This is a genomic window from Billgrantia bachuensis, assembly GCF_011742165.1.
Classification (GTDB): domain Bacteria; phylum Pseudomonadota; class Gammaproteobacteria; order Pseudomonadales; family Halomonadaceae; genus Halomonas; species Halomonas bachuensis.
Genome location: NZ_JAAQTO010000053.1, coordinates 1 through 57,671, shown reverse-complemented (window position 1 = coordinate 57,671; position 57,671 = coordinate 1). Strand labels below are relative to the sequence as shown.

At 65.1% G+C, this 57,671-nt stretch carries 48 protein-coding genes and 2 riboswitches (1 of these 50 running past the window's edge); of the genes, 20 read left to right on the top strand and 28 right to left on the bottom strand.

The window, feature by feature from the left end:
• The 6 genes from HBJ55_RS18755 to HBJ55_RS18730 form a co-directional block, all read right to left on the bottom strand.
• Positions 1–70 carry the 5' portion of an enoyl-CoA hydratase-related protein gene (locus HBJ55_RS18755; protein WP_167118643.1) on the bottom strand. 704 nt of this gene lie to the left of the window's left edge, so 70 of the gene's 774 nt are visible here — the first part of the coding sequence; it begins with the start codon at positions 68–70; its stop codon lies off the left edge, out of view.
• A gap of 103 nt (positions 71–173) precedes the next feature.
• Entirely contained in the window at positions 174–1,022 is an 849-nt protein-coding gene (locus tag HBJ55_RS18750; protein WP_167118640.1) for a 3-hydroxybutyryl-CoA dehydrogenase, read from the bottom strand.
• Positions 1,023–1,036: 14 nt separating this feature from the next.
• Complete coding sequence (locus HBJ55_RS18745) at positions 1,037–2,668, bottom strand: acyl-CoA synthetase (protein WP_167118637.1); 1,632 nt, start codon at positions 2,666–2,668, stop codon at positions 1,037–1,039.
• Between the two features lie 85 nt (positions 2,669–2,753).
• Entirely contained in the window at positions 2,754–4,547 is a 1,794-nt protein-coding gene (locus HBJ55_RS18740; protein ID WP_167118634.1) for an acyl-CoA dehydrogenase, read from the bottom strand.
• Positions 4,548–4,706: 159 nt separating this feature from the next.
• Positions 4,707–6,131, bottom strand: coding sequence for an MFS transporter (locus HBJ55_RS18735; protein ID WP_167118631.1), 1,425 nt, complete (start codon positions 6,129–6,131; stop codon positions 4,707–4,709).
• 248 nt (positions 6,132–6,379) lie between these two features.
• The gene (locus tag HBJ55_RS18730) at positions 6,380–7,015 is read right to left on the bottom strand and encodes a class I SAM-dependent methyltransferase (RefSeq protein WP_167118629.1); all 636 of its coding nucleotides are present in this window, start codon (positions 7,013–7,015) and stop codon (positions 6,380–6,382) included.
• A 66-nt stretch (positions 7,016–7,081) separates the two neighbouring features.
• On the opposite strand from HBJ55_RS18730, the gene HBJ55_RS18725 reads away from it, so the two are divergent.
• The 6 genes from HBJ55_RS18725 to HBJ55_RS18700 all read left to right on the top strand — a co-directional run bounded on the left by HBJ55_RS18725 (position 7,082) and on the right by HBJ55_RS18700 (position 13,290).
• Positions 7,082–7,474 (top strand): VOC family protein, encoded by a 393-nt coding sequence (locus tag HBJ55_RS18725; protein WP_167118627.1) that lies wholly within the window; start codon positions 7,082–7,084, stop codon positions 7,472–7,474.
• 67 nt (positions 7,475–7,541) lie between these two features.
• A complete protein-coding gene (locus tag HBJ55_RS18720) occupies positions 7,542–7,916 on the top strand; it encodes a DUF4870 family protein (RefSeq protein ID WP_167118624.1) in 375 nt (124 codons plus the stop codon).
• 4 nt (positions 7,917–7,920) lie between these two features.
• Positions 7,921–8,850, top strand: a complete 930-nt coding sequence (locus HBJ55_RS18715; RefSeq protein WP_167118621.1) for a lysophospholipid acyltransferase family protein — start codon at positions 7,921–7,923, stop codon at positions 8,848–8,850.
• Between the two features lie 55 nt (positions 8,851–8,905).
• A riboswitch (TPP riboswitch) is annotated at positions 8,906–9,041 on the top strand.
• 85 nt (positions 9,042–9,126) lie between these two features.
• Positions 9,127–9,795 carry a thiaminase II gene (tenA, locus tag HBJ55_RS18710; RefSeq protein WP_167118618.1) on the top strand — a complete coding sequence of 223 codons (669 nt, stop codon included), beginning with the start codon at positions 9,127–9,129 and terminating at the stop codon, positions 9,793–9,795.
• 37 nt (positions 9,796–9,832) lie between these two features.
• A riboswitch (TPP riboswitch) is annotated at positions 9,833–9,951 on the top strand.
• A 70-nt stretch (positions 9,952–10,021) separates the two neighbouring features.
• On the top strand, positions 10,022–11,911 hold the full coding sequence (gene thiC, locus HBJ55_RS18705; RefSeq protein WP_167118615.1) for a phosphomethylpyrimidine synthase ThiC: 1,890 nt from the start codon (positions 10,022–10,024) through the stop codon (positions 11,909–11,911).
• A gap of 131 nt (positions 11,912–12,042) precedes the next feature.
• Entirely contained in the window at positions 12,043–13,290 is a 1,248-nt protein-coding gene (locus tag HBJ55_RS18700; RefSeq protein WP_167118612.1) for a PDDEXK family nuclease, read from the top strand.
• Between the two features lie 70 nt (positions 13,291–13,360).
• On the opposite strand, the gene HBJ55_RS18695 is transcribed toward HBJ55_RS18700, so the two are convergent.
• Complete coding sequence (locus HBJ55_RS18695) at positions 13,361–13,864, bottom strand: porin family protein (protein ID WP_167118609.1); 504 nt, start codon at positions 13,862–13,864, stop codon at positions 13,361–13,363.
• Positions 13,865–13,976: 112 nt separating this feature from the next.
• On the bottom strand, positions 13,977–14,903 hold the full coding sequence (locus HBJ55_RS18690) for an EamA family transporter (protein ID WP_167118606.1): 927 nt from the start codon (positions 14,901–14,903) through the stop codon (positions 13,977–13,979).
• A 162-nt stretch (positions 14,904–15,065) separates the two neighbouring features.
• Between HBJ55_RS18690 and HBJ55_RS18685 the strand changes: the two genes are divergently transcribed.
• Positions 15,066–16,256 (top strand): acetate/propionate family kinase, encoded by a 1,191-nt coding sequence (locus HBJ55_RS18685; RefSeq protein WP_167118603.1) that lies wholly within the window; start codon positions 15,066–15,068, stop codon positions 16,254–16,256.
• On the top strand, positions 16,253–18,427 hold the full coding sequence (gene pta / locus HBJ55_RS18680; RefSeq protein ID WP_167118600.1) for a phosphate acetyltransferase: 2,175 nt from the start codon (positions 16,253–16,255) through the stop codon (positions 18,425–18,427). The genes HBJ55_RS18685 and pta overlap by 4 nt, the downstream gene beginning before the upstream one ends.
• A 21-nt stretch (positions 18,428–18,448) precedes the next feature.
• Here pta and thiO read toward each other — a convergent pair whose 3' ends face one another.
• Positions 18,449–19,576, bottom strand: coding sequence for a glycine oxidase ThiO (gene thiO / locus HBJ55_RS18675; protein WP_167118597.1), 1,128 nt, complete (start codon positions 19,574–19,576; stop codon positions 18,449–18,451).
• Positions 19,577–19,909: 333 nt separating this feature from the next.
• Here thiO and HBJ55_RS18670 point away from each other — a divergent pair, with 333 nt between their 5' ends.
• Together HBJ55_RS18670 and HBJ55_RS18665 are read left to right on the top strand one after the other, a co-directional pair.
• The gene (locus HBJ55_RS18670; RefSeq protein ID WP_167118595.1) at positions 19,910–20,512 is read left to right on the top strand and encodes a class I SAM-dependent methyltransferase; all 603 of its coding nucleotides are present in this window, start codon (positions 19,910–19,912) and stop codon (positions 20,510–20,512) included.
• A gap of 197 nt (positions 20,513–20,709) precedes the next feature.
• A complete protein-coding gene (locus HBJ55_RS18665; RefSeq protein WP_167118592.1) occupies positions 20,710–21,834 on the top strand; it encodes an aminotransferase class V-fold PLP-dependent enzyme in 1,125 nt (374 codons plus the stop codon).
• Between the two features lie 45 nt (positions 21,835–21,879).
• Here HBJ55_RS18665 and HBJ55_RS18660 read toward each other — a convergent pair whose 3' ends face one another.
• From HBJ55_RS18660 to HBJ55_RS18650, 3 genes are all read right to left on the bottom strand, one after another.
• The gene (locus HBJ55_RS18660) at positions 21,880–22,578 is read right to left on the bottom strand and encodes a CBS domain-containing protein (RefSeq protein ID WP_167118589.1); all 699 of its coding nucleotides are present in this window, start codon (positions 22,576–22,578) and stop codon (positions 21,880–21,882) included.
• A gap of 156 nt (positions 22,579–22,734) precedes the next feature.
• Positions 22,735–24,246, bottom strand: coding sequence for a hypothetical protein (locus HBJ55_RS18655; protein ID WP_167118586.1), 1,512 nt, complete (start codon positions 24,244–24,246; stop codon positions 22,735–22,737).
• Between the two features lie 80 nt (positions 24,247–24,326).
• Entirely contained in the window at positions 24,327–26,585 is a 2,259-nt protein-coding gene (locus tag HBJ55_RS18650; protein ID WP_479688614.1) for a mechanosensitive ion channel family protein, read from the bottom strand.
• A gap of 218 nt (positions 26,586–26,803) precedes the next feature.
• Here HBJ55_RS18650 and HBJ55_RS18645 point away from each other — a divergent pair, with 218 nt between their 5' ends.
• On the top strand, positions 26,804–27,823 hold the full coding sequence (locus HBJ55_RS18645; protein ID WP_167118580.1) for an amidoligase family protein: 1,020 nt from the start codon (positions 26,804–26,806) through the stop codon (positions 27,821–27,823).
• The gene (locus HBJ55_RS18640; protein ID WP_167118577.1) at positions 27,820–28,494 is read left to right on the top strand and encodes a gamma-glutamyl-gamma-aminobutyrate hydrolase family protein; all 675 of its coding nucleotides are present in this window, start codon (positions 27,820–27,822) and stop codon (positions 28,492–28,494) included. Before HBJ55_RS18645 ends, HBJ55_RS18640 begins: the two co-directional genes overlap by 4 nt.
• 93 nt (positions 28,495–28,587) lie before the next feature.
• On the opposite strand, the gene HBJ55_RS18635 is transcribed toward HBJ55_RS18640, so the two are convergent.
• Positions 28,588–29,019 (bottom strand): OsmC family protein, encoded by a 432-nt coding sequence (locus HBJ55_RS18635; RefSeq protein WP_167118575.1) that lies wholly within the window; start codon positions 29,017–29,019, stop codon positions 28,588–28,590.
• A 149-nt stretch (positions 29,020–29,168) separates the two neighbouring features.
• Here HBJ55_RS18635 and HBJ55_RS18630 point away from each other — a divergent pair, with 149 nt between their 5' ends.
• Positions 29,169–30,059, top strand: coding sequence for an aldo/keto reductase (locus tag HBJ55_RS18630; protein WP_167118572.1), 891 nt, complete (start codon positions 29,169–29,171; stop codon positions 30,057–30,059).
• Here the strand turns inward: HBJ55_RS18630 and HBJ55_RS18625 are convergent.
• Both HBJ55_RS18625 and nfi read right to left on the bottom strand, forming a co-directional pair.
• Complete coding sequence (locus HBJ55_RS18625; RefSeq protein ID WP_167118569.1) at positions 30,056–30,619, bottom strand: DUF1415 domain-containing protein; 564 nt, start codon at positions 30,617–30,619, stop codon at positions 30,056–30,058. The two genes, HBJ55_RS18630 and HBJ55_RS18625, sit on opposite strands and share 4 nt — an antisense overlap.
• 58 nt (positions 30,620–30,677) lie before the next feature.
• Positions 30,678–31,373 carry a deoxyribonuclease V gene (nfi, locus tag HBJ55_RS18620; RefSeq protein ID WP_167118566.1) on the bottom strand — a complete coding sequence of 232 codons (696 nt, stop codon included), beginning with the start codon at positions 31,371–31,373 and terminating at the stop codon, positions 30,678–30,680.
• Positions 31,374–31,506: 133 nt separating this feature from the next.
• Between nfi and HBJ55_RS18615 the strand changes: the two genes are divergently transcribed.
• The 4 genes from HBJ55_RS18615 to HBJ55_RS18600 all read left to right on the top strand — a co-directional run bounded on the left by HBJ55_RS18615 (position 31,507) and on the right by HBJ55_RS18600 (position 37,603).
• The gene (locus HBJ55_RS18615) at positions 31,507–32,784 is read left to right on the top strand and encodes an exonuclease SbcCD subunit D C-terminal domain-containing protein (RefSeq protein WP_167118563.1); all 1,278 of its coding nucleotides are present in this window, start codon (positions 31,507–31,509) and stop codon (positions 32,782–32,784) included.
• Positions 32,781–36,083 (top strand): AAA family ATPase, encoded by a 3,303-nt coding sequence (locus HBJ55_RS18610; protein WP_167118562.1) that lies wholly within the window; start codon positions 32,781–32,783, stop codon positions 36,081–36,083. The genes HBJ55_RS18615 and HBJ55_RS18610 overlap by 4 nt, the downstream gene beginning before the upstream one ends.
• 87 nt (positions 36,084–36,170) lie before the next feature.
• Complete coding sequence (locus HBJ55_RS18605) at positions 36,171–36,539, top strand: YciI family protein (RefSeq protein WP_167118560.1); 369 nt, start codon at positions 36,171–36,173, stop codon at positions 36,537–36,539.
• Between the two features lie 185 nt (positions 36,540–36,724).
• Entirely contained in the window at positions 36,725–37,603 is an 879-nt protein-coding gene (locus tag HBJ55_RS18600; RefSeq protein ID WP_167118558.1) for an alpha/beta fold hydrolase, read from the top strand.
• A gap of 69 nt (positions 37,604–37,672) precedes the next feature.
• On the opposite strand, the gene HBJ55_RS18595 is transcribed toward HBJ55_RS18600, so the two are convergent.
• Entirely contained in the window at positions 37,673–37,903 is a 231-nt protein-coding gene (locus tag HBJ55_RS18595; RefSeq protein ID WP_206022760.1) for a virulence RhuM family protein, read from the bottom strand.
• Between the two features lie 375 nt (positions 37,904–38,278).
• Positions 38,279–40,501: a catalase/peroxidase HPI gene (katG, locus tag HBJ55_RS18590; protein WP_167118555.1), complete on the bottom strand. Its 2,223-nt coding sequence runs from the start codon at positions 40,499–40,501 to the stop codon at positions 38,279–38,281.
• Positions 40,502–40,808: 307 nt separating this feature from the next.
• Between katG and argE the strand changes: the two genes are divergently transcribed.
• Positions 40,809–41,963, top strand: coding sequence for an acetylornithine deacetylase (gene argE / locus HBJ55_RS18585; RefSeq protein WP_167118553.1), 1,155 nt, complete (start codon positions 40,809–40,811; stop codon positions 41,961–41,963).
• Here argE and HBJ55_RS18580 read toward each other — a convergent pair.
• From HBJ55_RS18580 to HBJ55_RS18530, 11 genes are all read right to left on the bottom strand, one after another.
• Entirely contained in the window at positions 41,960–42,844 is an 885-nt protein-coding gene (locus HBJ55_RS18580) for an SMP-30/gluconolactonase/LRE family protein (RefSeq protein ID WP_167118550.1), read from the bottom strand. The genes argE and HBJ55_RS18580 overlap by 4 nt on opposite strands.
• A gap of 34 nt (positions 42,845–42,878) precedes the next feature.
• On the bottom strand, positions 42,879–44,678 hold the full coding sequence (locus HBJ55_RS18575; protein ID WP_167118783.1) for an IlvD/Edd family dehydratase: 1,800 nt from the start codon (positions 44,676–44,678) through the stop codon (positions 42,879–42,881).
• 89 nt (positions 44,679–44,767) lie between these two features.
• Complete coding sequence (locus HBJ55_RS18570) at positions 44,768–46,174, bottom strand: sugar porter family MFS transporter (protein WP_167118547.1); 1,407 nt, start codon at positions 46,172–46,174, stop codon at positions 44,768–44,770.
• 79 nt (positions 46,175–46,253) lie between these two features.
• Entirely contained in the window at positions 46,254–47,576 is a 1,323-nt protein-coding gene (locus HBJ55_RS18565; protein ID WP_167118544.1) for a maltoporin, read from the bottom strand.
• 111 nt (positions 47,577–47,687) lie between these two features.
• On the bottom strand, positions 47,688–48,563 hold the full coding sequence (locus HBJ55_RS18560; protein WP_206022759.1) for an aldose 1-epimerase: 876 nt from the start codon (positions 48,561–48,563) through the stop codon (positions 47,688–47,690).
• 21 nt (positions 48,564–48,584) lie between these two features.
• On the bottom strand, positions 48,585–49,625 hold the full coding sequence (locus tag HBJ55_RS18555; protein WP_167118539.1) for an ABC transporter ATP-binding protein: 1,041 nt from the start codon (positions 49,623–49,625) through the stop codon (positions 48,585–48,587).
• Between the two features lie 51 nt (positions 49,626–49,676).
• Positions 49,677–51,293, bottom strand: coding sequence for a glycoside hydrolase family 43 protein (locus tag HBJ55_RS18550; RefSeq protein ID WP_167118537.1), 1,617 nt, complete (start codon positions 51,291–51,293; stop codon positions 49,677–49,679).
• Positions 51,294–51,298: 5 nt separating this feature from the next.
• Positions 51,299–52,126 carry a carbohydrate ABC transporter permease gene (locus HBJ55_RS18545; protein ID WP_167118535.1) on the bottom strand — a complete coding sequence of 276 codons (828 nt, stop codon included), beginning with the start codon at positions 52,124–52,126 and terminating at the stop codon, positions 51,299–51,301.
• Entirely contained in the window at positions 52,123–53,055 is a 933-nt protein-coding gene (locus HBJ55_RS18540) for a carbohydrate ABC transporter permease (RefSeq protein WP_167118532.1), read from the bottom strand. The genes HBJ55_RS18545 and HBJ55_RS18540 overlap by 4 nt, the downstream gene beginning before the upstream one ends.
• A 77-nt stretch (positions 53,056–53,132) precedes the next feature.
• Positions 53,133–54,425, bottom strand: coding sequence for an ABC transporter substrate-binding protein (locus tag HBJ55_RS18535; RefSeq protein ID WP_167118529.1), 1,293 nt, complete (start codon positions 54,423–54,425; stop codon positions 53,133–53,135).
• A gap of 62 nt (positions 54,426–54,487) precedes the next feature.
• Positions 54,488–55,258, bottom strand: a complete 771-nt coding sequence (locus HBJ55_RS18530) for an SDR family NAD(P)-dependent oxidoreductase (protein WP_167118526.1) — start codon at positions 55,256–55,258, stop codon at positions 54,488–54,490.
• A gap of 337 nt (positions 55,259–55,595) precedes the next feature.
• Between HBJ55_RS18530 and HBJ55_RS18525 the strand changes: the two genes are divergently transcribed.
• Both HBJ55_RS18525 and HBJ55_RS18520 read left to right on the top strand, forming a co-directional pair.
• Positions 55,596–56,801 (top strand): ROK family protein, encoded by a 1,206-nt coding sequence (locus HBJ55_RS18525; RefSeq protein ID WP_167118523.1) that lies wholly within the window; start codon positions 55,596–55,598, stop codon positions 56,799–56,801.
• Between the two features lie 154 nt (positions 56,802–56,955).
• The coding region (locus HBJ55_RS18520; RefSeq protein WP_167118521.1) for an aldehyde dehydrogenase family protein at positions 56,956–57,671 on the top strand (716 nt) is incomplete at its 3' end.

Sequence of the window (57,671 nt, the reverse complement as noted above, 5' to 3'; positions counted from 1 at the left end):
CTTTCGGACGATTGATTGTCAGACGCACGACGCCGGCGTCTTCGGCCACATCGATCAGCTTCTCGCTCATGTGGGGCTCCTGTTGTGTCGCGTTCTTGTGAAGTGGTTACCGACCAACCCTAGCGAACGCTTGGTTGGTCGGCAATCCCCTTTTTCGTCGCCCCCACTATCGGTCAGTCATACACATGAAAGCCCCGCCCCGTCTTGCGCCCCAGATAGCCGGCCGCCACCATGCGCCGGAGCAACGGGCAGGGGCGATACTTGGGATCGCCGAAGCCCTCCTGCAGCACCTCCATGATCGCCAGGCAAACGTCCAGGCCAATCAGGTCGGCGAGCGCCAGCGGCCCCATGGGGTGAGCGGCGCCGAGCTTCATCGACTGGTCGATGTCTTCGGCGCTGGCCGCCCCTTCCTGCAGTAGAAAGGCGGCCTCGTTGATCATCGGCACGAGCAGGCGGTTGACGGCGAACCCAGGCGAATCGGCGATGGCTACCGAGGTCTTGCCCAGCGCTCTGGCCAGCTCCTCGATGCGGGCCACGGTGGCATCAGAGGTCTGCTCGGCACGGATCACCTCGACCAGCTTGAGTACAGGCACCGGGTTGAAGAAGTGCATGCCCACCACGCGCTCGGGGCGCTCGCATACCGCGGCGAGCCGGGTCAGCGATAGCGACGAGGTATTGGACGCCAGGATGGCGTCATGGCTCAGGCGGCTCAGGTCGCGGAACAGCTTCTCCTTCAGCGCCGGCTGCTCGGGAGCGGCCTCGACGATCACTTCGCAGCCGCGCAGCGCTTCCAGCGAGGTGGTCAGCTCGAGGCGCGCCATGGCCCCGCTCTTCTCCCCCTCACCGAGCTTCTCCTTGGCCACCAGCTTGCCCAGCCCCTTGTCGATGGCGGCCTGGGCACGGCCGAGCTGCTCGTCGGCCACGTCGTAGAGCTGGACGGGGAAACCGCTCGCGACCAGTACCTGGGCGATGCCCTGCCCCATGGTGCCGGCACCGACCACGCCTATCGATTGATGACTCATGGTGTCCCTCCCGTTCAGTGCTTGCGCGCTTCTTCACGCAGAACGAATTTCTGTATCTTGCCGGTTGAGGTCTTGGGCAGCTCGGTGAAGATCACCGTCTTCGGGACCTTGAAGCGCGCCAGGTGCTCACGGCAGTGCTCGATGATGTCGGCCTCGGTGACCTCGCCGAAACCCACCTTGAGCTTGACGAAGGCGCAGGGTGTCTCGCCCCATTTCTCGTCGGGCTTGGCCACCACCGCGGCTTCTTCCACTGCAGGATGGGAGTAGATGGCATCCTCCACTTCGATGGTGGAGATGTTCTCACCACCGGAGATGATGATGTCCTTGGAGCGATCCTTGATCTCGATGTAACCGTCCGGGTGCCACACGGCCAGGTCGCCGGTATGATACCAGCCACCTTCCAGCGCCTGCTCGGTGGCGGCCTCATTCTTGAGATAGCCCTTCATCACGTTGTTGCCGCGCATCAGGATCTCGCCGATGGTCTCGCCGTCCTTGGGCACCGGCTCCAAGGTGTTGGGATCGGCCACGCAGAGTGCTTCGAGCATGTGGTAGCGAACGCCCTGGCGCGCCTTGATCCTGGCCCGCTGTTCCAGCGGCAACTCATCCCAGGCCTCGCGCCAGGCGCATACCGTCACCGGGCCGTAGACCTCGGTGAGGCCATAGACATGGGTAACCTCGATGCCGAGCTTCTCGACCCCGGCGATTACCGAGGCGGGGGGTGCGGCGCCGGCGGTGGTGACCTTCACCGGATGGTCGAACTCGCGCTTCTGCTCCGCGGGCAAGTTGACCAGTCCGTTGAGCACAATAGGTGCGCCGCTGAAGTGGGTCACCTTCTCGTCGACGATCAGATCCATGATTTTCTTGGGGTCGACCTTACGCAGGCAGACGCTGGTACCGGCATTGGCGGCGATGGTCCAGGGGAAACACCAGCCGTTGCAATGGAACATCGGCAGGGTCCAGAGGTAGACCGGATGGTGCGGCATGGCCCACTCGAGGATGTTGCTCACCGCGTTGAGGTAAGCACCACGATGGTGATAGACCACTCCCTTGGGCTTGCCGGTGGTGCCCGACGTGTAGTTGAGCGAGATTGCCTGCCACTCGTCCTCGGGCAGGCGGTAGGCAAATTCTGCCTCGCCCTCGGCCAGCAGTGCCTCGTATTCCAGCTCGCCGATGTGGCGCACCTCACCCTCGAACATGGGATCATCCACGTCGATCACCAACGGCTTGATCGCCAGCCGCGAGACGGCATCCTCGATCACGTCGGCGAACTCCGGGTCGACCAGGATCGCCTGAGCCTCACCGTGTTCCAGCATGTAGGAGATGGCCTCGGCGTCGAGGCGAATATTGAGCGTGTTGAGCACGCAACCGGCCAACGGCACACCGAAGTGGGCCTCGAACATGGCCGGCACGTTGGGCAACATGGCCGCTACCGTCTCGCCGGGCTGAATGCCGCGCTTCTCGAGCGCCGAGGCAAGCCGGCGACAGCGCACCCAGGTCTCGCTCCAGCTGCGGCGGATGTTGCCATGGATGACCGCCGGGTAATCGGGGTAGATGGAAGCGCTGCGCTCGATGAAGGTCAGTGGCGATAGCGCCACATGGTTGGCCGGCGTCTTGGGCAGGTCCTGTTCGAAGATGCTGTCGTTCATGGTGGGCTCCGAGTGGAATGTCGTTATTGTGTGGTGCGATTCCAGCCTGCAGCGGCCGGTGAGTCGGCCGGCCGCTGCCAACGCCTCAGATTGCCGAGGCGTCGAAGTCGGCCAGACTCTCCATGCCTGCTTCGATCACGCTGCGATTGGCGCGGCCGACGGGTAGCCACTGGCGCAGCGCAAAGTCGGCGGCAGCCAGTTTGCTGCGGTAGAACGGCTCGTCACTGCCACTGGTCCGCGCTGCGCTGGCCTTGAGCGCCGCCCGCCCCATCTGCCAGGCACACAGCACATGACCGGCCAGGTTGAGAAAGGGCGTGGCATAGGCCTGGATGGCGTCCAGGCCGCATTCGGGGTCGCGGCCCTGCTCGAGCACGATCTGCATGGCGGCACGCAGGTCGGCGGCTCCCTCCGCCAAGCTTATGCCTAGGGGAGCAAGATCGCCGCTGTCACGCAGTTCGCTGACCGTGGCCTCGACCTCCTCGATCAGGCCGGCCAGGGCCGCCCCGCCATCTCGCTGTAGCTTGCGCCCGGCCAGGTCGAGCGCCTGGATGCCATTGGTGCCTTCGTAGATCGGCGCGATACGTGCATCGCGCAGCAGTTGGGCGGCACCGGTCTCTTCGATGAAGCCCATGCCGCCATGCACCTGCACGCCCATGGAGGCGATATCCACGGCCTGGTCGGTGGAAAACGCCTTGACCACCGGGATCAGCACGTCGACCCGGGCTTGGGCAGCTTCGCGCTCGGCGTTATCGGCGGCGTGGCGTGCCACGTCGAGCTGAGCCGCACAATAGAGCGCCAGCGCCCGCAGGCCATCGGTACGGGCACGCATCGAAAGCAGCATGCGACGCACGTCGAGGTGCTCGCTGATGGTCGCCTCACTACCGCGCGCCTTGCCCTGCACGCGGTCCAGGGCGTAGGCGAAGGCGTGCTGGCAGGCGCGTTCGGCCACGCCGATGCCCTGCACGCCGACCTTGTGACGCGCCTCGTTCATCATGGTGAACATGTGGTTGAGACCGCGCCCCTCCTCGCCCACCAGGTAACCGATGGCGCCGTCGTGCTCGCCGAAGCTGAGGGTGCAGGTGGGCGAGCCGTGGATGCCCAACTTGTGCTCGATGGAGGCACAGGTGACGTCGTTGCGCTCACCCAGCGAACCGTCGTCGTTGACCAGGAACTTCGGCACCAGAAACAGCGAGATGCCCTTGTTGCCCTCGGGGGCGTCGGGCTTGCGCGCCAGTACCAGATGGATGATGTTCTCACTGGCGTCGTGCTCGCCCCAAGTGATGAAGATCTTCTGCCCGAACAGGCGATAGTGATCACCCTCTTCATCGGGGCAGGGAACGGCCCGCGTGCGCACCTTGGACAGATCGGAGCCGGCCTGGGGCTCGGTGAGGTTCATGGTGCCGGTCCAGCTGCCCTCGACCAGCCTGGGCAGGTAGGTCTCCTTGAGCGCATCGCTGCCGTGGTGGGCCAGCGCCTCGATGGCCCCGGCGGTGAGCATCGGGCACAGCCCCAGCGCCATATTGGCGCCATGCAGCATCTCCTGCACGCTGCTCGCCACCACCTCGGGAAGCCCCTGGCCACCCAGCGCCTGGGACACGCCGATGCCATTCCAGCCGCCTTCCACATAAGCTTGGTAGGCCTCGGCAAAACCATCCGGCAGGGTTACGCCGCCATCTTCACGGCGCACGCAGCCCTGGCGGTCGCCGCGGGCGTTGAGCGGGGCCCAGACTTCCCCAGCCAGCTTGGCCGCCTCCTCCAGTACCGCTTCGATCAGGTCGGGGCTGGCTTCGCCGAAGCCTGGCAGGTCGAGCGAACGGTACTCGAGCAGTTCCTCGAGTACGAAGCGGAGGTCACGAACGGGAGCGGCGAAGGGAAACATGGCACTACCTCAGGAAAATGACAACGGTGATAGTAGTTTCACTACTTTCCGTTAACCATTATCCCTAGGTCGCACCCCAACGCAAGGCGCCCGATGCGGGAGCATCGGGCGCTTCGGTAAAGTCGGCGACGTGAAGAATCTCGTGGTCGAAGGAGTCTCTTAGCGGCGGGCGTCGCTGTCGAGTGGTTCCACGATTCGCTCACGCTCATCGCTCGGTGGCAGGTCGGTATCGTCGTCGTCTTGATAGTAGGCGATATGCGGCTCATCCGGCGGCGGCGGGCCGACCAAGGGTTCGGCCACCTCGATTTCCGGTACCACGTTGGAGAGATCCTCCACGTATTCATGCTCGGTGGCGCCCTGTACCAGTTCCTCGGTAACGGTGAGCTCGGCGCCTGCCGACGACATCGGCGTCGAAGGTGCAAAGGGCGCCACCGGTACCGGCGCCGGGCGCACGCTGCGCCGCCAAGTGAAGAAGCCCACCAGGAACACGCCCAGAGCACCGAAAGCCCAGAACAGACCGGCATCTCCCACCCAGCCCATCACCGGCGAGATCAGCGGTGGACTCACCGTCGAGCCAATGGCGTTGATCAGCAGCAGGCCCTGGCTCATGCGCACCAGCGCACCGGCCGGCGCACGATCGGCGGCATGGCTCACCGCTACCGGATAGAGCGCAAAGACCCCTCCGCCCAGCAGAAACAGAAGCGCCGCCAGCACCCAGGTCGTCAGCGGCAGCAACAGCATGGCAGCCGAGATCAAGGCGCAGAAGGCGCCGATCATGATCAGCACGATCTGACGATCATGTCGGTCGGACCAGCGCCCGAGAGGGTACTGCAGCAGCATGGCGCCAAGCACGACGACGGCCATCATCTGACCAACCTGAGCTACGCTCAGGCCGATGCGCTGCAGGTAGAGAGGCAACAGAGTATAGATGGCAGCGACTGCCAGTCCCGAGCCGAAACTGCCCATCACGCCGGAGGGCGTCATGGTGATCAGGCGCATCGGCGACAGCGGCTCGGCATGCTCGATCAGCGGCGAGACCCGTGGAATCATTGCCATCGGCAACACCGACAGCGAGGCCAGCATGCCGATGACCATGAATGGTGCCGTCTCACCCATGGCGTCGGTGACGCCGAGCAGCAGTTGGCCCACAACGCCGGCGGCATACAGCGAGATCATATAGAGCGCCAGCAACCTGCCGCGCACCTTCTGGTCGCCCGATGTGAGCAGCCAGCTCTCGATGACGAGATAAACACCCACAGTGGCCCAGCCCCCCACCAGGCGCAGGGCGAACCAGGCCCAGGGTTCGAAAAACAGCGCCTGCAGCAACACGGTGACCGCTACCAACGAGGCAAAGCTGCCATAGGCACGGATATGGCCGATACGCAGCAGCAGCCGATCGTTGAACACTGCCCCAAGCGCCAGGCCAATGAAGTAGGCCGAGGAGACCCAACCGATCACCACCGGCGACTCACCGGCTGCGTCCAGCCGCAGGGTGATCAGGGTAGCCAGGAAGCCATTGCCGATACCCAGAATGAAGAGTCCCAGCAGAGGTGCCAGGGCCATGGCCAGCAGTTGCCGCGACATGAGCGCGCCTCTCGACAGCAGGTGAATCGAAGGAAGTTAAGATGCCAGAAAAAGCCGTGGAACGCTGCCCACCGCCCCCTGTGCGTTGCCGAAAAAGAACCAATGCTCGAGCGGGGCGGCGCGAATCATACGCCCGTCGTCGCCAGAGTCAAACGCTTATTCTTTCCCCCTTCGACAGGTTAGAGAAAAGCACCGTCATCGCCACTCAAAACAGAAAGACACACTGACTTTTTTCGACGCCGGCCGGCTCAGCGTTTCTGCAATAAGGCCACATCAGTACCGGGAAACTCGATGCTCATGCCGAGCCTCTCCGCCAGCCATTCGAAGCTCGCCTCGCTGAAGAAGCATACGTGGGTCGGATCGAGGATATAGTGCCAACGGGCGAAAGCTTCCTCGCTGGTCATCCGCTTGGTCATCAGTCCCAGCCAGCCTCCTTCTGGCAGCAGCGCCGCAAGGCGCTCGAGCTCACGCCCCGGCGCGAACAGATGCTCCACTACCTCGGTGGCGGTGATGAAATCGTAGCGCCGCTCGAGTGCAGAGGTATCCGGTGCGTAGAAAGGGTCGTAGATCGCCATGGGGTGGCCCGCCTCCTCGAACATCAGCGAAAGCGTCGGGCCGGGGCCGGCACCGAAGTCGAGACCACGGGCCCCTGGCCCCAGCCGGCTCTTCAGCGGTTCGAACAGCCGCGACAGGAAGCGGCGATAGCCGAAGTCGTCGGGGTGGTTCTCGTGCTGGTCGTAGACCGCCCGTTCCTGCTCGGGCGAGAGGCGCTGAACAGGCGGCACGAATGCCAGCCGGCAGTTCTCGCAGCGGTAGTAGTCACGCCTCGCGTCGTGATGAAAATGGCGGGAATGCGGGGATGCGCATAGCGGGCAGGTCGGCATCGTCGTATCCTTTTGGGCCTGGCGAAATGAGATTGCTTTAAACACATCACAACGAGGAGGCCGGCGATGCTGTCAGGTCTGGACCATCTGGTCATCACCGTGACCGACATTTCACGTGCCGTGGACTTCTACTCTCGTGTGCTCGGGCTCGAGGTACGCTACCGGGATCGAGAGCGTGTCGACCTGATACTCGGCGACATCGCTCTGCGCCTCCACTGGACCGCCACCGACATCGAGCCGCGCGCCGCCACCCCCACGCCGGGGAGCCTGGATCTTTGCCTGCGCAGCCTGCTGCCGCTGGACGAGGTCCAGCGCCACCTGGCGGCACTCGATGTAGAAGTGGAGCTCGGCCCGGTCACCCGTCAGGGGGCCAACTGCCTCATCGAATCACTCTACTTGCGCGACCCCGACGGCAGCCTGTTGGAGATCAGCCGCCCGCTCAAGGAGGCACTCGAATAGCTGCCTCCCTGGCAATGTGGCCCATGGCCGGTATCATTGACGCATACCATGAACGACTGGACGCCTCATGAACGATAACCCCGAGAGCCGCAGCGTCATCGATTCGGGTGGCAAGCCCGACACCACCCTGCCCATCGTCGTCTATGCCCTGTATCTGGCAGGCATCGTCACCGGCGGCCTGACCCTGTTGGTCGGCGTGGTAATCGCCTACGTCTATCGCGGCGAGGGACCCCACTGGTTCGATGAACACTACCGCTACTTGATCCGCACCTTCTGGCTCGCGCTGCTCTACTTTGCCATTTCCGGCTTACTGATGCTGGTATTGATCGGTTTCCTGACCTGGCTGGTGGTGATCGTCTGGCTGGTGATTCGCTGCGTCAAGGGCATCAAGCGCCTGCAGGAGCAGCGTGCCCCCGACAATGTGGACGCCTGGCTGATCTGAACCCATGAGCGAGCCGCAGTCATCCACCGCCACCCTGCAGGGTCGCGCCATTGCCACGCTATGGCGCAGCCTGGCCGGCCGCCGCCCCGCCATGCTCTGGCGACTGGCCCGCCTCACCGGCCCGCTGGTGCATCGCTTCAGCCGGCGCGAGCGCAAGGTCACCGAGATCAACCTGGCGGAGGTCTTTCCCGAGCGCAGCGCAGCGGCACGACGTCGCTTAGCGCGGGAGAGCCTGACCCACTCCACCGCCACCATGCTCGAGCTGGGTTTCGCCTGGATGGGCGAACCGCAGCGGGTCGAGGCCTCGATCCACGAGATCCACGGCCGTGAACTGCTCGACGACGCCCGCGCCGAGGGGCGCGGCGTGATCGTGCTGGCACCGCACTTCGGCAATTGGGAAGTACTCAATTTCTGGCTTTCCAGCCACTTCCCCTTCACCGCCATGTACGAGCCCCCCAAGATCGCCGAACTCGATACGGTGATCCGCAGGGGACGCGAGCGCATGGGCGCGAGTCTGGTGCCGACCAACCCGCGCGGCGTTGCGGCCCTGCTCAAGGCACTCAAGCGCAGCGAGGCGGTGGGCATCCTACCCGACCAGGAGCCCGACTGGGGCAGCGGCGTGTTCGCCCCCTTCTACCATCGCCTGGCCTACACCGCGACCCTGCTGCCCAAGCTGGTGGCCCGCACCGATGCCCGAGTCGTCACCGGCGTGGCCCGGCGCCTCCCCGGCCGCGGCTTCGCCATTCACTTCCTGGCCGCCGACGAGCGAGTCTATGCCGCCGACGAAACGCAATCGGCCACCGGCGTCAACGCCTGTGTGGAGAACGCCATCGCGCTGGACCCGGCCCAGTACCAGTGGGAGTACAAGCGCTACCGCAAGGTGATCGAGCAGCAGCAGGGGCACCCGAAGCACAAGTCGTTCCGGCTTTATTAAAGATCCATTTCGCTTCGGTGACTGGCAAGACGGCCTCATCCTGCTAGACTGGCCCAGACGCTTGACGGGGTGCCGGTGGAACCGGCTGAGATCGCCATACGAATTGCTCGCCGGAATGAGCAGTCGTCACGGCGGGGCCCGTAGAACCTGATCCGGCTCGTACCGGCGTAGGGATCAAGCGGTGGCCCCGTCGCGGCAAGCAACCGCCGCCTCACCCCAGCCACCTCTGACTTCCTCCCGCCCGCGTTCCGGATCCGATTCGATACCGGAGGCAAGATGGGCTATCGCTTCACCGACCTGACCAACGCCTGCCACGACGATTGGCGCGCCTACATCGAGCATGACTTCGTGCGCGGCCTGGGTGACGGCACTCTCGCAGAGGGCGCTTTCCGCCACTACCTGCAACAGGACTACCTGTTCCTGATCCACTTTGCCCGCGCCTACGCGCTGGCCGCCTACAAGAGCCGCAGCCTCGCCGACCTGCGCCAGGCCCATGAAGGCCTCAAGGCGATTCTCGACGTGGAGCTGGACCTGCATGTGGGCTACTGCCGCGAATGGGGAATCGGCGAGGCAGAACTCGCTCAGCTGCCGGAGGCACGGGCGACGATGGCCTATACCCGCTACGTACTCGATACCGGCAACCGCGGCGATCTGCTCGACCTGCACGTGGCACTCGCCCCCTGCCTGGTGGGCTATGGCGAGATCGCCACTTGGCTGAACGCGCAGTCCTTCACGCTGCGCGGCAAGATCAACCCCTATGACGCCTGGATCGCCATGTACGAGAGCGACGAATTCCAGGGCGCCATGCGCGCCGAGCTGGAGTGGCTCGATACACGCCTGGCCGACGTCACTCCGGCGCGCTTTGCCGAGCTCGCCGAGGTGTTCCGCGATGCTACGCGACTCGAGATCGACTTTTGGCAGATGGGACTGGATCGAGCGATCTGACCCGCTGCCATGCAGTACCCGCCGACATGGCGGGCAAACACGCTTGACGGGGTGCCGTTGAAGACGGCTGAGATCATGCAGCGCTGCGCGCCCAGCATGGATCCCGTTGAACCTGAACTGGCTAGGACCAGCGTAGGGATCAAGCGACACGCAGCAAGGCGCCGCACTGCTGCCCCTGTCCTCCCCAGCTGTCCTCCCTGACGACCCACAACAAGGGAGAACACCCATGAGCAAGACCGCCCACTTCCTCGCCGAGACCGCCAAGGTCGACGAGGCCGCCATCCAGCCGCTGCCCGGTTCGCGCAAGGTCTACGTCGAAGGCTCGCGACCCGATATCCGCGTGCCCTTCCGCGAGATCTCGCTGTCGCCGACCAGGACCTCCGGCGCCGACGAACAGAACCCGCCGCTGCTGGTCTATGACACTTCCGGCCCCTACACCGATCCGGCGGCCAGCAACGACCTGCGCCAGGGGCTACCGGAGCTGCGCCGCACCTGGATCGAGGAGCGCGATGACACCGAGTTCCTCGACGGCCCCACCAGCGAGTACGGCAAGCGCCGCGCCAGCGATCCCATGCTCGCCCCGCTACGCTTCGACCTCACCCGCACACCCCGCCGCTCCAAGGCAGGCAAGAACGTCACCCAGCTGCACTACGCCCGCCAGGGCATCGTCACGCCGGAGATGGAGTTCATCGCCATCCGCGAGAATCAGCGCCGGCAAGCCCTGGGCACGGCCGAGGTCGAGCGCATCCTCGGTCATCAGCACCCCGGGCAGGGCTTCGGCGCCCGGTTGCCCGAGGAGATCACGCCGGAGTTCGTGCGTGCCGAAGTCGCCGCCGGGCGCGCCATCATCCCCTGCAACATCAACCACCCCGAGTCCGAGCCGATGATCATCGGCCGCAACTTCCTGGTGAAGATCAACGGCAACCTCGGCAACTCGGCGGTGACCTCCTCCATCGAAGAGGAAGTCGACAAGATGACCTGGGGCATCCGCTGGGGTGCGGACACCATCATGGACCTCTCCACCGGTCAGAACATCCACGAGACACGCGAGTGGATCATCCGCAACTCGCCGGTGCCGATCGGCACGGTGCCGATCTACCAGGCGCTGGAGAAGGTCAAGGGCGTGGCCGAGGATCTCACCTGGGAAGTATTTCGCGACACCCTGATCGAGCAGGCCGAACAGGGCGTCGACTACTTCACCATCCATGCCGGGGTGCTGCTGCGCTACGTGCCGCTGACCGCCAAGCGGGTGACCGGCATCGTTTCGCGCGGCGGTTCGATCATGGCCAAGTGGTGCCTGTTCCATCACCGGGAAAGCTTCCTCTACACCCACTTCGAGGAGATCTGCGAGATCTGCAAGCAGTACGATGTGGCCTTCTCGCTGGGCGACGGCCTGCGCCCCGGCTCGGTGGCCGATGCCAACGACGAGGCCCAGATGGCAGAGCTCAAGACCCTCGGTGAGCTGACGAAGATCGCCTGGAAGCACGACGTGCAGGTGATGATCGAGGGGCCCGGCCACGTGCCCATGCACCTGGTCAAGGAGAACATGGACAAGCAGCTCGAATACTGCGACGAGGCGCCCTTTTACACGCTCGGGCCGCTGGTCACCGATATCGCCCCCGGCTACGACCACATCACCTCCGGCATCGGCGCGGCGATGATCGGCTGGTACGGCTGCGCCATGCTCTGCTACGTCACGCCCAAGGAGCATCTGGGCCTGCCCAACAAGGATGACGTCAAGACCGGCATCATCACCTACAAGATCGCCGCCCACGCCGCCGACCTGGCCAAGGGCCACCCGGCCGCCCAGCGCCGTGACAACGCGCTGTCCAAGGCGCGCTTCGAGTTCCGCTGGGAGGACCAGTTCAACCTGGGTCTCGATCCCGACACCGCCCGCGAGTACCACGACGAAACCCTGCCCAAGGACTCGGCCAAGGTCGCCCATTTCTGCTCCATGTGCGGCCCCAAGTTCTGCTCGATGAAGATCAGCCAGGAGGTGCGCGACTACGCCGCCGAACACGGCCTCGACGGTGACCAGGAAGCCGTCATGAAAGGCATGGAGGAGCAAGCCGAGAAGTTCCGCCAGACGGGAGCGGAGCTCTACAAGGAGGTGTGAACCAGGCCGCTACCAACCATGACGCCGGCCCCAGGGCCGGCGTGTTTTTTTGTCGCCACAGGCGACAGCACGGAACGCTCGGATGTAGCCTGTAGGAATCTGCAAGGACCAAGTGCGGAGGGAGCAAGCCCATGCCACACCTGCACGTCGCGCTGGTAACCGAGCGCCCTGAGGTAAGCCTGATACCGATTCTGCAGCTTCGTCCCCAGCGGATCGTGCTGATACCATGCCAATCACCGCCCCAGGCGGCCGAGCGACTGGCGATTCTGCTACGCCACGAACTGCCCCGTGGAACCGAGATCGAGACACACGCTCGCCTTCCGGACGACGAGCCCCACCGCTGCGCAGAATATGCCGATGCGTTAGCCGAATCCCTGTATCGCCAGCAGTTCGATAACCCCTCTCTCTCGGTCACCCTGGACGCGGGCGGCTGCAGCACGCTTACTGCCCTGCTGTTCCAGCATGCCATGCAGCGCTGCTCCGCCGACTGGCTGCATGTGGACATTCGAGCGGGGGCGCTCTACCGCTTGGCGTGCGATAGCCCCGACTCAGCCCCCGACATCATGGCCATCGAGCCGGTACTGGACGTCGATCGCTACCTGCTGGCCAATGGCCGCAAGCGAGTTCGTGCACTGTCCGATAAAGGCGAGTGGCGCCAGGCTTGTCAACAGCGCAAGCACCTTACCCGCTACCTCGCCCATCATGCCGACCGCCTGGCCGTTCTGCTCGGAGAACTGCACGACATGGTGCACGGCGAGGGAGGTGCGCTGGAGAGCGTCACCCCCTCGGAAGCCCGGCTACGACCCGGCGCCGAGCGCCAGTGGTTGAAGGAATCGCCGTGCTTCCCAGCTACCGATGCGTTGAAGGCGCTGGATGAGGCCGGCCTACTGCACTGGTCGAGCGATGCAGCCGACGTCGTGGCCATCGATTCCTTGGAGGGCGGGTACTACCTGGGCGGCGGCTGGTTGACGGAGTATGCCTGGCTCAGCGCCCAGGAGGCCGGGCTAGCGCGGGTTTGCAGCGAGGCTCATATCCTCGACCTGAGCGGCCAGCACAACGGCGAACCCGTGGTATCCGATTGCCTGGCAGTGGAACGCAACCGGTTGCTGTTCATTGAGTCCCTCATCACGCGCCCCGGCTCCAGCGCCTGTATCGAGCAGGGCCTGAAGCGGTTGCACGGCATGCTCAACCATTCAGCAGGGCTCGCCGCTACCCGGGTACTGCTGGCCTGCGGCGAGTTCGACAAGTCCCGGCAGCGGCTCACCGACCTGCAGCGGCTTCAGGGCTTGCAGGTCGAGGTCGTCGAGAACGGAGACCTCAAGCACCTGCCCGCCCTGCTGGAGAGCTGGAAGGAACATGGCGAGTGGCCGGGGCACTGATTGAGCCGCTAACGAAGTCGCCCCCATGACAAACGTCATGGGGGCGCGGCGGGCGCGCAGACGGGTCAACTCAGAAACGGTAGCGAATCCCGATGCTTGCCGCATCGAAGGTGTAAGCCGATTCGTCCAGGTAGCGCATGTAGTCGGCCCCCACCGCCAGGTTGGGCGCCACATCGAACTCGCCGCCGGCACCATACGAGAAGCCACTCTCGCTGTCGGCGTCGAAATCCACTTCGGTGAAGCCCGCCAGGCCATACAGCCGGAACTCCTGCGAAACCGGCAGAATGCCCTTGGCATAGGCGCCTACAAGATAATCGAGCTCGGTCGCGCCGTCGGAGCCGCCGGTACCCAGATGAGCCTCGGCGCCGAAATAGTCGTTGAATTGCATCCCACCATTGAGACGCAGGCCCACGGAATCGGCCGAGGAGCCCTGATCGGGATCGAGTTCCCAGAACATGGCGTCGGCGCCAGCATAGGCTTGGGGGTACATCGGCATCTGATATTGCTGGGCCTGGGCTGAGGAAGCAAGAGCAGTGCCCATCAGCACGGCAGTGGAAATGGCGAGCAGTTTCATAGCGCACCTCCATTAAGAAACAGTGTTTCCATACTTCGCTTTCAAGTCTGGTACAGAGTCCGGAGGTACGCAAGACGAATCTAAACGCGACAAACTCGATGCCGAGGCAGGCTCAACGCGGCGACAAGCTGAGCACGACGATGCCACCCAATACGATCGCTCCGCCGATCAGCTGCATTCCCGACAGCATTTGTCCCAGCACCAGATACCCAAGCAACAGTGAAGCCACCGGCTCGACGTTCATGACCGGCGCATTGCGTGCCATCTCCAGCCGCGGAACGCTGATGAACAAGACCGAGAACGCCACGCTGTAGAGCAGTGCCAGCGCCACCAGCGCACCCCAGCCCGACGGGCTTGCCGGTAGCGCCATCCCACCGGGCACCAGTTGCAGCGCGCCGGCGACGATCATCATCACGAAGACGGTGAGCATGGTCAGCAGGCTACGCAGCGTGCTGCCCACCTCTCCCAGGTGGTGCTCGGTAATCCATAGCGCGCAGGAAAAGGCCGCCGCCGCCGCCAGGCCGAAGGCCACCCCGGGCAGCCATTGCGGACCGAGTGCCTCGGGGTTCGCCAGCCAGGCTGGAACGTCCAGCACGACCACCAGGCCAGCCAGAATCGCGGCCATGATCAACGCCGCGCGTAGCGTCGGGCGCGGCCCGCCCAATGCCCAGGTGAGCAGCGCCAGTTGAATGGGGAAGGTGTTCATCAGCAGCAGCGCCACGACGACCGGTATGCGCGCCACCGCCGAGTAGAGGCACAGACTCTGGATCGCGACCATCAGTCCTGCCAGGAGCTGCCAATGACCAGTGCCGGCCGGTAGCGACAAGCGCTTGCCTTGCCACAGGAAAAGTGCCACCAGCACGGTGAGCGCCACGGCGGAACGCACTAGCACGGCGAGCAGCAGCCCGGTGCCCTCGTCGAAAGCCAAGCGGGCCGCGACATGGTTGCCGGCGAATAGGGTAGCGACGCTGGCCAGCAGCAGTACGGCAAGATGGCGCGGCAGCAATGCGCTGCCAAGCGCCGCGGTATTGGTCGACATGGCGGCTTCCGACAGTTTGAGTGCTTCAGCATGCCAAGATTTTCGATAGACGGCTAATCAAATATCGGCTTGACCTGGAACAGGATCGATAGCGATGCCAGAGTGATAGACTAAAGTCTTACGTCTATCCTGCCTCTACACTCACTTCCTTGCGGAGCCCCGATGAACGCCTCGGTACTGGTCATCAATTGCGGTTCGTCGTCGATCAAATATGCCTTGGTGCCATCCGAACCGGACCAGCCGCGTCTGGCCGGGCTGGCGGAACGCTTGGGTAGCGCCGATGCCCGGCTCAAGGGCGTCGACAGCCTCGGCAAACCCTTCACGCAGGCTCTCGGTGGCGCCGATCACACCCGTGCATTGGAAGCCATCCTCCATCGCCTGGAGGGGCGTCGGCCGATCGCCGTGGGCCATCGCATCGTGCATGGCGGCGAGCGCTTCACCCAAGCCGCGCTGATCGATGACGACGTCGTCGAGGCGATCGAACGCACCTCGGCGCTGGCCCCGCTGCACAACCCTGCCAACCTGGAAGGACTGGCGGCCACGCGTCGGCTGTTTCCCGAGCTGCCCCAGGTGGCGGTGTTCGATACCGCCTTTCACCAGAGCCTACCGCCGCGAGCCTACCGTTACGCCCTGCCGGAAGCGCTCTACCGCGACCACGCCATTCGCCGCTACGGTTTCCACGGCACCAGCCACGCCTACGTCAGCCGACGCGCCGATGCGCTGAGCGAGCTCGAGGGCGGCGCCTGGCTCACCGCTCACCTGGGCAACGGCTGCTCCACCTGCGCCGTATGGCAAGGCCGAAGCCTCGACACCAGCATGGGACTGACCCCACTGGAAGGGCTGGTGATGGGCACACGCAGCGGCGATGTCGATCCGGGCCTGCACGCGCATCTTTCCCGCCAGTTGGGCTGGTCGCTGGATCGCATCGACGAGGTGTTCAACCGCAACAGCGGCCTGTTGGGGCTGTCAGGACTGACCAACGACATGCGCGAGTTGGAGGCCGCCGAGTCACAGGGTCATCCCGGGGCGACGCTGGCCATCGAGGTGTTCTGCTACCGCATCGCCAAGTCGCTGGCGGCGCTCTCCTGCGCCCTGCCCCGCCTCGATGGTCTGATTTTCACCGGCGGCATCGGCGAGAACTCCGCCCAGGTACGCGAACGGGTCATCGGGCTGCTGCCCCATTTCGGCCTGCAGCTCAACCGAACCGTCAATAGCGAAATGATCCGGGGACGCGAGGGCCGCATCGACGCCGGGGGTCGCCAGCTATGGGTCATTCCCACCGACGAAGAGGGACAGATCGCTACCGAAACCCGCCAACGCCTGGCTCAAAGTAGGGAAGAAACAGACACATGACGCCGCACGACGTACGACCGCAACCCCAGATCCTGCTGATGGTGCCGACCGTCGTCGGGGTGGGCTTGACCTCGGCCAGCCTGGGTTTGATGCAGGCGCTCGACACCATCGGCCTCAAGACCGGCTTTTTCAAGCCGTTCCGCCAGGATGAGTTGAACGGCCCCGGCCCCGACCGCTCCACCGCGCTGGTGAGCAGCACGCTCGGGCTGCGCCCGCCGGCGCCCATCGCTCAGGCCGACATGGAACGCCTGCTACGCCAGGATCGCCTCGACGTGCTGATGGAACAGGTCATCGAACTCTTCGATCAGGCCGTGGAGAGTCACGACGGCAGCGCACCGGACCTGATCGTGGTGGAGGGTGTAGTACCTACCGCCCATGGCACCTACGCTACCCAGCTCAACACCCAGTTGGCCCATGCGCTGAATGCGCGGATCATCCTGGTCGGCAGCGGTGATGCCGTCGCTCCCGGCGCGCTGGCCGAGCAGCTCGACATGCACGCCCGCGCCTTCGGTGGGGTGGGCTCCACGCGTACCTTGGGCTGCATCCTGATGCGCATGCAGAACCTGCCCGGTGCAGAGGAGCCGTCGCTGGCCCCGGGCACCAGCAACGTCCTGCTCGACGACGCCTTCCTCGCCGAGCTGCGCCGCTATTCGCCGGCGCTCGCCACCGACCGCTTCCATCTGATCGGCGTGGTTCCCTACAACCCGGCTCTGATCGCACCGCGGGTGGTCGACGTGGCACGGGCGCTCGATGCCCGCTTCCTCAGCGAGGGCGACGCGGCCAACCGCCGTGTGCTCTCCACCAGCCTGTGCGCGCGTAGCGCCGCCAATGCCCTGCACGTGTTCCGCCCCGGCAGCCTGATCGTGACCTCCGGTGACCGCGACGACATCGTCCTCGCCTCGGCGCTGGCCACCATGAACGGCGTGCCCATGGCCGGCGTGCTGCTGACCAACGGCTTCATGCCCAACGACAACATGATCGAGATGTGCCGGCCGGCGCTGAAGACCGGTATGCCGGTACTGGCGGTCGATACCGACAGCTTCACCACGGCCAAGAACCTGAGCCGGATGGGCAACGACATTCCCATGGACGATCTGGAACGCGCCGAACAAGTGACCCGTTTCGTGGCCGGTCATATCGACCTCCAATGGCTAAAGGATCACCTGAGCCGCGGATTCACGCCGCGCCTGTCGCCGTCGGCATTCCGTCATGAACTGGTCAAGCTGGCGCAGCGCGCCAACCGGCGCATCATCCTGCCGGAAGGCAACGAGCCTCGCACCGTTGAGGCCGCAGCAATTTGCCAGCGCCGTGGCATCGCCAACTGCGTACTGCTGGCCCGCCGCGAAGAGGTCGAGGAAGTGGCGCACAATCGCGGCATCGAACTGCCGGAGGGGCTCGAGATCCTCGATCCCGAGCGGATTCGTCACCGCTACGTAGCGCCCATGGTGGAACGCCGCCGCGGCAAGGTGAACGAGCTGACGGCCGAGGACCAACTGCAGGACAACGTGGTGCTCGGCACCATGATGCTACAGCTCGACGAGGTCGACGGCCTGGTCTCGGGGGCTATCCATACCACCGCCAATACCGTGCGCCCCGCCTTCCAACTGATCAAGACCGCCCCCGGCTATCGCCAGGTGTCGTCGATCTTCTTCATGTTGCTGCCGGAACAGGTGGTGGTCTACGGTGACTGCGCGGTGAACCCGGACCCCGATGCCGAGGCGCTGGCCGAGATCGCCATCCAGAGCGCACGCTCCGCACAGGCCTTCGGCATCGAGCCGCGGGTGGCGATGATCAGCTACTCCACCGGCGAATCGGGCAGCGGTGTCGATGTCGACAAGGTGCGTCAGGCTACGCGCCTGGCTCGCGAACAAGCCCCCGATCTGCTGATCGATGGCCCGTTGCAGTACGATGCCGCTGCCATCGAGAGCGTCGGCCGTCAGAAAGCGCCCGATTCACCGGTGGCCGGGCGCGCCACGGTGTTCGTGTTTCCCGATCTCAACACAGGCAACACCACTTACAAGGCGGTGCAGCGCAGCGCCAGGGTGGTCAGCGTGGGGCCGATGCTGCAGGGACTCAACAAGCCGGTCAACGACCTCTCGCGAGGCGCACTCGTCGACGACATCGTTTATACCATTGCGCTGACCGCGATCCAGGCCGCCCAGCGCGGCTAGGCTGGCCCAAGGCCAGAGCACCTAGACGGCTGCCCGCTCCTGCCTGGTCAGGCGTTCGGGCCCATAGGGAGCGGGATCGATGACCGGTTCGCGCCCCAGCAGCAGGTCGACCAGCAATCGGGTCGACGCCGGCGCCAGCACCAAGCCGTTGCGGTAGTGCCCGGCGTTGACGTGCAGCCCCTCGATGCCCGGCACGGCACCGATGAAGGGAATGCCGTCCGGGGCCGCGGGCCGTAGCCCGGCCCAGTGGTGCTCGACCTCGCAGTCGGCCAGCGCCGGCAGCATCGATACGGCACTCTGCCACAGCGACTCGCGCGCCTCCGCGGTGGTGCACTTGTCGAAATCGGTCTGTTCCAGCGTCGAGCCGACCAGCACGCGGCCGTCGGCACGCGGAATCAGGTAGCGCCCGTCGGCCAGCACTACCCGCTCGAGCAACTGGCGGCCACCGGGCATCGGCGGCGTGGCGAACAGCATCATCTGCCCCTTGACCGGGCGTACCGGCAGCGCCACGTCATGTTCGGCAAGCAGAACACCGCTCCAGGCGCCGCCACACAAGATCACGTGGCCGGCGTCGATGCGCCCTTGCGCTGTCTCCACGCCACAGGCACGCCCCCGCTCGATGGCGAGCCGCTGTACCGCGACATTCTCCGCCAGCGTCACGTTGGGCAACGCGTCCAACCGCGAGCGCAACGCCCGGCACAACCGCGGGTTGCGCACGCTGCCCAGCGTCGGCATCCACAGGCCATCCGTCACTCCTTCACGCAGCCACGGCTCCTTGGCATAGATGGAAGACGCATCGACACGCTCCAGCGGCCAGCCCTGACGCTGCGCCCATGCGAAGGCGTGCTCGGCATCGTCCACGCGCAGATAGAGCAACCCCTTCTGGCTGTATTCGATGTCGATACCGGTGGTCTCGAGCAGCCTGTCTGCCAGCTCGGCATAGCGGTGCGAGGCGCCATGGGCTAACCGGGATACAGGCTCACTGTAACGCCAGGGGTAGAGTGGCGAGACGATGCCGCCACCGGCCCAGGAGGCCTCCTGACCGCAGCGCCCCCGCTCCACCAAGGTCACGCCGTGGCCGGCTTCGGCCAGTTGGCAGGCGGTAAGCATGCCGATGACCCCGCCACCGACGACAAGAAAATCGTTCACACAGCGCTCCCGTGACTCATGCCCGCCCAGGCGGCGAACGTTCAGGTCCCATGACACGACTGCGCCCCGGCATGGCGGGGCGCAGGCAATGACACTGTTGTAGAGCGAGGGTCGTCAGGCAGCGGTGCCCTTCCACCTCTCGCTGCGCCGACGCAGCAGTTCCATGGTAACCAAAAGCCGTGTCTCTCCGTAACCTCATCGGGCACGATCAGCGCTAACGACAACGGTCAGGAGCACCGCAAGCAAGCCTGCGCTGGTAAGCTCGGCCTTTCACGCTGGTCCAGGCTGGCCTAGAGTGGAGAAATGTCAGCTAAAACTGAAGGAGGAATGCCCATGGCGGTTCAAGAGCGACCCTCGGTCGTGGCAGGCCCCGAGCGACGGGCTCAACTGTCGCTGTTCGCCCGCAATTTCTTCAAGCATCCCCGCATGCTTGGCTCGATCATCCCCAGTTCTTCCTTTCTCATTCGCCGACTGCTGGAACCGGTCGACTGGGAGAAAGCTCGAGTCATCGTCGAATACGGGCCCGGCGTGGGCACCATCACCCAGGAGATCCTCAACCGCCTGCACCCTGACGCAACGCTGCTGGTCATCGAGACCAACGAAGACTTCGTCGACTATCTCAATCGTACGCTGTTCGATCCAAGGCTGAGGGTGATCGCCGGTTCGGCCGAGACGATCGAAGCCGAGCTGGAACGATTGCGCCTCCCGGCGGCCGATTACGTGGTGGCGGGCCTCCCTTTCAGCACCATGCCGGCCGATTGTCGGGAACGTATCCTCGAAGGCAGCCGGTCGGCACTGGCACCACAAGGCTCCATGCTGATTTACCAGTTCTCACCCAAGGTTTCCTCCGACCTGCACCAGACCTTCTCCCGGGTAGAGAGCGCCTTCGAGCCCATCAACATCCCGCCGGCCAGGGTCTACTTCTGCCATAAGTGAGCCCCCGGGGCTGGAGCCGCAGGCCGCCTGGTCTGCGGTACTCATCGACGCCTCTTGACCCAACCCGTCGACAACCAGCTACTCGGCTGCGGCCTTTTGAGCGACTGCTTCGCGTGCCGTGCTGGTTCGCCGATCGTAAACGGCCTATCCTCAATGGCTCCAAAATTCTTCAGCCAAGCATCGCAAGGGAGAAACCAATGCCCGGCCTGTTGCCAGACGTCGACCCCGATGGCCTGCTCGAGTACTCGGTGGTCTATACCGACCGTTCGCTCAACCACATGTCCCAGCGCTTCCAGGGAGTCATGCGCGACGTCTCGGCGACGCTCAAGCAGGTCTACCGGGCCCGAAGCGCCGTGATCGTGCCCGGCAGCGGCACCTTCGGCATGGAGGCCGTGGCCCGCCAGTTCGCCACCAATCAGCACTGCCTGGTGATCCGCAATGGGCAGTTCAGCTATCGCTGGTCGCAAATTCTGGAAATGGGCGCCATCGCCGCCTCGACCACGGTGCTCAAGGCGCGCCGTCTTGCGCCCCAGGACCCCCAGTCTCCTTTCGCCCCGGCGCCCATCGAGGAGGTCGAGCGCAGCATTCGCGAAGAGCGGCCCGGCGTGGTGTTCGCGCCCCATGTCGAGACTTCTGCCGGCCTGCTGTTGCCCGACGACTATCTGCGCCGTGTGGCGGCGGTAACCCACGAAGTCGGCGGCCTGTTCGTGCTCGATTGCATCGCCTCGGGCACGCTGTGGGTGGACATGGACGAGATCGGCGTCGACGTGCTCGTCAGCGCCCCGCAGAAGGGCTGGAGCGGCCTGCCCTGCTGCGGCATGGTGATGCTCTCCGCACGAGCCCGCGAGCGCATCGAGCAGACCGTCAGCACCAGCTTTGCCTGTGACCTGCGCAAGTGGCTCTCGATCATGGAGACCTACGAGAATGGCGGCCACGCCTATCACGCCACCATGCCCACCGACGGCCTTGCCAGGCTGCGCGACATCATGAAAGAAACCGCCGAATACGGCTTCGATCGGGTATGCGAGGAGCAGTGGGCCCTGGGCCATGGCGCGCGTGAGTTGTTGGCACGCTACGGCTACCGCAGCGTGGCGGCTCCCGGCTTCGAGGCGCCCGGGGTGGTGGTCTGCTATACCAGCGACCCGGCCATCGTGGCCAAGTTCGCCACTGCCGGCATACAGGTGGCTGGAGGCGTGCCGCTGATGTGCGACGAAGGTGACGACTACCAGGCCTTCCGCATCGGTCTGTTCGGGCTCGACAAGCTGCACGATCTCGAACGTAGCCTGGCCAACCTGGAAGCGGCGCTTGAGCGAATTGCCTGAAAACAGGTTACCGGGGCGGCGCTGGGCCGCCCCAATTGGTTCAGGTCAGGTCCAGTAGCCCCCTACACCACGCGGCATCATGCCGAGATTGTTCTCCACGGATTTCACGCCAGGCGTGTTCTCGGCGGCAACCTGGACGGCCTTCTTCTCTTCCTGGCTCTCCACCAGCCCCCAGACCTGCACCACACCCTCGGTGACGATGACGTTGATACGATCGACCCAGACGCCGGTATTCTCGTCCACCTCCTTGAGAATGGCATCACGGATCTCACGATCGTCGGCCGTCACCGGCGTCTCCGTATCGGGCGCCGTGGCCGAGAAGCCTCGCAGCAGATTGGCGCGGCTGACGATGCCTACCAGCTTGCCATTCCGCACCACCGGCACGCGCTTGATATGGTGCTTCTCGAGCAACTTGGCCACGCGATGAAGCGGCTCGTTCTCCTCGATAGTGATCGGATCGGGCGTCATGATCTCGCGTGCCCGCCGCGCATGCGACTTGACGTATTCGCTGGCACTGCTGCCGCCCGCGAAGACCCGCAGCCACCAGGACTTTTGCCGTCCCTCATCGTTCTCGACCCGGCGCATCAGGTCGCCTTCGCTGACGATACCCAGCACCTTGTCGCCATCGTCCACGACGGGTACGGCGCTGATATTGTTCTCGAGCAGGAGGCGAGCGATTTCACGAACGTCGGCGTCGGGCGATACGGTTATGACTTTGGCAGTCATGACATCAGCAGCTTGCATGGCAACACCTCCATTAAGGGAGCGGTAAGGGTTGCGGCCGACCTACCTTGAAATCTAGTTCGACTTGGCGTAAGCCACAATTCGCCGCCTGTCTTGACACAAGCAAACCGAGCCGACAGCCGACTTGACCTGGAACAACATCGAAGCCACGTGGCGTTACACGACGGGCGTCTCGTCCTGCTCCGCTTCCCCCTCTTCGGGCTTGCCGCCTTCCTGATGCACCTTGACCACGTCGACGATCCGCGAACGGCTCATGACGATCTTCCAGCGCTGCAGGATCGGCTCGGCATTGGCGACCTCCTCGCGCACTACCAGGTTGAGCAGATGCCGCTTCTCGACCGACTCCCGCGAGACCTGCCCCTCCTTCAGCCGATAGACACGGTGGCTGCCCTTGTCCATCAGCCGGGTCAGTTGAGACAGGTCGAGCGAGAGCGTCTCGCGGGTCTTCTCGTAGCCACTGAGAAAGCGTGTGGGCGACATGCGCGAGCTGGAACGGTAGTGCAGCACCACCTCCTCGCGCTGTGCCACGTTGCGCTTGCGCACGCGCTTGATCTGCTCGTCGAGCTTGCCGAAGCGCTTGTAGTCGAACCACTCGAGCTGGCGTCCCACCGGATTGTTGCTGGTGGCATCGAAATATTGGCGCCGCCACTTGGGCCGGCCCTTGCGCAGCCAGCGCCACAGGGTGTTGCGCAAGTCGTCCTTGAACACCTCGCGCATGGCATACAGCACCGCCATGGCCAGCACGAACAGCGCGGTGATGTTGCCCACGGTATCGCGAGCCTGGAGCAGCCCCAGCGAGACGAAGACCATCACCACGCCGGTGGCCAGTCCCTTGACGGCCTTCTGTTCGGCGCCTCCCAGCTCCTGGGTCTGCTGCTTGAGGGTGACGGGATACTCGATGAGGCGTCGCAGCAGACGCATCTTGTTGGACATGCGTGTGGGGTCGCGAACCACCCGGCTGGCGTTGTACTCCGCCTGCTCGCGATGCTCGCTCTCGGCCAGGCAAATCTCCAGCAAGCGCTCACGGATGGTGCGGTAGTCGCGCCCTCGCGGCAGATGGGCCACCAGCGCCAGCAGGCGCTGCTCGGTGAACCACGACAGGTAGTTGTCGATATGGGCGTAATACTTGAGCAGTCCGTCGTCGCTCGGCTGGTTGCGACGCAAGCGGCGCAGAATGCCCTGAGCCAGCTCGCACAGCTCCTCGAGGCGTTCCTGCAAACCGGCCGCCACGATGCGCTCCTGTGCCTGGCCCCCGGCGCCTGTCTCGTTCGGCTCGCCGCCTGGCGCCTCGGCTCGTTCGGCGGTCTCGGCGTGGCGCTCGGCCTGTTGCACGCGTCTAGCGGTATCCAGCAGCGATTGGGTCGCCCGCTCCAGCGCCACCACGTACTGGTAGGCGTAGAGGCTCAAGCTCAGGCGGTACTGCTCGGTGCTGAGTCGGCCACGGCTGGCCAGCCGGCTGAGCACCAACGGCAAGTGGTGCTTGTCGCTGTAGTAGGTCCGCTTGACGTGGATCGAGCTGTAGTAAAAGGCATCCTCGGATATGACATGCTCGTTGAGGCCAAGCTCCCCCGGCACGAACAAGAAGACATCCAACCGATGCGACGTTTCCTCCTGCAGCACGCGGGAAATCTTGAGATGGAAGCTATCCTTGCGTTCGACGGTAATCACGTCGGCGCAGCTCCTTGTACCAGAGGCCATTGACAGGCCGAATGTTTTTCATAGTACGAAGAATGTCGGCCCACTTGCCATCAAGAAGAGTCCGGCGAGGCGCGCTGCGGGTTGGTCGACCCTTCGGGGTCGGCCATACCGGCCTCCCCGGGGGCTCGCCCCTTGGCATCGCGTGGGAGTGCCGTATCGCCGCCGCCTTTCGGCTCCTCGCTTGCGATGGTATCGCCCGGCTGGCCCTCCATGCTCACGCTCAGACGCGGCATGCCGAGGTCGAGGCCCTGGGCCTCCATGCGCTGCTTGAGCAGCAAATTGAAGGCACGCGCCACGTCCCATTGCATGACCGGCGCGGTGCGAAAGCGCATGCGCAGCACGGCGGCACCTTCGTCGAAGCGATCGACGCCTTGCATCTCCAGCGGCGACCAGATGTGATGGCGCATCATCGGATCCTGGCGCAACTCCTGCGCGGTCTCCTGCATCAGGGAGATGGCAGCGTCGATCTTCATGGTATGCGGTATGCGAATACGCATCAGCGCGATCCCGAAGTGCCGCGACATGTTGTGGATCGACTGGATGGCGCTGAAGGTGATGATGTGCAGGATGCCATCGAGGTCGCGCAAGCGCACGGTGCGCAGGGTCAACCCCTCGACGGTGCCCATGTGGCCGTTGATCTGGACGAAGTCGTCCACGGCCAGCGAATCCTCGACGATGATGAAGATGCCGGTGATCAGGTCCTGCACCAGGGTCTGGGCACCGAAGCCCACGGCCAGCCCGATGACACCGGCGCCAGCCAGCAGCGGCGTGACGTTGACCCCCAGGTTGGCCAGGCCAACGATGGCGGCGATGATCACGATGGTGGCAAACATGACGTTGCGAATCATCGGCGTGATGGTCTGGGCACGGGCCTGATTGACGCGCCGCCCCCGGGAACGAGCGGAAGAGACCAGAGCGCGTTGAATGGCGGTATCGGCGAAGATCCACGCCAGCCAGGCCAGCAGCACCGTGAACCCCAGTGCCAACAGCGCCTGGCCGATACGTACCCCGGCGACGCCTTCGCGCCCAAGGCCGAACAGCGAGCCGCCCCACACCTGCAGCGACAGCTCGGCAAAGACGATCCACGCCACCATATGCGAGAGCGCATAGCCGAAGCGCTCGAGGCGGCGGCGATACTCGCTGATTCGGCGGCGCTTGCTGTGTCGCTCGTTGTGGCGCTGGATCAGGCCGGTGATCACCAGCGTCAGTACCAGCAGAGCCGCCGAAATGATCGAGCGTGCCAGCGCGGCTCCCACATCCCCTACGGTAACGAAGATCGCCAGCAGCGAGACCACGACGATGAGCAGCGCCGGTACGTGCCAGAGCCCACCGACGATGCGCGCCAGCTCGATGCCGGTACCGCCTTCTCGGCGTACACGCCAGGAACGGTTGCGGATCAGATGCTTGATCGGACGCTTGAACTTGAAGATAAAGCGAATGCTGAGCAGGGCCGCCAGCACGTTGGCCAGCACCGAGGCCAGCGCCGCAGGCTCTTCCCCCACGATCAAGGAGAGCCGCGCGGCATTGAGCGCATCGCCGAGTGCAATCAGTGCTCCGATCGCAAACAGCAGGCGCAGCCCCCGCTGCTGCAGTATCAATACGGCGGGGAAGCGATGCCCACGAGTGAACACCGACACCACACACTCCACGACCACCGACAGGGTGCGGCCGCACAGCGCCAGGTAGGCCACGATCAGTGCCAGCGTGCGCCCGGGACTCGGCGGTAGCACCTGGACCAACCCCATGATCAGCACGAAAGCGAGCGCCCAGGGCAGCATGCGCCGCAGAAAGTGCAGCGCCAGCAACCAGCCTCGCGGTTCCCGCGGCAGGTCGAGAGGCAGTTCTTGGCGCACGAACAGCACCCTGCCGAGGGCAATCAGGATGATCAGCGCACCGGCCCAGACGCCCAGCAGTACGGCACTCTGAATGGAGAAGCGCAGGATCTCGCTGGTACCGGTTTCCACCACCAAGTCGCTGAGCCCCGCCCAGCCCTGCTCCAACTGGCGCTGCCAGTCGTCGATCGGCGACTCACCGGCCTCGGCCTGGTCGCCCAACTCGCTGAACGTCTCGGCCAGGGCGCCGAGCAATCCCTGGCGCTGAATGGAATCATCGGCGGCCACGCTCTGCGCCTGATGAATCTCACGCAGTTCATCGAGCAGGGCACCACGGCGTTCATCGTCCTCCAGGGTGGTGATCACTTCGTCGAGGGATTGCTGGAACGTCTCGGCGTCATGAGCATTCTCCTGGGCCTGTTCACCCTGTCCCAGCCCCCCGAACGAGAGCTGGGCGTGTCCAGGGCCAGCCCACATCAGCGGCATCAGCATGAGTAGCATCAACCCGATGCGAATCGCCACTCGCCAGCACCCGATGTCACCGCGTTGGGAAAAAGCTCCTGGCATCGATCGACACTCCCTCGTTTCGTTTGCCATGTGGCTGGGACAGCAGTTGGTCAGGAGCGCTCCCTGCCGACTTGTCGCCGCACTGTGCTAGGCTGGCGTCAGACTCTCGAGTCGCACAGGATGCCTTCATGCTGCCGCAATCACCACCCGAGCCTCTGAATGTCCAGGGTAGGACCCGACGGGTTGGCGTCGAGATCGAGTTCGCCGGTCTCCCTCCCCAACAGACTGGCGAGCTGGTACGCAACCTGTTCGGTGGCGAACTGAAGCTGGTCAGCCCCCATCGACTGCGAGTCGAAGCCACGCGCTGGGGCGATTTCGTCATCGAACTCGATACCCAATATGCCCATCCCGATGCCAGGTTGTTGCAGGCATTGCCGCGGCACGATACGGAATGGGAACGTCAGCGCCACCAGATGCGCCTGGATTTCCACAACAAGACCCGCGAGCTGATCGGCGATGTCGTCACGGGCCTGGTACCGACCGAGATCGTCTGCCCGCCGGTGCCGTGGAACGAGCTGAACGAGCTCGACGCCCTGTTCGCTGCCCTTCATGCTCACGGTGCCAAGGGCACCGATGCCAGCCTGTTGTATGGCTTCGGCCTGCACCTCAATCCCGAGGTGGCCGACCTGGCCCCCGAGTCCATCCTGCGCCACTTCCGCGCCTTCCTGCTCCTGGCAGCCTGGCTACGCAAGGAGATCGATATCGACATCACGCGTGAGGTACTGCCCCACGCCAACCCTTTTCCCAAGCACTATGCACTCAAGGTGCTCGATCCGAACTACGCCCCGGACCTGAATACACTGATCGCCGACTACATCAACTTCAACCCCACGCGCAACCGCGAGCTGGACCTCTACCCGCTGTTTGCTCACCTCTGCCCGGACTACCCGGACGAGTTGTTCCGCAACAACTTGGTCAAGCCCCGGCCGACGTTCCACTATCGCTTGCCCAACGCCCAGCTATCTCAGCGCGGCTGGGGCGCCGTGGTGGAGTGGAACCGCTGGGTGGCGGTGGAGCGCCTCGCAGCCGACCGCAAGGAGCTCAACGGACGTGCCGGCCGTTACGTCAACCTGCACACGCAGCCGCTCGTGACACGCATGGTCGGCAGGTTGCGGAACTGGATCAAGGAGGTCCGCTCTACCTCATGACGCGCCCGCTCATCGGCATCACCACGTCGGATTACAAGAGCCGTATCGCCTGGTGGTTCGATTGGTTCGCCGTGTGGCGACACGGCGGCCGGCCGCTTCGCCTTTCCCCTTCCCGTCCGCTACCCGAGGCGCTCGACGGCTTGATCATCGGCGGCGGCGACGACATCCAGGCCCACCTCTATGGCGGCGAGGTGCAGCTCGACGTGCGCCTCGACCCCCAGCGCGACGAGCTCGAACTCGAACTGATGGAGCGCTTCATTCCCCAAGGCAAGCCCGTACTGGGGATCTGCCGCGGCGCCCAGATGCTCAACGTTCACCTGGGCGGCACGCTCGACCCCGACATCTATACCACCCATGAAGGGCTCAAGCGTCGGCGTACCGTACTACCGCGCAAGACGGTCGACATCATGGACGGCACCCAACTACGCCGTATCCTCAAGGTGAGCTGGTGCCGCATCAACAGCCTGCATCACCAGGCCGTGCAGGAGGCGGGGCATGGTATCGAGATCGTCGCCCGCGATCGCGACGGCCTGGTTCAGGGCATCGAATCGCGCGACCACGAGTTCCTGATCGGCGTGCAGTGGCACCCGGAGTGGCTGATCTTCAATCTTCCCCAGCAGCGCCTGATACGTGCCCTGGTCGAAGCCGCGCGGCACGGCACCGCAGCCTAGGCTTGCTGGAAGACTGCTGCACTGCCCCGTCTTTCTCAGACAGAACGAAGCGCGGCCACCCGAAGGTGGCCGCCAGGCAAGTCGAACGGTCGCTCAGTTTTCCAGCGCGGCATCCAGCGTGATCTCGGCCTTGAACAGCTTGGAGACCGGACACCCCTCCTTGGCCTTGTCGGCGGCGCCCTGGAAGGCCGTGGCATCGGTGCCGGGGCTGCGCACACGGGTGGTGAGATGGATCCTGGTGATGCTGAAGCCACCGGCATCCTGTTCGAGGGTTACGGCGGCCTCGGTGGCGATACGCTCGGGCGTCATCCCCGCCTCGCCCATGATCATCGACAGCGCCATGGAGTAGCAGCTGGCGTGCGCCGCACCGATCAGCTCTTCCGGGTTGGAGCCAGGCTCGCCCTCGAAGCGCTTGCCGAAGCTGTAGGGCAGATCCTTCAGGGCGCCACTCTCGGTCGAAACCTGACCCTTGCCCTCTTTCAGGCTACCCTCCCAGACAGCGCTACCGGTTTTCTTGATGCTCATGTGGGTCGACTCCTTGCGATAAGAGAACTGGCCAAAGATTGGAAGGCAACGTGGACAAACGCTGCCACCCCTCACCATAGCGCATGGACTTGTCTTCGCCATCCCTTTGTCGAATAATTTTGAAAACATTTTCCATAAAAGGCACCCCCATGGTCGACTCATCGACTCCCCAAGTCCGACTACCCGCTACCGCTCATGAACCCACACAAGGACTGCCGGCCATCGGCCAGGGCACCTGGTACATGGGCGAAGGGCTAGCGCCCCGCCGCGACGAGGTACGTGCCCTGCAGCACGGCCTGGAGCTGGGCCTGACCCTGATCGATACCGCCGAAATGTATGCCGATGGCGGCGCCGAGGAAGTGGTCGGCGAAGCGTTGGCCGACCGCCGCGACCAGGCCTTCCTCGTTTCCAAGGTCTATCCATGGAATGCCGGCCGCGACAGCGCCATTGCCGCCTGCGAGCGCAGCCTGGAACGGCTCGGCACCGACCATCTCGACCTCTACCTGCTCCATTGGCCGGGCAGCGTTCCGCTCGAGGAGACCCTGGAGGCCTTCGAACGATTAAGGGAACAGGGCAAGATCCGCCGCTTCGGGGTATCCAACTTCGACGTTGACGAACTCGAGACACTGGCGGCACTGCCCGGTGGCGACGCCTGCGCCGTGAACCAGGTGCTCTACCACCTTGGCTCACGCGGCATCGAGCACTCCCTGCGCCCCCTGATGCAGCGCCTCGGCATGCCGCTGATGGCCTATTGCCCACTGGCCCAGGCCGGCAAGCTGCGCCAGGACCTGTTCGGCCATCCAGTGGTGCGAGAGGTAGCCGATGGGCTCGGCATCACCCCCGCCCAGTTGCTGCTGGCCTGGGCGATTCGCCCCGTCAATGGCCGTCGCGATACCATCGCGATTCCCAAGGCGGTGCGACTACAGCACGTCGAACAGAATGCCGCTGCGCTGGGGGTCGAGCTCGGCGACGACGCCTTGGCTCGGCTCGACGAGGCGTTTCCTGCACCGAACATGAAAGTACCGCTCGACATCGTCTAACGCTTGTCGAGGGAAGCGCGCAGGCTCGCCAGTTCATCGACCAACTGCTCGGTACCGAGCCGGCGCATCGCCTCGACGTTACGCTCAGGGATCGCCTCGGGATTGGAATAGTGCGCCAAGGCCCGTTCCAGCCCCGCCTCGCGCAACAGGTGCAGCATCGGCCAGGGCGAGCGGTTGGTGAAGTTGGCGGGGTCATCCGTCGCGGCGCCTTCAAAGCCGTAGTCGGGATGAAAGCTGGCCAGCTGATAGATCCCCTCGTAGCCCTGCTCGACCAGCAGCGCCTCGGCCACGTCGAGAAAATCGAGATAATCGTCGAAATCCTCCAGGCCCGGACGCAGCACCATCAGGGTCGTCTCGATCCCGGGCGTGGCGTCGAGTCGCCGGCACTCCTCGATCAGCGCCTCGAGGGCAAACTCCCAGGCAACTGCCTCGACTTCCACGAAACGGATGGTGTCATTCACCAGCTCGCGACGGGCGAAGGGGCAGACGTTATGCGCGACGACGAAGCGCTCGACCCAGGCACGGGTGGCAACGCAGGCGGGCGTCAGGGATTCAGGCATCGTGAGGCTCGGTAGATAGTGAACAGCCAGTATAACCGAGCCATGTCGGGGCTGGGGCTCAATCCGCCGGACGCGGCATCGGGCCGCGACGCGAAGCCAGCCGATCCGCCAGCCGGGTCGGTTCCGGTAGCTTGGTGCGACCCAGGCACTTCACCACCCAGTCGAGCGATGTGCCCAGCGAAATGCGATGACCCAGCGAGACGAATACCGGCTTGACGCCGACCCGCGTGCGCAGCACCGCACCGATCGTCTCGCCGCGATGGCGTAGCGGTGTCCACTCGCCGCGCCCCTCGGGCACCTCGTCGTGGGCGCCGCACAGTCGCGACTTGGCCACGCCGATGGTCGGCAGGTCGAGCCACAGCCCCAGATGCGAGGCCACACCCAGCCGGCGCGGATGGGCGATGCCCTGGCCGTCGACCATTACCAGATCGGGCCGCACCGTGAGCTTGCCGAAAGCCGCCAACGCCGCGGGGATCTCACGAAAGGAGAGCAACCCGGGAATGTAGGGCATGCGGGTCGGCTCGCGGTGCACGACATGCTCCACGATCTCCAGCCCGACAAGTGGATCGCCGGGCCAGGCCAGCACCACCGCTGCAGCCCTGGTGATGGTCCCTTCCTCTTCGAAGCCGATATCGACGCCTGCGATATGACGTACCGGCGCCAGCCGGTCTTCGCGCTCGATTCGTGGCGCCAGCTCGCGCTGCAGCGCGATAGCCTTCTCGGGAGTGGGGGTCCATTCATGCAGTGGCATCATTCTGGCTTCCTTGCACAACGTTGACTGTTCGGCAGTGTAGGCGGTCGCGGTTCACTTCCCAAGGCCAGCCGGTAACGACGGAGCCGGGGTGTGTTCGTGTATCATCGGCGCAGAACCGACGACGAGGGATACCGTGCTCAAGCTGATCCACACCGCCGACTGGCACCTGGGCCAGACCTTCCACGGTCAGGAGCGCCATGCCGAGCATCGCGCCTTCCTCGACTGGCTGCTCGACACGCTTGTTACCCGGGAGGCCGACGCGTTGCTTGTCGCCGGCGATGTCTTCGACGTGGTCAACCCCTCGCTGCGCGCGCAGGAATTGCTCTACGATTTCATCGTCGCCGCCCACGAGCGCCTGCCGATGCTGGACATCGTGCTGATCGCCGGCAATCACGACAGCGGCAACCGCATCGAGCTACCGGCCCCGCTGATGCGCCGCCTGCGCACCCATGCCCTGGGCCGGGTGAGTTGGCTCGACGATGGCACGCTCGATGCCGAGCACCTGCTGGTACCGCTCACCGATGCCGCCGGCGAAACCTGCGCCTGGTGCCTGGCGCTGCCCTTTCTGCGGCCTGCCGAGGTCACCGGTCACAGCCTGGCCGTCGACGGCAACGAAGGCGAGCCACGCAACGACTATGTCGCCGGTATCTCCCGCGTTCACGAACAGCTGATCGAGGCCGCACGCAAGCGACGCAGCCCAGGCCAGGCGCTGGTGGCCATGAGCCACGCCCACCTGCACGGCGCCGCCGTTTCCGAGGCCAGCGAACGCCCCATCGTGATCGGCGGCGAGGAGTCGATCTCCGCTGGCCTCTTTCCCTCCGATATCGCCTATGTAGCGCTGGGCCACCTGCACCGCGCCCAGCAGGTCGGCGAGGCGCGCATTCGCTACAGCGGCAGCCCGCTGCCGCTGGATTTCAGCGAAGTGGCCTACCCCCATCAGGTCGTGGAAGCGGTGCTGGAAGGCGAAACCCTCGCCGCCACGGAAGCGATTCCCGTGCCGCGCCCGGTGGCCATGCATCGCATCGGCCCCGCCCCGCTGGATCAGGTACTCGCCGAGCTCGAAACGCTTACTGACGACCCGACTCGGCCACGCGAGCGCTGGCCCTGGCTCGAGGTCCGCGTCTCGCTCACCGCCCCGGTACCCGACCTGCGCGCTCAGGTGGAAGCCGCGCTAGAGGGAAAGGCACTGCGCCTGCTGCGCCTGGAGCGCCGCCTGCCCCAGTTCGAAGGAGAAGAAGCACCGGAGCGAGTCGATCTGGAACAGCTGGGCCCGAGAAAGCTCTTCGAACGCACCTGGGAAACCCGCTGGGGCGAAGCCCCCGCCGCCGAGGTGATGGCCGATTTCGGCCGGCTGCTGCAGGACGTGCTCGACGCCGATGGCGAGGAAGCCATCGGGGAGAATCGCTCATGAAGATCCTTGCCTTGCGCCTGGCCAACCTCGCCTCCCTGCCCGGCCCGCTGGAGCTCGACTTCACGGTACCGCCGCTCAGCGATGCCGGCCTGTTCGCCATCACCGGCCCCACCGGGGCCGGCAAGAGCACACTGCTCGATGCCCTGTGCCTGGCGCTCTACGGCAATACGCCACGACTGCGCCAGGCCCCCGGCCGCGACGCCCCGCTGCCCGACGTGGAGGGCGAAACGGTGAGCACCGCCGACCCGCGTACCCTGCTGCGACGGGGCACCGCCAGCGGCTATGCCGAGGTCGACTTCCTCGGCCGCGACGGGCGCCGCTACCGTTCCCGTTGGGCCGTGCGCCGCGCTCGCGAGAAGGCTGGCGGTCGCCTGCAAGCCGTGGAGCAGTCGCTCACCGACCTGGACGACGAGCGCCTGCTCACTGCCCAGAAGCGCGAATTCGACCGCCTGCTGCCGGAGCGCCTGGGGCTCACCTTCGACCAGTTCACCCGCGCCGTGCTGCTGGCCCAGAGCGAGTTCGCCGCCTTCCTCAAGGCCGACGACAACGAACGCAGCGACCTGCTCGAGCGCCTGACCGGAACCGCCGAATACTCGCTGATCTCCATGGCCGCCTACCGCCGCGCCAGCGAGGCGAAAAAGCGCACCGATGCGCTTCAGGCCCGGCTCGCCGACGACCTACCCGCCGAGCCCGAAGCCCGCGCCGAGCTGGAGCGCGATGCCAAAGCCGCTGAGAGCGAACTGGCCGCCCTGCAACAGCAGAATCAAAGCCTGATGGCTCGCCAGCAGTGGCACGCCACCGACCACCGGCTGCGCCAGGCCTATGCCGAGGGGCTTCGGCAGCAGCGTGACGCCGAAGCGCAGTGGCACTCGCTTGCTGGCGCAAGAGTCGATCGCGAATGCCGACGCCTGTTGGCCCCTCAGCGCCACCGCCTGCTGCGCCAGGCCGCATTGCCCGGTGAAATCGCCGCGCTGGAGGACGCCCACCGGCAAACGCTCAAAGCCCTCGAGCAGGCCAAAGCCGCCCAACAGGTCGCCGAGCAGGCGCGGGACCGGGCCGCACAGCAGTTGGACGCAGCCACCCAGGCCCGCCAGCAGGCCGAACCCGCCCTACGCCAGGCCCGCGAACAGACCCAGTCACTCGTCACCCTGGGCCAGCAGTTGGCCGAGCTCGAGACGCAGCATCGCGACTGCCGACAACAGACCGAGCGATTGGCTGAGCAGCGCCGGCAAGCCGAAGCCAGGCAGCTCGAGTACAAACGACAGCGCGACGAATGGCAGGCTACGCTGCGTAGGTTGATGGGAGGCCACGAGCAGCTCGACGCCGCACGTCAGACGGCCCAACAGGCCCACGACCGGGCCGCCCGCCGCAGCCTCGCCCTGGGAGAGCTGGAAAACCGATGGCAGGAGGCCTGGCGCGCCGAGCAGGCCCAGCGTCAGCTTGGCGAACGCCTGGCCCTGGATGAAAAGCGTCGGGCCGAGTTGGCCGCCCAAGGCAAGGCCGCGCGGGAGCGGCTCGACGAGCGGGAACGTCACTACGCCACATTGCGCGACTTCATCGAACGCAGCCGCGCCGCCCGCAGCGAAAGCGTGGCGCAGTTGCGCGAGGCGCTGCAGGAAGGTAATCCTTGCCCGGTGTGCGGGGGTATCGACCATCCCTACCGCCACCAGCCGCCCGCCACCCCCGAGGCTGCACAGTTGGCCGCCCAGCAGGCAGAGGAGCAACAACAGCTAGCCGAGGCCCGGCAGGCGTGGGAACAGGCCCAACGGGAGCGTGACGAGCTCGAAGGCGAGTACCGCGCCGTCACCGCAGCGATGGCCCGCTGCCGCCAGGAGCTGCAGCAGGCCGACAGTCGCCAGGCCCTGGCGCAGCAGGGCCTGGCCGAGCATCCATTGCACGCCGAACTCAGCGCCATCGATACCGCCGAGCGCGACGCCTGGCTGGCGTACCAGCGCCGCGAGAGCGACGGCGAACGCGAGCGGAGTGAACGCACGCTCCAGGCACTGGCCCACGCCGAGGCCGAGCTGGCCCCGCTCGAGGAAGCCTTGCGCCAGGGCGAGCTCGGGCTCGCCCAGCTCGAGGTCAGACGGACCGCGCTCGAAGAGGAATTGAGCAAACAGAGCGAACGTCTACCTCCCATGCGCCAGCAGCACAGCGAACTGGCCGCTACTCTCCAGGCACTGCTCGGCGAACATGCCTCCGCTGAGGCCTGGCAGCAGGCGTTGGAGGGGCGTCAGGAGTCGGCACGTCAGCAGCGCGACCAGGCCATCGAGCGCTGCCACGGTGCCGAGGGCGAACAGGCGCGGCTTACCCAGCAGACGAATCACGAAGCCGAGCGCATCGAGCAGCTCATTCAGGAAGGCGCCTCGCTGGAGCGGGAACTGGCCGACTGGCGCCAGGCCCACCCGCAGCTGGACGACGCCACGCTGGCCCGGCTGTTGGCGCAGCCCGAGGCGGAAGCCGAACGTGAGGAACGCGAACTGACCAATGCCGACGAGGCCCGCCAGCGCACCGAGGCGAGCCTCGCCGAGCGGCGCCACGCCCTGCTCGAGCACCGCCGCGGGCAGGCGCTGGCCAATGACGACAGCGACGAGGCGTTACTGGGCGAAGCCGTCGAAGCGGAAATCGCCAATCGTCGAGAGGCGCTCGTCGCCGAACGGCAGGCCCTTGAGCCGAAGCTGGAGCAAGCCCAGCAGACACGCGACGAGGCCGTTCACGCCCTGCGCGACGACGATCGCAGGCGCACGCGCCAGCAGGAAGGCCAGGCCGAACTGGAAGCGGCACGCACCGAGCATGTGCGCTGGGGGCGCATCAGCGAGCTGATCGGCTCCGCCGACGGCAAGGTCTTTCGCCGCATCGCCCAGGCCTACAATCTCGACCAGCTACTGGAGCACGCCAACGCCCACCTCACCGGCCTCAGCCGGCGCTACCGGCTGATACGCGGCGGCAGCGAACTCGGCCTGCTGGTGGTGGACCACGACATGGGCGACGAGCGCCGCTCGGTGCACTCGCTCTCTGGCGGCGAAACCTTCCTCGTCTCGCTGGCGCTGGCCTTGGGGCTCGCCTCCATGGCCTCGGGCGAACTCACCATCGAGTCGCTGTTCATCGATGAAGGCTTCGGCAGCCTCGACCCGCAGTCGCTGGCACTCGCCATGGAAGCGCTCGACGGCCTGCAGGCACTCGGCCGCCGCGTCGGCGTGATCTCTCACGTGCAGGAGATGCACGAGCGTATTCCGGTGCAGATCCAGGTGGAGCCGTTGGGCAATGGCACGAGTCGGGCGAGGTTGGTCAGCCTTTGACGTCTCGTCGCCCTTCACGGCCCATTGCGCCGGCCCATTCCGTGCGTCATCTTCTACAGGGCAGCATTCCCAACGTGAGGGTCTCCCATGAAGTACCTCTGTCTCGCCTATGAGGAAGAGCGAATATTCAGCGAAATGACGGAAGCCCAGTGGCATGAGCTACTACAGGAAACCCTGGATTATGTGGCGGACCTGCAGAGACGAGGCAAGCTGGTCCTGACCAACGCCCTGCAGAGCGCCACCAAGGCTCACACCCTGAGAATTCGTGATGACGAACTCACCATGACCGATGGGCCCTTTGCCGAGACCAAGGAACAGCTAGGCGGCTTCTTCCTGATCGAGGTCACATCAGAAGAGGAAGCCCTGGAGATTGCTGCCGGCTGGCCGTCAGCGCGACTTGGCACCATCGAGGTGAGGCCCGTCGAGGAGGAATTGAGACCTGAAAGCCGCTACTGAGCGGGTTATCTCCCTCCCCTATCTCGACGGCCACCAGCATCGGCTCCACGCTTCCCGCCGTTCAGCCAGCATGGCGGTCAGAGGACTTTGTTACGGTGAATGCCTAACGGATCGCAAGCTCGCCGAGGCGTAGCCGCCGGCTCGGCTATGCTGCATGATTCAAGGAGTCTTTGAAGGGAGGCATCATGCAGGCTTTTGCGTTGCACGGCATGCGTTACCTGGGCCTGACACTGCTGTTGGGGCTGGCGGGTCAGGCATTCGCAGCCGAAGTGAACTGGCCGCGCATGACCGAGTCGGCAGACGGAGTTCCGATTGCCTATGAGGTGCAGGGTAGCGGCGAACCCACGCTCGTCTTCATCCACGGCTGGAGCTGCGACGGGCGCTACTGGCGCGGACAGGTACCGCACTTCTCTCAGCAGCATCGAGTGGTGACGATCGATCTCGCCGGTCACGGACATTCCGGCCTGGGGCGTGACGCCTACACCATGCCGGCCTTCGGTGAGGACATAAAAGCGGTGCTGGAGGACCTGAGCGTGGAACAGGCCATTCTCATCGGGCACTCCATGGGCGGACCGGTCGCCGTTGAAGCAGCACGTCTCATGCCGGAACGCGTCATCGGGATCGTGGGCGTCGATACCTTCCACCATGTCGCACCGCAAATGACCCAGTCCGATCTCGAGCAAATGCTGGCCCCAATGCAGGAAAACTTTACCGACGCCGCGCGCCATTTCACGGCTACGATGTTCGTCGAAGAGACCGATGCCACGCTACGCGATTGGGTCATACGGGACATGGCAGCCGCTGTGCCAGACGTCGCCCTCAGTGCATTCGAGGATATGGGAACACGCCACATAGATGGGGAAGCGGCGCAGCACTTCCAAGAACTGACCGTGCCGGTAATCGCCATCAATGCCGACCTGTGGCCGACCGACATCGAAGCCAACCGGCAGTTGCTGTCCGAATTCGACGCCGTGATCATGGAAGGCACCGACCACTTCCTGCATATGGCCAAGCCGAATGCCTTCAATCGCGAACTGGAACGGATGATCGGCACGGCGCCCTGACAGCTGGAGCGCCAGGTAACGCCTGGCGCCACTTTTCCCTTTAGGAAAAGTAAAATGGAAGCCCACCGCTCACACCCACCTGGCCAAGACCATGCAGCAGGTCTGCGATGATCGCTTGCGTTTAACCTCCCGCTGCCCTTCATGCTGAACTTGTAAGAAATCCTTACAAGTTGCTTCCTCTACCAGCTCGCCATCTTCGTAGACGTTCTTCAAGTGCATGGTGATGTTCTGGGGCTTGACGTCGAATAGCTCAGCCATTTGTGCCTGCGTCAGCCAAACCGTCTCATGCTCGGCATCCAACCGTACCTCAACCTCCTGGCCGGCTTCCTCATAGATGATGATGGGCGTCTGGATATCGGTGTGGTGTCGTCCCTATCGTTCTTGCCGAGCAGCCCTTGATTTTCCGGCCCCTGGCCATGCAGGCGCCCTCATTGCGTTGCTGGCCGCTGAGAAAACGTGCGCCAATGCTACGCTTCGGCCCCATCTGACGCTATGCGCCTCTCGTTGCAGGGGGCACTAAGCCTCGCAAAACAGCGCCTTATTTTAAATTACGGGCGAAATTAAAATAAGCTGGAGTCATATTTTAACTTTCGAATATCCCGCGAAGCACCTGCTCGACGAAAAAAAGCGCCCCGTTGCCGGGGCGCCACTGTCACTCCTCGCTTCTCGACTGGATTACACCAGGTCGAAGCGATCCGCGTTCATTACCTTGTTCCAGGCAGCAACGAAGTCCTTGACGAACTTCTCCTTGGCGTCGTCCTGGGCGTAGATCTCGGCGATGGCGCGCAGCTGGGAGTTGGAGCCGAACACCAGGTCGACCCGGGTGCCGGTCCACTTCAGCTCGCCGCTCTTGCGGTCGCGGCCTTCAAACACGTCGGCTTCCGCCGAGGCCGGCTGCCACCGGGTGCCCATGTCGACCAGGTTGACGAAGAAGTCGTTGGTCAGCTTGCCGGGGCGATCGGTGAACACGCCGTGGCGTGAGTTGGCGTAGTTGGCTTCGAGCACACGCATGCCGCCGACCAACACGGTCATCTCCGGTGCGGAGAGCCCCAGCAGTTGGGCCTTGTCCACCAGCATCTCCTCGTCGGAGACGGTGAAGCGAGTCCGGCGGTAGTTGCGGAAGCCGTCGGCCTCCGGGCGCAGCCACTCGAAGGATTCGGCGTCGGTCTGAGCTTCACTGGCATCGGTGCGCCCCGGGATGAACGGCACCTCGATGGCATGGCCGGCATCCCTGGCCGCCTTCTCGATGGCGGCGGCACCGCCCAGCACGATCAGGTCGGCAAGCGAAACCCGCTTGCCGGACTGCAGCGCGTTGAAGTCGCCTTGGATGCTTTCCAGCGTCTTGAGTACCTTGGCCAGTTGCTCGGGCTGGTTGGCTTCCCAGCCCTTCTGCGGCGCCAGGCGAATGCGCGCGCCGTTGGCCCCGCCGCGCATGTCGGAACCGCGGAAAGTGGAGGCCGACGACCAGGCAGTGTAGACCAGCTCGGCCACCCTCAGGCCGGAACCGAGGATCTTGCTCTTGAGATTGACGACATCCTGCGCATCGATCAGTTCATGGTCCACTGTCGGCACCGGGTCCTGCCAGATCAGCTCTTCCGCCGGGACTTCCGGGCCGAGGTACCGCGCCTTCGGGCCCATGTCGCGGTGGGTCAGCTTGAACCAGGCACGGGCGAAGGCGTCGGCGAACTCTTCCGGGTTGTTGTGAAAGTGCTCGGAGATCCGGCGGTACTCGGGATCCTCGCGCATGGCCATATCGGCGGTGGACATCATGATGCCAACCCGCCTGCTCGGATCTTCGGCATCCGGCGCCATGTCCTTCTCGGCCAGGTTCTTGGGCACCCACTGCTTGGCGCCGGCCGGGCTCGTGGTCAGTTCCCACTCGTTGCCGAACAGCACGTCGAAGTAGCTCATGTCCCACTGGGTCGGCGTCGGCGTCCACGCCCCCTCGAGGCCGCTGGTGATGGTGTCGCGGCCCTTGCCGCTCTTGTAGCGACTCTTCCAGCCGAAGCCCATCTCCTCCATGGGGGCGGCTTCCGGCTCGGGCCCCACATTGACCGGGTCGCCGGCGCCGTGGGTCTTGCCGAAGGTGTGGCCGCCGGCGGTCAGCGCCACCGTCTCGTAGTCGTTCATGGCCATGCGGGCGAAGGTGTCACGGATGTCCCGGGCCGAAGCGAGGGGATCGGGATTGCCGTCGGGGCCTTCCGGATTGACGTAGATGAGGCCCATCTGCACCGCGGCCAGCGGGTTCTCCAGCTCGCGTTCGCCGGAATAGCGGCTCTTGGCGTGGCCGCTGTCGGCCAGCCACTCGTCCTCGGCGCCCCAGTAGATGTCCTCTTCCGGCTGGTAGACGTCCTCGCGGCCGCCGGCGAAACCGAAGGTCTTGAAACCCATGGACTCCAGCGCGACGTTGCCCGCAAGGATGTACAAGTCGGCCCAGGAGAGCTTGTTGCCGTACTTCTGCTTGATCGGCCAAAGCAGGCGGCGCGCCTTGTCCAGGTTGCCGTTGTCGGGCCAGCTGTTGAGCGGCGCGAAGCGCTGGGTGCCGGTGCCCGCCCCGCCGCGGCCGTCGCCTACGCGGTAGCTGCCGGCGCTGTGCCACGCCATGCGAATGAACAGCGGGCCGTAGTGGCCGTAGTCGGCCGGCCACCACTCCTGGGAGTCTGTCATCAGCGCTTCGAGGTCTCGCTTGACGGCAGCAAGGTCGAGCGACTTGAACGCCTCGGCGTAGTTGAACTCCGACCCCAACGGGTTGGACTTGGGAGAGTGCTGGTGGAGTATGCTCAGGTTCAACTGGTTGGGCCACCAGTCATGATTGGAGTTGCCGGTATCGCCCTGCTTGGTGCGAGACCCGTGCATGACGGGACATTTACCTGCGCTGCTATCGACTTTCTGATCCATGACGCTCTTCCTCTGGTGACGCGTTGTGGTGCAAAAAAAGTGGTGCCGATGACATCTCCCCGCTCGTCAAGGCCAGGTAGCCAGGCAACGAAGTGTTTCCTGCTCGCCATCAGCGTGACGTCAGGTATATCAGTTGGATCTATTAGGAGAGACTTGTTTTTCCGCACCGCCTCAATAGTCAGTCGCTATTGACCTCGCCAAATGCCATTGAAAATAGCTTAAGACCAGCTATCCGAGGCCACCCGGAATAGCCTTCGGCCAATCCAGTCGTGATAGGCTTTCGGCATTGTGATGAAAGGAGTGCGTCATGACCGCCGCCGAAATGCTTGAGCGCCTGGTGGGCTTTGCCACCGTTTCGCGTGATTCCAACCTCGACCTGATCGCCTTTGTCGAAGGCTACCTCGACGAGCATGGAGTGGATCATTGGCGGGTGGAGAGCGACGACAGCAGCAAGGCCAACCTGCTGGCGCGCATCGGGCCGGATGTGGCAGGCGGCGTGGTGCTTTCGGGCCACACCGATGTGGTGCCAGTCGATGGCCAGCCGTGGTCCACCGACCCGTTCACCCTGAACGACAAGGGCGACGGCAAGCTTTACGGGCGCGGCACCTGCGACATGAAGGGCTTCATCGCCTGCGCCCTGGCTGAGTTGCCGAAATGGGTGAACCTGGAACTCAGTGCACCGCTCTACCTGGCCCTCTCCTACGACGAGGAGGTGGGCTGCATCGGCGCACCGCGCATGATCGAAATATTGATGGCCGACCACCCGCGCCCCGCGGCGGTGATCGTCGGCGAGCCCACAATGATGCAGCCGGTGGTGGCCCACAAGGGCGCCACCAACCTGCGCACCACGGTGACCGGCCGCGCCTCACACTCCAGCCAGGTCGACCAGGGCGTCTCGGCTATCCATGTGGCCGCGCGGTTAGTGACGAAGATCGAGGACGTGATGGCCGAGCTGCGTGCCGAGGGTCGCATCGATGAGGCTTTCAACGTTGCTCACTCGAGCCTGCACGTGGGCAAAATCGCCGGCGGTACCGCAATCAACATCATGGCCCGCGAGTGCACCTTCGAGTGGGAGATTCGCCACCTGCCCAAGGATCGCTTCGAGGATCTGATCGCCCGGGTGAACGATTACGCCGCTGAGCTCGAGATCGAGATGCAGCGCCGCGCACCCGAGGCCGGCATTGTCACCGAAGCGCTCAACGTTACCGTGCCAGCGCTGGCCGACGACAACAATGCCGAGGTGCTCGGCCTGTGCCGCGAGCTGCTCGGTGAGCAGCCCAGCGGCGCGGTGGCCTACGCCACCGAGGCCGGTCAGTTCCAGCGCGTGGGTCTGCCCACCGTGATCTGCGGCCCCGGCAGCATCCGTCAGGCACATCAACCGGACGAGTACATCGAGATCGAGCAGCTCGCGGCCGGCACCCGCTTCATGCAGGCCTTGGGGCGCCGGCTGGCCAGCCGTTAGCCTGTAAAGTCAGGCTCGGCGAGTCCCGCAACGCCAGTCTGCATCTGCAGCAGGCTGCCGGCCAGCGGCCAGCGCGCCTTGCCCTCGGCATCCAGGTGCTGGGTCGCGGTGGTGATGTAGAGAGTGCGCAGGTCGGCCCCACCGAAGGCCACCATGGTCGGATGCGGACACGGCACCTCGTGCTCCGCCACCAGCTCGCCCTCGGGCGAGAAGCGCACCACGCGGCCGCCGTCATAGAGCGCGCTCCAGTAGCACCCTTCGCTGTCCACTGCCGCGCCGTCGGGTACGCCGGGCAACCCCAGCGCCTCCAGGTCGACCCAGGTTTCGCCTTCCCCCAGTGCGCCGCTGTCGACATCGAAGGGGTAGCGCAGGATACGCCGGGTCGGCGAATCGGTGTGGTAGAGCCAGCGCCGGTCGGGGCTGAAGGCGAGCCCGTTGGAGATACCGATGCCGGGCACACGCTGCGTCAGTTCCCCCTTGTCGAGGCAGTAGAGCGCCGCCGTGGGGCTCGACTCGTCGGCGGCAATAGTGCCCACCCACAGCCGCCCGGCAGCGTCGCAGCGTCCGTCGTTGAAACGGTTTCCCTGCCCCGCCTGCCATTCGGCGTTGGTCGCCAGCCGTTCGGGCTCGCCGTTCTCGGGCAGACGCACGATGCCCGACGCCGCGGCCGCCACCAAGCCCATATCTGTGAGCGCCACGCAGCCCACCTTCTCGCCCAGTTCGATACGCGTCGGCACACCGCCGTCCCGAGGGCGCCAGGAGTAGACATGGCCGTTGTTGATATCGGCCCAATAGAGCGTCTGACGCTCCACCGACCACACCGGGCTCTCGCCCAGGCTCATGTCGAGCTCGACCGCGACTTCAATGTTGCCCTCTGGCATGACTCCTCCCTCGTATTTCACGGCTTCCATGACCTCAGTGATTGTCGCGCGGCGGGCTCTGGCGCGCCACGTCGCGGTATTTGGGCGCCAGCTTGAGCACCATGCCCTGGTCGTGCTGGTCGACCAAGGTGCGCTGGATCTCCTGCCACGGCGTCTGGTGATCGGGATAGCGATAGCCGCCCTGCTTCTCCAGGCGCTCGCGTCGCGCCTGTATTTCGGCATCGTCGATCAGCAGGCGCACCTCGCCACTATTGAGGTCGACACGCAGGCGGTCGCCATCCTCGAGCAGCGCCAGGCCGCCGCCCGTGGCCGCCTCGGGCGCGGCGTTGAGGATCGAGGGCGAACCGGAGGTGCCCGACTGGCGCCCGTCGCCCAGGCACGGCAGCGACTCGATGCCGCGTTTGATCAACGCCTCGGGCGGCTGCATGTTGACCACTTCGGCGCCACCCGGATGCCCCACCGGGCCGGCACCGCGCATCACCAGTATCGTATCCTCGTCGATGTCGAGCGTCGGATCGTCGATACGCGCGTGGTAATCCTCCGAGCCGTCGAACACCACCACCTTGCCTTCGAAGGCGTCGGGGTCGTCCGGATTGGAAAGGAAACGCGCGCGGAAGTCGGCGGAGATCACGCTGGTCTTCATCAGCGCCGAGTCGAACAGGTTGCCCTTGAGGTTGAGGAAGCCGGCCTGCTGCACCAAGGGATTATCGTAGCGGCGGATGACCTCGGGATCCTGGGTCTCGCGCCCGGCGCAGTTGTCGGCCAGCGTTCTTCCGTTGACGGTCAACGCCTCGCCGTGGAGCTTGCCGGCGCCAAGCAGCTCATGAACCACTGCCGGCACGCCGCCGGCGCGGTAGAACTCCTCGGAGAGATAGGCCCCGGCGGGCATCACGTTGGCCAGCAGCGGAATGGCATGGCCCAGCGCCTGCCAGTCGTCGTTGGTGATCTCGACCCCGGCGTGACGGGCGATGGCATTGATATGGATCGGCGCGTTGGAGGAGCCGCCCAGCGCCGAGCACACCACGATGGCGTTCTCGAACGCCTCGCGGACCAAGATGTCGCTGGGCCGCAAGTCCTGCCACACCATGTCGACGATGCGTGCGCCGGTGTCGTAGGCCACCATCGAGCGCTCCTTGTAGGGCGCCGGGATCATCGCCGAGCCAGGCAGGCTCATGCCCAATGCCTCGGCCATGGAGTTCATGGTCGAGGCGGTGCCCATGGTGTTGCAATGGCCCACCGAGGGGGCCGAGTCGCTGGCCCGGGCGAGGAACTCGACGTAGTCGATGTCGCCCGCCGCCAGGCGCTTGCGCAGCTCCCAGACGATGGTGCCGGAGCCAACCCGGTCCGGCCCGCGCCAACCGTTGAGCATCGGCCCGCCCGAGAGCACGATGGCGGGAATGTTGACCGTGGCGGCGGCCATCAGGCTCGCCGGTGTGGTCTTGTCGCAGCCGGTGGTGAGCACCACGCCGTCGAGCGGATAACCGTGCAACACCTCGACCAAGCCCAGGTAGGCCAGGTTGCGATCCAACGCGGCGGTGGGCCGCCGCGCGTTCTCGTGAATGGGGTGCAGCGGGAACTCGAACGGCACGCCGCCGGCGGCGCGGATGCCGTCCTTGACCCGCTTGACCAGCTCGATATGGTGGCGGTTGCACGGCGTCAGGTCGGAGCCCGACTGGCAGATACCGATGATCGGCTTGCCGCTGGCGAGCTCCTCCAAGGTGATGCCGTAGTTCATGTAGCGCTCGATGCACAGCGCCGTGGTGCCCGGGTGGTCGGGGTTGTCGAACCACCAGCGCGAACGCAACTGGTCGGGCGTGATCTTGCGGTCGGTCATGTCGCGATCCTCATGCGAGTCGGCGGTCTTGTCCTGGCCGGATTGTCCTTTGTCGTGGGCATAGTGATACACGACATGGGCCGGTGGCGTCATTCATAGGCCATCTCCTCGAGTTCCTTGCCACGCGTCTCCTTGACCAGGCGCAGCACGAAGAAGACCGACACCACCGCGCACAGGGCGTAGAAGCCGTAGGCGCCGGCGAGGCCGATCGAAGCCAGCATGATGGGGAAGGTCATGGTGATGCCGAAATTGGCCAGCCACTGGAACAGCCCCGCGATGGCCAGGCCCGAACCGCGCATCTGGTTGGGGAACATCTCGCCGAGCATGACCCACATCACCGGCCCCCAGGAGACGTTGAAGAAGAACACATAGGCATTGGCCGACAGTAGCGCAAACACGCCCATGTCGTCGCCGAGGTGCAGGCTGCCATCGACCAGACTCGCCGTGGAGAAGGCGTAGGCCATGCTGGCCAGGGTCAGCGCCATGCCCACCGAGCCCGCCCACAGCAGAGGCTTGCGCCCGACCTTGTCGATCAGAGCGATGGCGAGCAGGCAGGCGCCGATGCTCACCGCCCCCGAGATGACGTTAATCAGCAGCGCATCGCCCTCGGAGAAACCCACCGACTGCCACAGCACCGCACCGTAATAGAACACCACGTTGATGCCCACCAACTGCTGGAACACCGCCAGCCCGATGCCTACCCAGACGATGCCGTGCACCTTGCCGGTGGCGCGATCGATCACGTCGCGCAGGCGCGGCTTGTGGTCTCGGGCCAGCGTCGCGTCGATCTCCGCCAGCTTGGCGCTCACTTCGCCTTCCGGCATGACCAGGCCCAGCACGCGTCGCGCCTCGCCCTGCTTGCCGCTGCTGATCAAATAGCGCGGGCTCTCGGGAATGAACAGCAGCGCCATCAGGAATATCGCCGCCGGCAGCAGCTCGATCCAGAACATCCAGCGCCAGGTGGCAAATCCCAGCCACAGCTCGACCATTGCCGAGCCGGACAGATACGCCAGCACATAGTTGCTGAGAAAGGCCACGAACAGCCCCGAGATGATGGCCACCTGCTGGATGGTGGCGAGCCGTCCCCGATAGGCGGCAGGAGCCACTTCACTGATATAAGCCGGCGTCATTACGCTGGCGGCGCCCACCGCCATGCCGCCCAGTACACGATAGATGACGAACTCCAGGGAGCCTCCGGCGATGCCCGAGCCCCAGGCGCTGACGAGAAAGAAGACCGCGGCCACGATCAGCAGCGTGCGGCGTCCGAAACGATCCGCCAGGCGGCCGGCGAAGAAAGCCCCCACGGCACAGCCCAGCAGCATCGAGGCAACATTGAAACCGGTGCCCACGCTGTCGGAGCCGAATGCGGCCTGCAGGCCGTCGACGGTGCCGTTGATCACGCCGCTGTCGAAGCCGAACAGGAAGCCGCCGATGGCGGCAATGCAACAGATCATGAAGATATAGGCCGAACGACTCATTACCTTACGTTCCTGCATGACGAGTACTCCGGAAAAAGGGCGCCCCTGCGGGCGCCAAGGCGAGGAAGCCCCGCGATGAAGCATGTCGGGATTCGGCTTACCACCACACGTCCATCTGCACGCCGAAGGTGAGGCCGTTGTTGTCGTCGATGTCGATCGCGTCACCTGCCGCCCCCGCATCGATTGCGCGGCTGGTGCGGTCCGCCTGGAAGGCGTTCCCGTTCCAGTCCGCATAGGTGGCGAAGAGGCGGATGACCGGGCGAGCGAAGCCGCCCACCCCCGCGGACCATTGCTGAGCCAGGGTCAGTTTGGTCAGGCGGCGGCTGTCGTCGCCGTTCTCGGGATCGATGTAGTCGTGGCCGAGCTCGAGCGCCGTGCTCAGGTTGTTCGTCCAGTAATAGGTCGGACGTACGCCTGCTGAGACCCAGGTGGCTCCGGAGTCGTCGTCGAAGCGCTTCTCCTCAACGATGGCCGCATACAGCAGATCGAACCTGTCGGGCGAGAGCCACACATTGCCGTGGTTGATGACGCGCCACATCTCACCGCCGGGCACATCCGCAGAGACCCCGGCATTCATGCGTCCCTGACCGGTACCGGCATTGATGATGCCGTCGGTGGCGTACTGCAGCGCCAACTTGTTGGTGCCGCCGAACCAGTTGTTCTGCTCGTGCTGGATGGTGAACATGTGGCCCCTATCGGCCTCGCTGTCACCGTAGTAGGCCTCCTGGGCATCGCTCAGCTGAGCGCGGCCGTAGTTGTAGCCCAGCACCAGCGTGCCGTCGGGATTGACGGGGATATCGGACCAGCGGATATCCAGGGTGTCGTTGGAGATGCGATTGTCGGCATCGGGATATTCGGTATCGTCGGTACCCGTCGCGCGCATCCACGCCAGGTGCAGCTTGCCGGTACCCACGTCGATGTTCTCGATGCCGCCGCCGGGGCCGGTAGAGTCCCAGTAGAAGAAGTCGTTGATGTGCACGTCGTGGCGGCGGTAGAAGCGCTTGCCCGCCCATAGGCTGGCGCCGGGCAGGGCATCGACCACATTGTGGCCCTGCACGTACAACTGTCGAAGGGATACGTCGGTATCCTCGGAATCGTTCACCTGATTCGAGAAATAGCCCACCATGCTGTTGAAATAGAACGACTTTTTGCCCTGTTCATAGAGCGTGGCACCGAGGCCAAGCTCGGCATAGGTTTCGCATTCGTTGCCCAGGCGGTACTTGGCCCCGGCGCCATTGGCCCGAAAGCAGGCCTGGTCGCCCCCGCCTGCGGTGTTGCCTATGCCGGACCGCGCATAGCCGGTGAAATCGATGCCGGATACAAAGTCTTCCTGTGCCTGAGCGGTGCCGAAGGCGAGGCAACCGAGCCCGATCAATCCCAGGCGAGGCAGGGACAGCGTAGCGTGACGTGGCGTTTTCATTGTTGTGCTCCTGTGAATGATGCATCGATGCTGCTTATTGTTGGTAATAACTCTGAACTAAGTGACTGAAGTGTGATGAGTGGACAGCTCCTTGGTGTCAACGGGGTGGGTTTAGCTGAGAAGACAGCGGAAACGGCAGCGCATCGAGTGACACTCCCCGGTGCCCAGCTCGAGCAGACCTTGGCGCTGCGGGTCGACACCGTGATGGGCGTCGACCTCGTGGGAGACCGGCTCGAAGCAGAAGAAGTCGGCGTGCAGGCCCGGCGAGAACACCAGGTAGCGCGAGGTATCGGCGCTCACCCCGAGCGTCACGCCGCGCTCGGGCCAGCGCAGCACGGCCTGCCCGCTCCAGCCGGTAAAAAGGTTGTCAATCTTGCGTTCGGGTAGTGCCGCACCGCGGGAGAAGTCCCAGGCCTCACCGGCCGAGAGCCGGCGCCACTCGGTCGGCAGTTGATCGGCATCGACCTCCCATACACCCTCGGCGGCAGCGTCGACTCTTACCTCGGCGCTGCGCGGGAACCAGGGGTGAAGGCCCAAGCCGTAGGGAGCCGGCGCCTCCCCCAGGTGGGTCACGGCAAGGGTCACCTCGAGCGTGTCGCCCGCCAGGCGATAGGTCAGCACCGCCCGGTAGTCGAACGGTGGCTGCTCGCGTGAGCGAAGCGCGAGCAGCAGCCGTGTGTCGTCGCACTCTTCCACCTGCCAGGCCCGCTGCCAGCCATCGCCGTGGATCGGCAGAGGCTCGCCAGGCAGGTTGGTCGCAAGCGAGTAATGCTGCCCGCGCCAGCTGAAACCGCCCCCACCGATTCGGTTGGACCATGGCACCAGCGGGTACATGGCCAGCCGATTCGGATCATGTTCGCCAGCGCTGCCGGGGCGCATCAGCGGCTCGGGGCCGCGTTCGGTCAGCCTGTCGAAGCGCACCACGGCACCGCCGACATCGGGGTTCACCGTGAGTCGCAGGGTTCCGTTGTCGAGAGTAATCGTCATGATGTCTCGCTCGCTTACGGCTCAGGCGACACTGGCCTTGGATCGGGCCAGGGCCTCGTCCGGCAGGCGCTGGCCATCGGCGTCGAAGCCATGCAATAGATCGTGACGCGGCGTCAGGTAAAGGACGTCGCCGCTGCGCACCGCCGCATCGCCGGGCAAGCGGACCGTCAGCGGGCCAGTGGCGTCGCAGTCGACATAAGCGAAGGCGTCGGCGCCGAGCATCTCGACCACTCGCACCCGAGCCTGCCACTCCCCCGCTTCGCGGCTGACCTCGAGGTGCTCGGGGCGAATGCCGAGCGTCGCGGCACCGTAGGCCTCCGCGACCTGCCCTTCGATCAGGTTCATCTTCGGCGAGCCGATGAAGCCGGCGACGAATAGCGTCTCGGGGCGCTGGTAGAGCGCCATGGGCGTGCCTACCTGCTCGATGCGACCAGCGTTCATCACCACGATGCAGTCGGCCAGGGTCATCGCCTCGACCTGGTCGTGAGTGACGTAGACCATGGTAGCGTCGAGGCGCTGGTGCAGCTCGGCCAGCTCCACGCGCATGCGGTTGCGCAACGCCGCGTCGAGGTTGGAGAGCGGCTCGTCGAACAGGAACACCCCGGGGTTGCGCACGATGGCGCGACCGATGGCCACGCGCTGGCGCTGGCCGCCGGAGAGCTCGGCCGGCTTGCGCTCGAGCAGCTCCTCGAGGTTGAGCAGGCGCGCCGCCTCGGCCACCTTGGCCTTGCGCTCCTCGGCGGGCACCTTGGCCAGGCGCATGCCGAAGTCGATGTTGTGCGCCACCGTCATGTGCGGGTAGAGCGCGTAGGACTGGAACACCATGGCGATGTTGCGATCGCTGGGCTCGGCGGTGGTGACGTCGCGCCCGCCGATGGAGATGGCGCCGCGGGTCACCGTCTCGAGCCCGGCGATCATGCGCAGCAGGGTCGACTTACCACAGCCGGAGGGTCCTACCAGCACGGTGAAGGAGCCGTCCTCGATGTGCAGGTTGAGATTGGGGATCACCGTGGTCCTGCCACGGAAGGTCTTTTCGATATCGACCAGGGTCACTTCAGCCATAGCGTGCTCTCGTCTTGGCGCCGTTGTCGGTCTTGTGCGCGGGAATTGAATTCAGCGGTGGCGGCGGCGATAGCGGAATCCCGCGAAGTCGGCCGGCGTGGCGCGCCCGCTGATGTCGTGGGCCGCCATACCCAGGAAGTTGCCGGTGAAGTAGCCGTGGGCACGACCGCTGCCCTCGTCCGACAGCAGCCCGGCGTCCAGCACCGGGCCGATCGGCTGCCACTCGTCGTTGCCCTGGGCGAAGCGGAACTGCAGCTCGCGCTCGCGGATATCGAGGCCGAGTCGCACCGGCAGGCCGGGCGCAAGGGTCACGCCCGGCTCGGCGATGTCGAGCCGCCCGCTGGGCCACTCGTCGTGACAGCTCATCACGCCGAGCACCTTGTCGCCCTCGTCGTTCAGGCTCACCGCCAGGTAGTGGAACTTGAAGCGGTTGTAGTAGGCGATCAGCCCGGCGAACTGCTGGATGTCGTCAGGTTCGAACTCGAGTTCGGTCTCGGCGCTGCAGTGCCAGCTGTCCTGGCGCCGCGCCACCAGCGCCTGCTCGAACCAGGAGCCCACCGACTCGCGACCGAACAGGCGCAGGAAGCCGGGCCGTGCATCGAGCGAGAACAGCCGCCCGGGTTCGGGCGTGCGCAGCCACTGGAAGTCCACCGGAAGAGCGCCGGGCTGGAACGCATAGTTTTGTTCGGCGGCCGGGGGTCGCTGTTCCGCACTGGGCATGACAGCAGGCATTGGCACTTCCAGCGCCGGGGCACTGCCGCCGTGAGCCAGGCGCAGCCAGCCGTCCTCGCCCCATTGGACCTTCTGGATGGCCGTTTCACGGCCCAGCGGCGAGCGGCGCGTGCCGGGTAGCGGCCGGCTGCACAGATGCACCATCCAGGTCTCGCCCTCGGGCGTTTCCACCAGGTCGGCATGGCCGGCGCGCTGCAGCGGGTTGTCCGGGTCCTGGCGCGTGGTCAGCACCGGGTTGTCCGGGTGCACCTCATAGGGGCCTGTGATCTCGCGCGAGCGCGCCATGGTCACGGCGTGGTCGTAGCCGGTGCCGCCCTCGGCCACCAGCAGGTGGTACCAGCCGTCGCGGCGATACAGGTGCGGCCCCTCGGTGAGCTTCATCTCGGTGCCGGCGAAGATGTTGCGGATCGGGCCGATCAGACACCTGCGTTCGACGTCGTACTCCTGCAGCAGGATGCCGCCGAAGCGGTCGCCGCCCTCGCGCTGGCGATAGTCCCACTGGAGATTGACCAGCCATTTGCGGCCGTCCTCGTCGTGGAACAGCGAGGGGTCGAAGCCGCTGGAGTTGAGGTACACCGGGGCACTCCAGGGTCCTTCGACGGAGGGCGCGGTGACCAGGTAGTTGTGACCGTCCTTGAAGTTGCCCTCGTAGCGCTTCATGTCGGTGTAGATCAGCCAGAACAGGCCGTCGGCGTAGGACAGGCACGGCGCCCAGATGCCGCAGGAGTCCGGGTTGCCGCGCATGTCGAGCTGGGCGGCGCGGACCAGCGGCCGGCTCGCCAGCTGCCAGTTGGCCAGGTCCCGCGAATGGTGGATCTGCACGCCCGGGTACCACTCGAAGGTGGAGGTGGCGATGTAGTAGTCCTCGCCGACCCGGCAGATCGAGGGGTCGGGGTTGAAACCTGTGAGTATCGGGTTGCGAAGGGTATCGGTCATCGGTGTCATCCCTTGACGGAGCCGCCGGTCAGCCCGGCCACGATGTATTTCTGCGCGGCGAGGAAGAAGATCACCGCCGGCGTGATGGTCAGCGTCACGAACGCCAGGATCATGTTCCACTGGGTCAGGTATTCGCCCTGGAACTGCATCATGCCGAGCGGCCAGGTGTAGATGGAGCGGTCGTTGAGCACCACCAGCGGCAGCAGGAAGTTGTTCCAGCTCTGTACGAAGACGAACACTCCCACCGTGGCCAGGATCGGCGTCGACAGCGGCAGGGTGAACGACCAGAAAAAGCGCAGGTAGCTGCAGCCGTCGACGTAGGCGGCCTCGAACAGCTCGCGGGGCAACTGATCGAAGAATGCCTTGAACAGCAGGATCGCCAGCGACAGGCCGAAGGCGGTCTGCGGCAGGATCACGGCCCAGTAGGTATCCAGCAGTCCCAGATCGCGCACCTTGATGAACAGCGGCAGGATCGCCGCGGCGAAGGGGAACATCAGCCCCAGCAGCAGGTAGGAGAGGATCATCTTCGAGCCGAAGAAGCGGATCTGCGAGAACACGTAGGCCGCCGCTGCACCCACCACCAGGGTGAGCAGTACCGTCATCGAAGAGATGAGAAACGAGTTGCCCAGATAGCGCCAGAAGGTGCTGTCGAGAAAGATCGCGACGTAGTTCTCGGCGTTCCAGGTGTCCGGCAAGCCCAGCGGATTGGTGCGCAGCTCGGCGTTGCTCTTGAAACCGCCGAAGAAGGAGGCCAGCAGCGGGCCGATGACCAGGCTGGCCACCAGGATCAGCACGATCACGCGCAGCGTGTTGCGGGTCGTGGCGCTCGTCATACCCGCCCCTCCTTCGTCGTGGCGCGCTGGTAGAACAGCGCGATGCCGATGGCGAGCACGAACAGCACCACGGCGGCGGCGCTACCGAAGCCGATGTTCAACCGCGACAGGCCGAAGGTGTAGAGATAGGTGACGATGGTGTGGGTCGAGTTCGAGGGCCCGCCGTTGGTCATCGGGATGATGATGTCGAAGATCTGCAGCGAGCCGATGATGGCGAAGAAGCCGCTCACCACGATGGCGTGCTTGATCAGCGGGATCTGCACGAACAGCGCCACCTGACGCGGCTTGGCCCCTTCGAGCTTGGCCGCCTCGATCAGGTCCTTGGGCACGCTCTGCAGCGCGGCGATGTAAATCATCATATGAAAACCGAAGTACTTCCAAACGATCACCGTCATGATCGCCGGGAAGGCCCACTGTCGATCGGCCAACAAGTAGACCGACTCCTGCCCCAGGGCCTGGAACATGAAGGCGGTGATGCCGTAGTCGCCGTCGAAGACAAAGCTCCAGATCAGCCCGGCGGCCACTTCGGCGAGGATATAGGGCAGGAAGAACACCAGACGGAACAGCGTGTTGGTCGGCGTCTTGCGATACACCAGCAGCGCCAGGCCCAGGGCCAGCGGCATCTGGATGATCAGCGAGACGAGAATCAGCTTGGCGGTGTTCCACAGCGCGGTATGGAACACCGAATGGTCGAGCAGGCGGGCGTAGTTCTGGCTGCCGACGAAATCGCTCGGCGAGCCGTAGCCGTTCCACGAGAAGGCGCTGTAGTAGGCCGCATCGGCCAGCGGCAGGATCACGAACAGCGAGAACAGGATCAGCGCCGGCGGCAGCAGAATCAGCACGGCAGTGAACTTGCCGCTGGCCAGCCCTTGGCGCAAGCGATCGGCGTTGCTTCTCCTGTGCACGGCGGGTCGGGTCATGGTAGTCATGGCAGATACCGTCAAGAGGATATGGCCCGGCGCGGCGAGAGTGCAGCGCCGGGCGTCGCATGTTTCAGCGAATCGGTTCAGCGGAACTGCCAGGCCTCTTCGACCTGGGCAGCCGCCTCCTCGGGCGTGATCGCGCCCTGGGCCAGGTCGCCGCTGATGTCGTTGACCGTGGCGCCGACCGAGGTGCCCAGCGCCTGGTCGAGGAAGACCTGGTGGAAGTTGGACTCGCTGAGGATTTGCGCCACCTTGCGTGCGTAGGGCGTGTCGAGTTCCTCCTCGGAACCGTGGGCCACCGGCACAAAGATGCCAAGCCGGGCAGCCTCGCGCTGGTTCTCCTCGTTGAGCAGGAAGCGCAGGAAGTCGACCGCCTCGTCGGACGCATCGCGAGTCACGGCGAAGCCGTTCATGCCACCGAAGCTGTCGTCGTTGCCCTCGCCACCTTCCACTCGGGGGAAGCGGATGAACTCGAGGTCCTCGTCGGGCACGCCCTCGCCCGTCGCGGAGCGCTCCTTGGAAGGAATGTAGTCCCAGTCGCCCATCAGGTGCAGGGCCGCCTCGCCGTCGCCGAACATGGCGCTGGCACGCTCGTAGGAGGTCGACATGAAGCCAGACTGGAAAGGGTCGAGCTCAACGAACGCCTGGAGCAGCTCGCCGGCCTGCACGAAGGGCTCGCCCTCGAAGCCGCCGTTGTCGCCCTGCTTGGCTGCCTCGATGCCCTCGCCGCCGGCCAGCCGCGTGGCCAGGTACCCCCAGTAGAAGTGCATCGGCCAGCCATCCTTGCCGCCCACCACGGCGGGCGTGACACCACTCTCGCGCAGCGCGACCACCGCCTGCTCCAGGTCCTCCCATGTCTCGATGGCCTCGATGTCGACCCCGGCCTGCTCGGTCAATGCGGTATTGGCCCAGAAGCCCACTACGGTGGCGTAGAGCGGCGCACCGTAGACACGCTCGTCTAGCGTGAAGGCGCGCACGGCCGACTCGGGGTAGCGTTCCTGCCAACCACCCTGCATCTCTTCGGTGAGGTCGCGCACGAAGCCGGCCTCGACCTGGTCACGCAGCCCTTCCCCGCCCCAGCTGTAGAAGATGTCGGGGCGCTGGTCGGACTGCAGCAGCGTCGGCAAGCGCGTCTTGTAGGCCTCGTTGGCGATGTACTCGAAGATCACCTCGACGTTCGGATTCTGCGCTTCGTATTCGGCGACCACATCGTCGTAGTACTGCTTCTCGACGTCGCTGATCTCGACCCGCAGTACGCGCACGGTGGTATCTGCCGCTGCGGCGAACGTTGCCAGGCCGGAGGCAAGGGCAAGCGTTGCCGCCAACCAGCGCTTGGCGCGCAGCGGCCTGGGCAGTTGGTGTTGGTAAGTGTGCATGGCGAGCTCCTTGTTGTGTTGTAAGCGCATGAATGCACCTCAGTTAAGTGAATGTTCGCGGCTCAACCCCAGCCGCCGTCGACGACAATCTCCTGGCCCGTGATCGCCGCGCTCTCGGCGCTGGCCAGGAACAGCACGGCGGGGGCGATATGCTGTGGCTCCAGGCGCAGCTTGAGGCACTGGTGCGCCTGGATCGACGCCTCCTCCTCGGGACCGATCCACTTCTCCAATTGGCGCTCGGTCAGCACCGAGCCGGGCACCAGGGTATTGACGCGAATGTTGTGGCCTCCCAGGTCGCGAGCCAGGCTGCGTGTCAATCCGTGCACCGCCGCCTTGGCCGTGACGTAGGTCGACAGTTCGGGGATGGCCATCTGCACGCTGATCGAACCGAAGTTGACGATGCTGCCGCCGCCAGCCTCGATCATCTGGTGCGCCGCCGCCTGGGCGGCAAAGAACATCGGCCGCAGGTTGAGCGACATGCGCTCGTCCCAGTAGGCGACGTCGACCTCCTGCCAGGTGTGGCGATCGTCGTTGGCGGCGTTGTTGACCAGGGTATAGATGGGCCCCAGCTCGCGGCCCACCTCGGCGATTGCCGCCTGCAGGGCCTCGACGTCACGAACGTCGCAGCGGCGATAGCGTGGCGCCCGCCCCGTCTCCGCCTGCAGCACCTCTACCAGCGCATGGCTGGCGGTATCGTCTATGTCGACGAAAGCGACTCGGGCCCCCTGCAGGTGAAAAACCCGGGTCAGCGCGGCCCCGATGCCGCTGCCGCCACCGGTAATGAAAACCACTCGCTCGTCGAGGCTGGGGTAACGCGCTGCGTCGTTGTTCATGCCTTCTCCACTTAGTTTTTTCTATTTACTAACTAGAGAGTGAGCAACTCCACACAGAGCGACAATGCGACGTTAGTCGATGGTGACGATTTGTCCTTTTAAATCATTCTGATCCGCCTTTCTCACCAAGGGTTAAGAACGCACTTCCGGCGTGGCCGAAGCAAAGCAATTCGTTTAGGCTTGGAACCAACTCACGACACGTACCAGGAATGCCGGGCCGAAGCCCTCGCGCGCCCCCATCGCCGAATGGCATCATCGGGACGCGATACCAAAGTGTCCGGTTTCATCCGTTTTCCTCCGCTGCGCCCCGGGTGTGCGGACTGCAAGGCCACGTTCCATGTCAACCAGCTACCAGCAGCAGCACAAGGCGGGCGACCTCCACTTTCTCAAGCGGCTCAATCGTAGTGCCATCCTCGAACTGGTGCGCCGCACCCCGGGGCTGACCCGCGCCGACATCGCCAGCCAGGCCCAATTGACCAAGGCCACCGTCGGCGCCGGCGTGCAGTCGCTGCTGCACCAGGGCTGGCTGCGAGAGGGTGAGCTGCTGAAGAGCAGTGGCGGCCGCCCGGGGCGCGCCCTGCATCTCAACGACGAGCGCCACGTGCTGTTCGGTGCCGAGGTGGGCGTGCACGGCCTGCGCTTGGTCGCTTGCACCCTCTCGGGCCAGGTGCTCGAATCGCACCATGAACACCTCGTGCCGACCACTCCCGAAGTCACCGCCGAATTGCTCGCTGAACTGCTGCATGGCTTGATGCGCGCCCACCTGGACGGCAACCGGCGTTGTCTAGGGCTGGGGGTCGCACTTCCCGGCCCCATCGCGCCCGGCAAGCCCGTGCTGCGCCTGGCGCCCAACCTGGGCTGGCGCGACATCCGCTTTCTCGACCTGCTGCGCCCCCACCTCTCGCGGTTGGAGGGCACTTGGCTGATGGACAACGAGGCCAAGTCGGCCGCCTTCGGCGAGCTCTACTTCCGCACCGGCAACATTCCCGAGTCGTTGATGTACGTCAGCGCCGGCACCGGGATAGGCAGCGGCATGGTCGAGGGCAGCCACCTACCGCTGGTTGCCAGGGGTATCCAGGGGCTTGCCGGCGAGATCGGCCATACCGTGCTGCAGCCTGGCGGACTCTATTGCCACTGCGGCAACCGTGGCTGTGCCGAGACCCTGGTCAGCGGCTGGTCGATTCGCGCCGCGCTGGGCATCGCCGAAGAAGAGGACCTCATCGAGGCCCTGCTGCCGCGCCTGAACGAGCCCGACGTACAGACCACGCTGCGCCGCGCCGGCGAGGCGCTGGGCATTCTGCTGCTCAACCTGCACCATACCCAGAACCCCTCCGAGATCGTGCTGGGCGGTTCGCTGACCCAGCTCGGCGCCCCGCTGCTGTCTCCCGCCCTCGACTACTTCAAGGCCAACCAGAGCCGCCTGCTCGGCACGACCCAGCAGGTACCGCTGCGGGTGATCGAGGACTCCACCTTCGTTGCCGCCCGCGGCGCCGCGGCTCAGGTATTGGCCAGCATCATCCACGGGCCTAGCGACCTGATCTGACCGGTGCAACCGCGCACAGTCGACCAAAGTCGGACCCGACAAGTAAGTTAAGAGATTGAACTTAGTCGGCGCCTCACGCAGGATGCTAACGGGCGTCCTGGAAGTGCGCCCGTCGGTCCGAGTCCATCATCGACAACAACCGCAGGAGCCCCATATGACACTCGAAGGCAAAATGCTGATCGGCCAGGAGGCCGTCAGCGGCAACTCCAAGCCCATCAACGCCGTCAATCCCGCCACCGGCGAGACCCTCGAGCCCACCTACGTGGGCGGTGGCAAGGCCGAGGTCGAGCGCGCCTGCGAGCTCGCCGAGGCGGCGTTCGTCACCTACCGTGAGACCACTCTCGAGCAGCGCGCGACGTTTCTCGAGACGATCGCCAGCGAGATCGAGGCGATCGGCGACGCGCTGATCGAGCGCGCCATCGCCGAGACCGGCCTGCCCCGGGCGCGCCTGGAGGGCGAGCGCGGCCGCACCTGCGGCCAGCTGCGCCTGTTCGCTGCCGTGGTACGCGCCGGCGAGTGGCTCGACCTGCGCATCGACCCGGCCCTGCCGGAGCGTCAGCCGATGCCCCGCGCCGACCTGCGCCAGCGTCACATCGGCCTGGGCCCGGTGGCGGTGTTCGGCGCCAGCAACTTCCCGCTGGCGTTTTCCGTGGCCGGCGGCGATACCGCCTCGGCGCTGGCCGCCGGCTGCCCGGTGATCGTCAAGGGCCACTCCGCCCACCCCGGCACCTCCGAGCTGGTGGGCCATGCGGTGCAGCGTGCGGTCGAGAAGCGCGGCCTGCCGGAAGGCACCTTCTCGCTGCTGTTCGGTTCGGGCAGCGAGATCGGCCAGGCCTTGGTCAGTGACCCGCGCATTCAAGCCGTCGGCTT

What these genes read in the sequence shown, in the direction of transcription:
- HBJ55_RS18715 (WP_167118621.1), top strand. Translation starts at nt 7,921, where the DNA reads ATGAGCGAGCCGCAGTCATCCACCGCCACCCTGCAGGGTCGCGCCATT.
- HBJ55_RS18555 (WP_167118539.1), bottom strand. Translation starts at nt 49,625, where the DNA reads ATGGCTGAAGTGACCCTGGTCGATATCGAAAAGACCTTCCGTGGCAGG.
- HBJ55_RS18530 (WP_167118526.1), bottom strand. Translation starts at nt 55,258, where the DNA reads ATGAACAACGACGCAGCGCGTTACCCCAGCCTCGACGAGCGAGTGGTT.
- HBJ55_RS18565 (WP_167118544.1), bottom strand. Translation starts at nt 47,576, where the DNA reads ATGAAAACGCCACGTCACGCTACGCTGTCCCTGCCTCGCCTGGGATTG.
- HBJ55_RS18575 (WP_167118783.1), bottom strand. Translation starts at nt 44,678, where the DNA reads ATGACCGACCGCAAGATCACGCCCGACCAGTTGCGTTCGCGCTGGTGG.
- HBJ55_RS18725 (WP_167118627.1), top strand. Translation starts at nt 7,082, where the DNA reads ATGCTGTCAGGTCTGGACCATCTGGTCATCACCGTGACCGACATTTCA.
- pta (WP_167118600.1), top strand. Translation starts at nt 16,253, where the DNA reads ATGACGCCGCACGACGTACGACCGCAACCCCAGATCCTGCTGATGGTG.
- HBJ55_RS18750 (WP_167118640.1), bottom strand. Translation starts at nt 1,022, where the DNA reads ATGAGTCATCAATCGATAGGCGTGGTCGGTGCCGGCACCATGGGGCAG.
- HBJ55_RS18665 (WP_167118592.1), top strand. Translation starts at nt 20,710, where the DNA reads ATGCCCGGCCTGTTGCCAGACGTCGACCCCGATGGCCTGCTCGAGTAC.
- HBJ55_RS18640 (WP_167118577.1), top strand. Translation starts at nt 27,820, where the DNA reads ATGACGCGCCCGCTCATCGGCATCACCACGTCGGATTACAAGAGCCGT.
- HBJ55_RS18650 (WP_479688614.1), bottom strand. Translation starts at nt 26,585, where the DNA reads ATGTGGGCTGGCCCTGGACACGCCCAGCTCTCGTTCGGGGGGCTGGGA.
- HBJ55_RS18695 (WP_167118609.1), bottom strand. Translation starts at nt 13,864, where the DNA reads ATGAAACTGCTCGCCATTTCCACTGCCGTGCTGATGGGCACTGCTCTT.
- HBJ55_RS18600 (WP_167118558.1), top strand. Translation starts at nt 36,725, where the DNA reads ATGCAGGCTTTTGCGTTGCACGGCATGCGTTACCTGGGCCTGACACTG.
- HBJ55_RS18635 (WP_167118575.1), bottom strand. Translation starts at nt 29,019, where the DNA reads ATGAGCATCAAGAAAACCGGTAGCGCTGTCTGGGAGGGTAGCCTGAAA.
- HBJ55_RS18670 (WP_167118595.1), top strand. Translation starts at nt 19,910, where the DNA reads ATGGCGGTTCAAGAGCGACCCTCGGTCGTGGCAGGCCCCGAGCGACGG.
- HBJ55_RS18645 (WP_167118580.1), top strand. Translation starts at nt 26,804, where the DNA reads ATGCTGCCGCAATCACCACCCGAGCCTCTGAATGTCCAGGGTAGGACC.
- HBJ55_RS18690 (WP_167118606.1), bottom strand. Translation starts at nt 14,903, where the DNA reads ATGTCGACCAATACCGCGGCGCTTGGCAGCGCATTGCTGCCGCGCCAT.
- HBJ55_RS18685 (WP_167118603.1), top strand. Translation starts at nt 15,066, where the DNA reads ATGAACGCCTCGGTACTGGTCATCAATTGCGGTTCGTCGTCGATCAAA.
- HBJ55_RS18730 (WP_167118629.1), bottom strand. Translation starts at nt 7,015, where the DNA reads ATGCCGACCTGCCCGCTATGCGCATCCCCGCATTCCCGCCATTTTCAT.
- HBJ55_RS18610 (WP_167118562.1), top strand. Translation starts at nt 32,781, where the DNA reads ATGAAGATCCTTGCCTTGCGCCTGGCCAACCTCGCCTCCCTGCCCGGC.
- HBJ55_RS18560 (WP_206022759.1), bottom strand. Translation starts at nt 48,563, where the DNA reads ATGACGATTACTCTCGACAACGGAACCCTGCGACTCACGGTGAACCCC.
- katG (WP_167118555.1), bottom strand. Translation starts at nt 40,501, where the DNA reads ATGGATCAGAAAGTCGATAGCAGCGCAGGTAAATGTCCCGTCATGCAC.
- HBJ55_RS18630 (WP_167118572.1), top strand. Translation starts at nt 29,169, where the DNA reads ATGGTCGACTCATCGACTCCCCAAGTCCGACTACCCGCTACCGCTCAT.
- HBJ55_RS18660 (WP_167118589.1), bottom strand. Translation starts at nt 22,578, where the DNA reads ATGCAAGCTGCTGATGTCATGACTGCCAAAGTCATAACCGTATCGCCC.
- HBJ55_RS18580 (WP_167118550.1), bottom strand. Translation starts at nt 42,844, where the DNA reads ATGCCAGAGGGCAACATTGAAGTCGCGGTCGAGCTCGACATGAGCCTG.
- HBJ55_RS18525 (WP_167118523.1), top strand. Translation starts at nt 55,596, where the DNA reads ATGTCAACCAGCTACCAGCAGCAGCACAAGGCGGGCGACCTCCACTTT.
- HBJ55_RS18735 (WP_167118631.1), bottom strand. Translation starts at nt 6,131, where the DNA reads ATGTCGCGGCAACTGCTGGCCATGGCCCTGGCACCTCTGCTGGGACTC.
- thiC (WP_167118615.1), top strand. Translation starts at nt 10,022, where the DNA reads ATGAGCAAGACCGCCCACTTCCTCGCCGAGACCGCCAAGGTCGACGAG.
- nfi (WP_167118566.1), bottom strand. Translation starts at nt 31,373, where the DNA reads ATGATGCCACTGCATGAATGGACCCCCACTCCCGAGAAGGCTATCGCG.
- argE (WP_167118553.1), top strand. Translation starts at nt 40,809, where the DNA reads ATGACCGCCGCCGAAATGCTTGAGCGCCTGGTGGGCTTTGCCACCGTT.
- HBJ55_RS18745 (WP_167118637.1), bottom strand. Translation starts at nt 2,668, where the DNA reads ATGAACGACAGCATCTTCGAACAGGACCTGCCCAAGACGCCGGCCAAC.
- HBJ55_RS18540 (WP_167118532.1), bottom strand. Translation starts at nt 53,055, where the DNA reads ATGACTACCATGACCCGACCCGCCGTGCACAGGAGAAGCAACGCCGAT.
- HBJ55_RS18720 (WP_167118624.1), top strand. Translation starts at nt 7,542, where the DNA reads ATGAACGATAACCCCGAGAGCCGCAGCGTCATCGATTCGGGTGGCAAG.
- HBJ55_RS18700 (WP_167118612.1), top strand. Translation starts at nt 12,043, where the DNA reads ATGCCACACCTGCACGTCGCGCTGGTAACCGAGCGCCCTGAGGTAAGC.
- HBJ55_RS18570 (WP_167118547.1), bottom strand. Translation starts at nt 46,174, where the DNA reads ATGCAGGAACGTAAGGTAATGAGTCGTTCGGCCTATATCTTCATGATC.
- HBJ55_RS18535 (WP_167118529.1), bottom strand. Translation starts at nt 54,425, where the DNA reads ATGCACACTTACCAACACCAACTGCCCAGGCCGCTGCGCGCCAAGCGC.
- tenA (WP_167118618.1), top strand. Translation starts at nt 9,127, where the DNA reads ATGGGCTATCGCTTCACCGACCTGACCAACGCCTGCCACGACGATTGG.
- HBJ55_RS18625 (WP_167118569.1), bottom strand. Translation starts at nt 30,619, where the DNA reads ATGCCTGAATCCCTGACGCCCGCCTGCGTTGCCACCCGTGCCTGGGTC.
- HBJ55_RS18740 (WP_167118634.1), bottom strand. Translation starts at nt 4,547, where the DNA reads ATGTTTCCCTTCGCCGCTCCCGTTCGTGACCTCCGCTTCGTACTCGAG.
- HBJ55_RS18545 (WP_167118535.1), bottom strand. Translation starts at nt 52,126, where the DNA reads ATGACGAGCGCCACGACCCGCAACACGCTGCGCGTGATCGTGCTGATC.
- HBJ55_RS18550 (WP_167118537.1), bottom strand. Translation starts at nt 51,293, where the DNA reads ATGACCGATACCCTTCGCAACCCGATACTCACAGGTTTCAACCCCGAC.
- HBJ55_RS18605 (WP_167118560.1), top strand. Translation starts at nt 36,171, where the DNA reads ATGAAGTACCTCTGTCTCGCCTATGAGGAAGAGCGAATATTCAGCGAA.